This window comes from Rhodopila sp., from assembly GCF_965276935.1.
Lineage (GTDB): Bacteria > Pseudomonadota > Alphaproteobacteria > Acetobacterales > Acetobacteraceae > Rhodopila.
In genome coordinates this window covers 965511-1022779 of record NZ_CBDIBS010000002.1, presented here as the reverse complement: position 1 = coordinate 1022779, position 57269 = coordinate 965511, and the positions used below count along the sequence as shown (strand labels likewise).

The 57269-nt window shown below is 64.5% G+C and carries 50 protein-coding genes (2 of these 50 cut by a window edge); 17 read left to right on the top strand and 33 right to left on the bottom strand.

The window, feature by feature from the left end; genetic code table 11:
• Positions 1-327 carry the start of a site-specific integrase gene (locus ACQY4S_RS07730; protein ID WP_428484600.1) on the bottom strand. Its footprint begins 675 nt before the window's first position, so only the first 327 of its 1002 coding nucleotides appear in the window; its start codon is at positions 325-327; its stop codon lies beyond the left edge, outside the window.
• A 278-nt stretch (positions 328-605) separates the two neighbouring features.
• Positions 606-1511, bottom strand: a complete 906-nt coding sequence (locus tag ACQY4S_RS07725; protein ID WP_428484599.1) for a LysR family transcriptional regulator — start codon at positions 1509-1511, stop codon at positions 606-608.
• A gap of 126 nt (positions 1512-1637) precedes the next feature.
• Here ACQY4S_RS07725 and ACQY4S_RS07720 point away from each other — a divergent pair, with 126 nt between their 5' ends.
• Positions 1638-2372: an SDR family oxidoreductase gene (locus ACQY4S_RS07720; protein WP_428484598.1), complete on the top strand. Its 735-nt coding sequence runs from the start codon at positions 1638-1640 to the stop codon at positions 2370-2372.
• 116 nt (positions 2373-2488) lie between these two features.
• Here the strand turns inward: ACQY4S_RS07720 and ACQY4S_RS07715 are convergent, their stop codons facing one another.
• The gene (locus ACQY4S_RS07715) at positions 2489-3349 is read right to left on the bottom strand and encodes an SDR family NAD(P)-dependent oxidoreductase (protein WP_428484597.1); all 861 of its coding nucleotides are present in this window, start codon (positions 3347-3349) and stop codon (positions 2489-2491) included.
• A gap of 182 nt (positions 3350-3531) precedes the next feature.
• Here ACQY4S_RS07715 and ACQY4S_RS07710 point away from each other — a divergent pair, with 182 nt between their 5' ends.
• Positions 3532-4962 carry an aldehyde dehydrogenase family protein gene (locus ACQY4S_RS07710; protein WP_428484596.1) on the top strand — a complete coding sequence of 477 codons (1431 nt, stop codon included), beginning with the start codon at positions 3532-3534 and terminating at the stop codon, positions 4960-4962.
• Between the two features lie 102 nt (positions 4963-5064).
• Here ACQY4S_RS07710 and ACQY4S_RS07705 read toward each other — a convergent pair whose 3' ends face one another.
• From ACQY4S_RS07705 to ACQY4S_RS07665, 9 genes are all read right to left on the bottom strand, one after another.
• Positions 5065-6060 (bottom strand): aldo/keto reductase, encoded by a 996-nt coding sequence (locus tag ACQY4S_RS07705; protein WP_428484595.1) that lies wholly within the window; start codon positions 6058-6060, stop codon positions 5065-5067.
• Positions 6061-6375: 315 nt separating this feature from the next.
• Positions 6376-6777 carry a peptide-methionine (R)-S-oxide reductase MsrB gene (gene msrB / locus ACQY4S_RS07700; protein WP_428484594.1) on the bottom strand — a complete coding sequence of 134 codons (402 nt, stop codon included), beginning with the start codon at positions 6775-6777 and terminating at the stop codon, positions 6376-6378.
• A gap of 109 nt (positions 6778-6886) precedes the next feature.
• Positions 6887-8389 carry an aldehyde dehydrogenase family protein gene (locus ACQY4S_RS07695; protein ID WP_428484593.1) on the bottom strand — a complete coding sequence of 501 codons (1503 nt, stop codon included), beginning with the start codon at positions 8387-8389 and terminating at the stop codon, positions 6887-6889.
• A gap of 281 nt (positions 8390-8670) precedes the next feature.
• Positions 8671-9033 (bottom strand): hypothetical protein, encoded by a 363-nt coding sequence (locus ACQY4S_RS07690; protein ID WP_428484592.1) that lies wholly within the window; start codon positions 9031-9033, stop codon positions 8671-8673.
• Positions 9034-9050: 17 nt separating this feature from the next.
• Positions 9051-11399: a xanthine dehydrogenase family protein molybdopterin-binding subunit gene (locus ACQY4S_RS07685; protein WP_428484591.1), complete on the bottom strand. Its 2349-nt coding sequence runs from the start codon at positions 11397-11399 to the stop codon at positions 9051-9053.
• Between the two features lie 88 nt (positions 11400-11487).
• Positions 11488-12615, bottom strand: coding sequence for a molybdenum ABC transporter ATP-binding protein (gene modC, locus ACQY4S_RS07680; protein WP_428484590.1), 1128 nt, complete (start codon positions 12613-12615; stop codon positions 11488-11490).
• The gene (modB, locus tag ACQY4S_RS07675) at positions 12612-13295 is read right to left on the bottom strand and encodes a molybdate ABC transporter permease subunit (protein ID WP_428484655.1); all 684 of its coding nucleotides are present in this window, start codon (positions 13293-13295) and stop codon (positions 12612-12614) included. The genes modC and modB overlap by 4 nt, the downstream gene beginning before the upstream one ends.
• 4 nt (positions 13296-13299) lie before the next feature.
• Entirely contained in the window at positions 13300-14049 is a 750-nt protein-coding gene (modA, locus tag ACQY4S_RS07670; RefSeq protein WP_428484589.1) for a molybdate ABC transporter substrate-binding protein, read from the bottom strand.
• 12 nt (positions 14050-14061) lie between these two features.
• Positions 14062-14973, bottom strand: a complete 912-nt coding sequence (locus tag ACQY4S_RS07665; RefSeq protein WP_428484588.1) for an ABC transporter substrate-binding protein — start codon at positions 14971-14973, stop codon at positions 14062-14064.
• Between the two features lie 206 nt (positions 14974-15179).
• On the opposite strand from ACQY4S_RS07665, the gene ACQY4S_RS07660 reads away from it, so the two are divergent.
• Both ACQY4S_RS07660 and ACQY4S_RS07655 read left to right on the top strand, forming a co-directional pair.
• Positions 15180-15575, top strand: a complete 396-nt coding sequence (locus tag ACQY4S_RS07660) for a winged helix-turn-helix domain-containing protein (protein ID WP_428484587.1) — start codon at positions 15180-15182, stop codon at positions 15573-15575.
• A gap of 14 nt (positions 15576-15589) precedes the next feature.
• The gene (locus ACQY4S_RS07655; RefSeq protein ID WP_428484654.1) at positions 15590-15796 is read left to right on the top strand and encodes a TOBE domain-containing protein; all 207 of its coding nucleotides are present in this window, start codon (positions 15590-15592) and stop codon (positions 15794-15796) included.
• 38 nt (positions 15797-15834) lie between these two features.
• Here ACQY4S_RS07655 and ACQY4S_RS07650 read toward each other — a convergent pair whose 3' ends face one another.
• Complete coding sequence (locus ACQY4S_RS07650) at positions 15835-17148, bottom strand: DUF2325 domain-containing protein (RefSeq protein ID WP_428484586.1); 1314 nt, start codon at positions 17146-17148, stop codon at positions 15835-15837.
• 214 nt (positions 17149-17362) lie between these two features.
• Between ACQY4S_RS07650 and ACQY4S_RS07645 the strand changes: the two genes are divergently transcribed.
• On the top strand, positions 17363-18859 hold the full coding sequence (locus tag ACQY4S_RS07645; protein ID WP_428484585.1) for an aldehyde dehydrogenase family protein: 1497 nt from the start codon (positions 17363-17365) through the stop codon (positions 18857-18859).
• A 185-nt stretch (positions 18860-19044) separates the two neighbouring features.
• On the opposite strand, the gene ACQY4S_RS07640 is transcribed toward ACQY4S_RS07645, so the two are convergent.
• Complete coding sequence (locus ACQY4S_RS07640; RefSeq protein ID WP_428484584.1) at positions 19045-20052, bottom strand: hypothetical protein; 1008 nt, start codon at positions 20050-20052, stop codon at positions 19045-19047.
• 297 nt (positions 20053-20349) lie between these two features.
• On the opposite strand from ACQY4S_RS07640, the gene ACQY4S_RS07635 reads away from it, so the two are divergent.
• Complete coding sequence (locus ACQY4S_RS07635) at positions 20350-21834, top strand: aldehyde dehydrogenase family protein (protein WP_428484583.1); 1485 nt, start codon at positions 20350-20352, stop codon at positions 21832-21834.
• A gap of 207 nt (positions 21835-22041) precedes the next feature.
• Positions 22042-22506 (top strand): SAM-dependent methyltransferase, encoded by a 465-nt coding sequence (locus ACQY4S_RS07630; RefSeq protein ID WP_428484582.1) that lies wholly within the window; start codon positions 22042-22044, stop codon positions 22504-22506.
• 40 nt (positions 22507-22546) lie between these two features.
• On the opposite strand, the gene ACQY4S_RS07625 is transcribed toward ACQY4S_RS07630, so the two are convergent.
• Positions 22547-23017 carry a YbaK/EbsC family protein gene (locus tag ACQY4S_RS07625; protein ID WP_428484581.1) on the bottom strand — a complete coding sequence of 157 codons (471 nt, stop codon included), beginning with the start codon at positions 23015-23017 and terminating at the stop codon, positions 22547-22549.
• Positions 22998-23228, bottom strand: coding sequence for a hypothetical protein (locus tag ACQY4S_RS07620; protein WP_428484580.1), 231 nt, complete (start codon positions 23226-23228; stop codon positions 22998-23000). Before ACQY4S_RS07620 ends, ACQY4S_RS07625 begins: the two co-directional genes overlap by 20 nt.
• A gap of 57 nt (positions 23229-23285) precedes the next feature.
• Between ACQY4S_RS07620 and ACQY4S_RS07615 the strand changes: the two genes are divergently transcribed.
• Positions 23286-23705: a hypothetical protein gene (locus ACQY4S_RS07615; protein ID WP_428484579.1), complete on the top strand. Its 420-nt coding sequence runs from the start codon at positions 23286-23288 to the stop codon at positions 23703-23705.
• Positions 23706-23942: 237 nt separating this feature from the next.
• Positions 23943-24794 (top strand): SDR family NAD(P)-dependent oxidoreductase, encoded by an 852-nt coding sequence (locus ACQY4S_RS07610; RefSeq protein ID WP_428484578.1) that lies wholly within the window; start codon positions 23943-23945, stop codon positions 24792-24794.
• A gap of 128 nt (positions 24795-24922) precedes the next feature.
• On the opposite strand, the gene ACQY4S_RS07605 is transcribed toward ACQY4S_RS07610, so the two are convergent.
• Positions 24923-25903: a Gfo/Idh/MocA family protein gene (locus ACQY4S_RS07605; protein ID WP_428484577.1), complete on the bottom strand. Its 981-nt coding sequence runs from the start codon at positions 25901-25903 to the stop codon at positions 24923-24925.
• Between the two features lie 17 nt (positions 25904-25920).
• The gene (locus tag ACQY4S_RS07600; RefSeq protein ID WP_428484576.1) at positions 25921-26604 is read right to left on the bottom strand and encodes an HD domain-containing protein; all 684 of its coding nucleotides are present in this window, start codon (positions 26602-26604) and stop codon (positions 25921-25923) included.
• A gap of 24 nt (positions 26605-26628) precedes the next feature.
• Here ACQY4S_RS07600 and ACQY4S_RS07595 point away from each other — a divergent pair, with 24 nt between their 5' ends.
• Together ACQY4S_RS07595 and ACQY4S_RS07590 are read left to right on the top strand one after the other, a co-directional pair.
• The gene (locus tag ACQY4S_RS07595) at positions 26629-28206 is read left to right on the top strand and encodes an ABC transporter substrate-binding protein (protein ID WP_428484575.1); all 1578 of its coding nucleotides are present in this window, start codon (positions 26629-26631) and stop codon (positions 28204-28206) included.
• A 13-nt stretch (positions 28207-28219) separates the two neighbouring features.
• Positions 28220-29086 carry an SMP-30/gluconolactonase/LRE family protein gene (locus ACQY4S_RS07590; RefSeq protein ID WP_428484574.1) on the top strand — a complete coding sequence of 289 codons (867 nt, stop codon included), beginning with the start codon at positions 28220-28222 and terminating at the stop codon, positions 29084-29086.
• Between the two features lie 218 nt (positions 29087-29304).
• On the opposite strand, the gene ACQY4S_RS07585 is transcribed toward ACQY4S_RS07590, so the two are convergent.
• Both ACQY4S_RS07585 and ACQY4S_RS07580 read right to left on the bottom strand, forming a co-directional pair.
• Positions 29305-29595: a hypothetical protein gene (locus ACQY4S_RS07585; RefSeq protein ID WP_428484573.1), complete on the bottom strand. Its 291-nt coding sequence runs from the start codon at positions 29593-29595 to the stop codon at positions 29305-29307.
• 126 nt (positions 29596-29721) lie between these two features.
• The gene (locus ACQY4S_RS07580; RefSeq protein WP_428484572.1) at positions 29722-31128 is read right to left on the bottom strand and encodes an alpha,alpha-trehalose-phosphate synthase (UDP-forming); all 1407 of its coding nucleotides are present in this window, start codon (positions 31126-31128) and stop codon (positions 29722-29724) included.
• A 185-nt stretch (positions 31129-31313) separates the two neighbouring features.
• Here ACQY4S_RS07580 and ACQY4S_RS07575 point away from each other — a divergent pair, with 185 nt between their 5' ends.
• From ACQY4S_RS07575 to ACQY4S_RS07565, 3 genes are all read left to right on the top strand, one after another.
• Complete coding sequence (locus tag ACQY4S_RS07575) at positions 31314-32366, top strand: glycosyltransferase family 4 protein (protein WP_428484571.1); 1053 nt, start codon at positions 31314-31316, stop codon at positions 32364-32366.
• Between the two features lie 88 nt (positions 32367-32454).
• The gene (locus ACQY4S_RS07570) at positions 32455-34059 is read left to right on the top strand and encodes a GMC family oxidoreductase (protein ID WP_428484570.1); all 1605 of its coding nucleotides are present in this window, start codon (positions 32455-32457) and stop codon (positions 34057-34059) included.
• Positions 34056-34817 (top strand): SDR family NAD(P)-dependent oxidoreductase, encoded by a 762-nt coding sequence (locus tag ACQY4S_RS07565; RefSeq protein WP_428484569.1) that lies wholly within the window; start codon positions 34056-34058, stop codon positions 34815-34817. The genes ACQY4S_RS07570 and ACQY4S_RS07565 overlap by 4 nt, the downstream gene beginning before the upstream one ends.
• 49 nt (positions 34818-34866) lie before the next feature.
• Here ACQY4S_RS07565 and ACQY4S_RS07560 read toward each other — a convergent pair whose 3' ends face one another.
• Entirely contained in the window at positions 34867-35580 is a 714-nt protein-coding gene (locus ACQY4S_RS07560) for an RNA polymerase sigma factor (RefSeq protein WP_428484568.1), read from the bottom strand.
• Positions 35581-36361: 781 nt separating this feature from the next.
• On the opposite strand from ACQY4S_RS07560, the gene ACQY4S_RS07555 reads away from it, so the two are divergent.
• Together ACQY4S_RS07555 and guaA are read left to right on the top strand one after the other, a co-directional pair.
• Positions 36362-37342 carry a hypothetical protein gene (locus ACQY4S_RS07555; protein ID WP_428484567.1) on the top strand — a complete coding sequence of 327 codons (981 nt, stop codon included), beginning with the start codon at positions 36362-36364 and terminating at the stop codon, positions 37340-37342.
• Positions 37343-37463: 121 nt separating this feature from the next.
• Positions 37464-39041: a glutamine-hydrolyzing GMP synthase gene (gene guaA, locus ACQY4S_RS07550; protein ID WP_428484566.1), complete on the top strand. Its 1578-nt coding sequence runs from the start codon at positions 37464-37466 to the stop codon at positions 39039-39041.
• Here the strand turns inward: guaA and ACQY4S_RS07545 are convergent.
• From ACQY4S_RS07545 to ACQY4S_RS07530, 4 genes are all read right to left on the bottom strand, one after another.
• Positions 38996-40822 carry a sulfotransferase gene (locus ACQY4S_RS07545; protein ID WP_428484565.1) on the bottom strand — a complete coding sequence of 609 codons (1827 nt, stop codon included), beginning with the start codon at positions 40820-40822 and terminating at the stop codon, positions 38996-38998. The two genes, guaA and ACQY4S_RS07545, sit on opposite strands and share 46 nt — an antisense overlap.
• Positions 40815-41648, bottom strand: coding sequence for an FkbM family methyltransferase (locus ACQY4S_RS07540; protein WP_428484564.1), 834 nt, complete (start codon positions 41646-41648; stop codon positions 40815-40817). Before ACQY4S_RS07540 ends, ACQY4S_RS07545 begins: the two co-directional genes overlap by 8 nt.
• 178 nt (positions 41649-41826) lie before the next feature.
• A complete protein-coding gene (locus tag ACQY4S_RS07535) occupies positions 41827-43002 on the bottom strand; it encodes a polysaccharide biosynthesis/export family protein (RefSeq protein WP_428484563.1) in 1176 nt (391 codons plus the stop codon).
• 318 nt (positions 43003-43320) lie between these two features.
• The gene (locus ACQY4S_RS07530) at positions 43321-44169 is read right to left on the bottom strand and encodes an FkbM family methyltransferase (protein ID WP_428484562.1); all 849 of its coding nucleotides are present in this window, start codon (positions 44167-44169) and stop codon (positions 43321-43323) included.
• A gap of 601 nt (positions 44170-44770) precedes the next feature.
• On the opposite strand from ACQY4S_RS07530, the gene ACQY4S_RS07525 reads away from it, so the two are divergent.
• Entirely contained in the window at positions 44771-45553 is a 783-nt protein-coding gene (locus tag ACQY4S_RS07525; RefSeq protein ID WP_428484561.1) for a class I SAM-dependent methyltransferase, read from the top strand.
• A gap of 135 nt (positions 45554-45688) precedes the next feature.
• On the opposite strand, the gene ACQY4S_RS07520 is transcribed toward ACQY4S_RS07525, so the two are convergent.
• The 8 genes from ACQY4S_RS07520 to ACQY4S_RS07485 all read right to left on the bottom strand — a co-directional run.
• On the bottom strand, positions 45689-48712 hold the full coding sequence (locus ACQY4S_RS07520; RefSeq protein WP_428484560.1) for a glycosyltransferase: 3024 nt from the start codon (positions 48710-48712) through the stop codon (positions 45689-45691).
• Positions 48709-50043: a glycosyltransferase family 4 protein gene (locus tag ACQY4S_RS07515; RefSeq protein ID WP_428484559.1), complete on the bottom strand. Its 1335-nt coding sequence runs from the start codon at positions 50041-50043 to the stop codon at positions 48709-48711. Before ACQY4S_RS07515 ends, ACQY4S_RS07520 begins: the two co-directional genes overlap by 4 nt.
• Complete coding sequence (locus ACQY4S_RS07510) at positions 50040-51581, bottom strand: LTA synthase family protein (protein ID WP_428484558.1); 1542 nt, start codon at positions 51579-51581, stop codon at positions 50040-50042. The genes ACQY4S_RS07515 and ACQY4S_RS07510 overlap by 4 nt, the downstream gene beginning before the upstream one ends.
• 10 nt (positions 51582-51591) lie before the next feature.
• Positions 51592-52437: an SDR family NAD(P)-dependent oxidoreductase gene (locus tag ACQY4S_RS07505; RefSeq protein ID WP_428484653.1), complete on the bottom strand. Its 846-nt coding sequence runs from the start codon at positions 52435-52437 to the stop codon at positions 51592-51594.
• A complete protein-coding gene (locus ACQY4S_RS07500; protein ID WP_428484557.1) occupies positions 52379-53686 on the bottom strand; it encodes a capsule biosynthesis protein in 1308 nt (435 codons plus the stop codon). Before ACQY4S_RS07500 ends, ACQY4S_RS07505 begins: the two co-directional genes overlap by 59 nt.
• Before the next feature lie 419 nt (positions 53687-54105).
• Positions 54106-55197 (bottom strand): capsule biosynthesis protein, encoded by a 1092-nt coding sequence (locus ACQY4S_RS07495; RefSeq protein ID WP_428484556.1) that lies wholly within the window; start codon positions 55195-55197, stop codon positions 54106-54108.
• 293 nt (positions 55198-55490) lie between these two features.
• Complete coding sequence (locus ACQY4S_RS07490; protein ID WP_428484555.1) at positions 55491-56324, bottom strand: ABC transporter permease; 834 nt, start codon at positions 56322-56324, stop codon at positions 55491-55493.
• A gap of 290 nt (positions 56325-56614) precedes the next feature.
• Positions 56615-57269, bottom strand: the 3' portion of a protein-coding gene (locus ACQY4S_RS07485; protein ID WP_428484554.1) for an ABC transporter ATP-binding protein. 2 nt of this gene lie beyond the right edge of the window; 655 of the gene's 657 nt are visible here — the last part of the coding sequence; the start codon is cut by the window's right edge — 1 of its three bases falls inside, at position 57269; the stop codon is at positions 56615-56617.

Below are 57269 nucleotides of genomic sequence, written 5' to 3'. Positions count from 1 at the left end.
GCGCCATTCGGCCATTGTCGCTCCGTCAACCTCTATGGCGAGCATCGGGAAGGCCGGAGCGATGGCGCGAAGCCTAATCACTTCCCATCGTTCGCCTCGCTTGGTTGGCGATACCTCTCGTGCATAACGCTCAAACAGCGCCGCTACGGTGAGGCTTGAAGGCGTTGCACGAATGACAGCAGCGGTTGCCCCGGCGGCGACACGGACTTCCTCACGGTCGGCCCAGACGCGCGCCTCAGCCTCGGTATCGAACGTCTTGCTAAGCGTCTCCCCACGGCAACGGATACGGACCCGCCAGAACGGTCCTCGTCTCGATATCGATGCCATACAAGCTCCCGTGACCACTGCCGGGATCATCTACGCATAAACGCATCGGTTTGCAAACGAGACTAGCGGGTTATCTGGACCACAGCGGCAGGAATCGGCCATTTTGTTATGCAGACCGCCCGCACCACTGACTCGTTACAAGTCCGAACGGCGGACGGTCGCTCCGCAAGGTTCGCGGACAATAAGTGCTGCAAGTCAAGTATGGCCGCGTTCTCCCGTCATCGCGGGCATCTATCCACCCAGTACTGGCCGCGGTTTACGATAGTGACGTCACCCGCCTAGCTACTCCCACCTCTCCGATGACGACGAAGCGCGGATACGAAGGCGGCGAGCGCCGGGGGCACCTGTCGCCGCGACGGATAGTAGAGGAAGAAGCCGGGGAACGTTGGTGTCCAGTCCTCCAGCAAGCGGACCACCGCGCCGGACGCGATGAAGGGCATGGCTTCGTGCTCGAGGACATAGGCAACGCCAAGGCCTTCCACCGCCGCACTCAGCATGAGCTCAGGTTCATTGAAGGTGAGCGGACCGGCAACCTTGACCTCCAGCTCCCTTCCGTTGCGATTGAATTCCCAGGCATAGAGGCTGCCCGCTGCCATCATGCGATAGTTGATGCAGAGATGCCGCGTGAGATCCGGTGGAGTCCCAGGGGCAGGATGTGCGGCGAGGTAGGATGGGGCGGCAACCACCGCCATCCGCAGCTCTGGCCCGACGCTCAGCGCGATCATGTCCTGCTGCAGTTTCTCGCCCAGGCGAATGCCCGCGTCAAAGCGGTCGGCGATAAGGTCGCGAAATTCGTACTCGATCAGCACCTCGACAGTGGCGGCGGGATAGGTGGCGCAGAAGGCGGCCAGCACCGGGCGGATCACGGCGTCGTAGGCTTGACGCGTGGCGGTGATCCGCACGGTACCTGAAACGATATGGCGGGCGCGGCCCAGGTCGTCCAGCGCGCCGCCGATAGTCTCAAGCGCCGGTTCGAGCGTGCGCAGCAATGTTTCTCCCGCCTCGTTCGCCGCGACGCTTCGGCTGTTGCGCTGGAGCAGGGGAATGCCGAGCCGCGTCTCCAACCGCTTGATCGTGTAGCTGAGCGCGGAGGTCGATAGTCCCAGCTCGGCCGCCGCCCGCGTGAAGCTGCGCGCACGCGCGACCGCGGCGAAGGCAGCCATGTCGTCAAGGCTGCCTCGCATGATCATCCCACCTCGTTCAACGTGCCATGCAGATTATCGCATCTAATCCAGGTCCGCGGTGATGGCTACCTCCCGTGCGTCGCACCCCAGGAGCGGCGTCCGCTAATTTCTCGGTAGGAGGTTCGAATGGCTTCACTAGACAAAAAGGTCGTGCTCATCACCGGTGCATCGAGCGGCATCGGCGAGGGGACCGCGCGCGTGCTCGCCGCCGCCGGCGCCCGCGTCGTGCTCGGCGCGCGTCGCATCGACAAGCTGAAGGCAATTGCCCGGGAAATCGAGGCGGCGGCCGGACAGGTCCGCACGCGAATGCTTGATGTCACGAGCTTGGAGGACGTGAAGGCGTTCGCCGACTTCGCACGAGCCGAATTCGGCCAGGTCGACGTGCTGGTGAACAATGCCGGCGTGATGCCGCTTTCGCCGTTGCTCGCGCTCAAGACCGACGAGTGGAACTGGATGATCGACGTCAACATCCGCGGCGTGCTGCATGGCATCGCGGCCGTTTTGCCCAGGATGGAGGCGCAGGGCCACGGCCACATCGTCAACGTGTCGTCGGTGGGCGGCTTCGTCGTCCAGCCCACCGCCGCCGTCTACGCGTCCACCAAGTTCGCGGTTCGCGCGATCTCGGAGGGGCTGCGCAAGGAAAGCAACAAGGTGCGCTGCACCTGCATCTATCCCGGCGTCATCGACACCGAGTTGGCCAACACCATCAGCGATGCGACCGCGCGGGAGAGCATGAACAAGTACCGCGCGATGGCGATCCAGCCGGATGCGATCGGCCGCGCGATCCAGTATGCGATCGAACAACCGAATGAGGTCGACGTCAACGAGATCGTCGTTCGGCCGTTGGCGACGCAGGTCTGACCATGAACCGCTTCGCATCCAAGATCGTCCTGGTGACCGGCGCGGATGGATGATCAAGGGATGGTCCGCCCCGGTCAATCATGCCGGTTCGTCCCTGCCATCAAGGAACTGGGGTATCAAGAAACTGGGGCATCAAGGAACTGGTCGAAAGCCTCCTTGTAGTCAGGATGCCAGCGGGACAGCGCGGCGCGGTTCTGTGTTATATCCTGAGCCGCCCACAAGATGCGCCGGTTGTCGATTGCGCGGGTCACGTCGTTGTCGGGGCAGAGGATGTAGAAGTCGCCCTGGTTCATGCCCTCGATCAGCATGTCGACAACCTGGTCGGGCGTCCAGGCGCCCGGTGGCTTCTCGGTTCGTCCGCCGCGGGTCATGCCGGTGAAGGTGGACCCTGGGATCAGCAGGTGCGCGGTGATGTGCGCTCCGGGCTCGTTGCGCAGGCTGTGCGCGAGCGCCTCGGTCAGCACCTTCACGCCGGCCTTGCTGACGTTGTAGGCGGTGTCGCCTGGTGGGCAGGTGATGCCCTGCTTGGAGCCGGTATTGATGATCGCGCAGCCGGTCTGCTGCGCCAGCATGGCTGGGCTGAAGGTTTGCACGCCATTGATGGCGCCCCAGAGATTGACCTCCAGCACGCGCCGCCAGCGATCGATGTGCTCCCACGGACCACCGCCCGGTGCGGTGCCAGCGTTGTTCATCAGCACCGCGACCTCGCCAAAGGTCGCATAGGCGGCGTCGCGCAGGGCCTGCACCGCGTCCAGGCGGCTGACATCGGTCGGCACCGCGAGAACGCCCGACCGGCCGATCGGCGACACCGACGCGACCGCTTCGGCGGCGCGCTCCAGCGTCTCGGCTGACAGGTCCGCCAGGCAGACCTTTAGACCCATCGCGGCGAACCGCGTGGCGGCGGCAAGGCCAATGCCGCTGGCCGCGCCGGTGATGACCGCGACACGGCCGGCGTTGAGGGCGGGATGCTGATTCATGATGAAACTTTCTGGCTGGAGGGCGACAGACCAAGGCGGCCGGAGGTGACTTTCCTGACCGCCATATCCATGTGCATATAGCGTACGAAGCCGGGGCGATGAAGCAGTGGCCTGAAACCCATGCAGGGAGCAGACTTCGCTCTCGGCGGTCCGCGTTCAACGATGAATTGGAGGCATGCACTATGGAACATGAACAGCACCATTATGTGAACGGGGCCTGGGTGGCTCCGCTGGAACCCGTCCTGCTCGACGTGATCGACCCCTCGACCGAGGAGGCGTTCGCGCAGATCGCGGTGGGCGGTTCCAAGGATGTGGACCGCGCCGTTGCCGCCGCCAGGGCGGCGTTTCCGGCATTCGCGCGGACGTCTCGCAAGCAGCGGCTGGATCTGTTGCGCGCTATCCTGTCGGAATACAACAAGCGCCGTCAGGACATCGCCGAGACGCTGTGCCAGGAAATGGGCGCGCCGCTGAAGTTCGCGCTGAAAAGTCAGTCGGCCACCGGCACCGGCCACCTGATGCGGATGATCGACGTGCTGGAGAATTACCCATTCGAGGAAATCCAGGGCACGACCCTGATCGCGCGGGAGCCGATCGGTGTGGTTGGATTGATCACGCCGTGGAACTGGCCGATCAACCAGATCGTGTGCAAGGTCGCGCCGGCGATCGGCGCCGGATGCACGATGGTCCTGAAGCCGTCGGAAGTCGCGCCGCTGAACGCCATCATCTGGTCGGAGGTGATGCATGCGGCCGGGGTGCCGGCTGGCGTCTACAACATGGTGCAGGGCGAGGGCGCCGTGGTGGGCGCGGCGATGTCGGCGCATCCCGATATCGACATGATGTCGTTCACCGGCTCGACCCGGGCCGGCATCCTTGTGGCGCAGGCGGCGGCACCGACGGTGAAGCGCGTCTCGCAGGAGCTTGGCGGCAAATCCGCCAACATCCTGCTGCCGGACGTCGACTTCCAGGCCGCGGTGACCAAGGGCGTGGTCGGCATGATGAACAACAGCGGCCAGTCGTGCAACGCGCCGACCCGGATGTTCGTCCCGTTTGACCGGCACGACGAGGTCAAGGCGATCGCCAAGGCGGCGGCCGATGGTGTCGTAGTGGGCGACGTGCATGACGAGCGCACCAATCTCGGGCCGGTGGTCAGCGAAGTGCAGTTCAACAAGATCCAGCGGCTGATCCAGGCTGGCATCGATGAGGGTGCGGAGCTGGTCACCGGTGGTCCCGGCCGTCCCGAACACCTCAACCGCGGCTACTTCGTGCGTCCCACCGTCTTCGCCGGCGTGCGCAACGACATGACGATCGCGCGTGAGGAGATCTTCGGCCCGGTCCTGTCCATCCTGCCCTATGCTGACGAGGCGGAGGCGGTTCGCCTTGCCAACGACACCGTCTACGGACTGGCGGCTTACGTGCAGTCCGCTGATCTGGCGCATGCCCGTCGTGTGGCGGCGGAAATGCGCGCCGGCAACGTTCATGTGAACTATCCGGCCAGCGACACCGCGGCGCCGTTTGGTGGCTACAAGCAGTCCGGCAACGGCCGGGAATACGGCAAGTGGGCGCTGGATGAGTTCACCGAGATCAAGGCGGTGATTGGCTACGAGGCGGCATAGCAGGCCAAATCAGAGACGATACCGGGCCATCAGCGTCCCTTCGAGGTGCGCTGATGGCCCGCCGCCCGGCGGAAGAGCGGTGTGGACGTTCGGCGGGTCGTGCTAGCGCATCGCATCCACCGCGCGCCAGCCGTGCGTGATCTCATCAAGCCTGGTTTTCAGATCGTCCGGCAGCGGTCCTTTTTCCGCGGCCGCGAGGCTATCGGCGAGTTGCTCGGGACGGCTGGCGCCGATAATCGGTGCCGTGATGGCGGGGTTGGACAGAACCCAGGCCACCGCCATGGTCGCCATGCTCATGCCTGCCTCGTTGCCGACCGCACGCAGATCCTCGATCGTCTGGAATTGGTTTTCATTCCAGTAGCGTTCCTGATAGCGGGCGGCGGCGGTACCCAGCGCGAAGCGTGTGCCCTCCGGCGGCGGCGCCGTCCGATCATGCTTGCCGGTGAGCAGGCCGCCCGCGAGCGGGTTATACGGGATGACCGCAATCGATTCTTCCTCGCACATCGGCAGCAGATCGCGTTCGAAGCTTCGGAACAACAGATTGTAGCGCGGTTGAACGGATTCGATGCGCGTGATGTTCTTGACCTCGCTTCGACCGAGTGCGCGGGCGATCTTGTGGGCCGGCCAGTTTGACACGCCAACGTAACGCGCCTTGCCGGACCGCACGACCGTATCAAGCGCGTCGAGCGCCTCGTCGATCGGCGTCAACGGATCATAGGCGTGCAACTGGTAGAGGTCGATGTAGTCCGTGCCGAGCCGGCGGAGCGAGGCGTCGATCGCGTCAAGGATGTGCTTGCGCGACATGCCCTGATCCCAGGATTGCGGCCCCGTCTGGCCGGCGCATTTGCTGGCCAGGATGAATTGCGTGCGTTTGCCTTTCAGCCAGGTGCCGACGATTTCCTCGGTCCGGCCGGCGGTCTGGCGGCCGCCGCCCAAGGGATAGACATCGGCGGTGTCGATGAAATCAATTCCGCCATTGGCGGCCGTGTCCAGGATGGCGTGGCTGCGCGCTTCATCGCATTGAAGGCCGAAGGTCATGGTTCCGAGGCAGAGCCTGGAGACACGCAGGCCGGTGCGACCGAATTTCATATGTTGCATAGGGTATCAAGCTCCCGCGGTGAAGGACGAGGTTGCATGGGACACATCTGTAGCCGTGGTCGACCACGCCGAAGCCCGTCTCCGCATGAGGTGCAGCAACGTAGCTGTGAAGCGGTTGCCAACTTCGACTGGTTTGATGAGCCGGCTCAAACCGGTCTGGAAAGCTCAACCACCGCCGCAAGCCGAACCAGCCGTGCCGCCTATTACCTGTTCATGGTCCCCAGACGCACGTTCAAGCGGTTTCGTTCGGAACGTTGATCGGAGACTATCGGGGCCGAACGTCAACACTGACAATTCCAAAGATAAGGAATCAGGTCAGTCCGGCACGAAGTTCATCGCGACGCCATTGATGCAGTAGCGCAAATGTGTGGGCGGTGGACCATCGTCGAACACGTGTCCCAAATGGCTTCCACAGGTCGCGCAATGGACTTCCGTTCGAACCATGCCATAGGCCCGATCAACCGATGTCTCGGTGGCGCCGTCGATCGGGTCGTTGAAGCTTGGCCAGCCGGTGCCGCTTTCGAACTTCAACTTGGCTTCGAACAACGGCTGATCACAGCCGGCGCAGGTGAACTGGCCGGGACGCTTTTCCTGCAGCAAGGCACAGCTTCCCGGTGCCTCGGTTCCGTGATTCCGCATCACGTCATACTGCTCAGGTGTCAGCATTTGCCGCCACTCGGCGTCGGTGCGGGTGAAGGCGTAAGTTTTAACCGTCATGATTGGGAGCTTTCGTAACGTGCCATCCTGACTGACCATATAGCCGCGCGCGTCAGCCATACTACCTGGCTGCAGGACGGTCACAAGCACGCGAGATGCCGACCGCGGCTTAATGCCGGCCGGGCGTGTTCAGGTTAACCGTGACGTTCTTTTTTTGCGTGAAACTATCAAGCATTCCTTCCAGGGAAAACTCGCGGCCGATGCCGCTCTGCTTGTATCCGCCATAGGAGTGACCCGGCTGCTGTCCCAGCCCCTGGTTCACCTGAACCCAGCCGGACTCGATCGCATGCGCCGCACGCAAACCGCTGCCGATCTCGTGCGTCCAGACATACGCCGCGAGACCGTAATGACTATCGTTCGCCATGCGGATCGCATCCGCTTCGTCGCGCCAGGGAATGGCGACCAGGACCGGCCCGAAGATCTCCTCGCGCGCCAGGCGCCAGTTATTGGAGGTGTCGGCGAACACGGTCGGGATGGCGAAATATCCCTTGCTCAGGGGACCCTCTTTCGGCGGCAGGCCGCCGAATACCAGACGGGCATCCTGCCGTTGCAGACCTTCATCGACATAGCCGCAAATCTTGCGAAACTGCTTTTCGTTGATAATGCTGCCAATGTCGCTTGCCTCGTCCAGGGGATCGCCAAGCGTCAGGGCCTGGGTCTTGCGGGTCAGCTTGTCGAGGAAGCTTTCGAAGATATCGGCATGCAGGAACAGCCGCGATCCCGCCGTGCACGACTGGCTTTGCCGGGTGAAGCGCATACCGGCGATCACGCCGTCCACCACCCAATCCTCGTCAGCATCGGGAAAAACGATCGAGGGACTTTTGCCGCCGAGTTCGAGCGATACCGGCACGATGCGATCCGCGGCGGCATGCATGATGATCTTGCCGACCTCGGTCGAGCCGGTGAACGACAGTTTGCGGATGCCTGGATGCTGTGCCAGCGGTCCGCCGCATTCCTCGCCCAGGCCGGTCAAGACGTTCAGCACGCCGGGAGGCAGGAATTGCTGGCACACCTCGGCCATCAGCAACACGCCGAGCGGCGCGTCCTCCGCAGCCTTCAGCACAAGCGTGTTGCCGGCGCACAAGGCAGCAGCGATTTTCAATGCGCCCAGCAGCACCGGGGCGTTCCACGGGATGATCGCGCCGACCACGCCAAGTGGCTCGCGCCGTGTGTAGCTCAGGACATTTTCGCCGAGTGGGATCGTTTCGCCCTTCAGTTCACCACCGAGGCCGCCGAAGTAGCGGAAGATATCAGCGGTCAAGGTTGCTTCCGGCCGAGCCTGGGTGCGCAGCGCGTTGCCGGTTTCCTCGGCGATGGTGCGGGCCATTTCCTCGATGCGTGCCTCCAGTGCCTCGGCGATGCGCAGCAACAGACGGCCGCGCTGACGCGGGGGCATCTTGCTCCAGGCGGGGAAGGCGATCTCGGCGGCGCGCACCGCGCGGTCCACATCCTCCGCGGCGCCCTGGGGGATGGTGGCGATTGGGATTCGTCTTGCTGGGTTCTCGACACTGAGCACGGCGCCTGACGCGCTGTCGACCCAGGCGCCATTGATCAGCATCCGGGCCTGGTGTTGCGTGGGGGCGACGGCGCGCATCTGTTCAGTGGTCGACATAGGTGGCATCCTCTGGCGGTGCTGTATTCAGCAAGACATGGCGAGCGAGAGTGACGGATTCCAGATGGCGGTCGCATCTGGCAATTGAGGCGAGTATTTCCATATTTGCAATAAAATAGCTGCTGGGCGCGAGCAACACCGAGGATCAGCTTCTATTTGCCGCCGGCAGCCTGAGCGTCGTCTTCGCCAAGATGATAAGATCATTCGCGGCACGGCTTTCATGACCTTCGGCCGCCAAGATGGATGATACAGCGGTTGCTGCAATCCCGCGTAATGATGACTTAATGGACTGTCTTCACGTGCGTCCTGCTCAGGTTCCCGTAGGTTGCGAGAGTTGCCATTCCCTCCACTTGCCATGGCTTTGCCGTGAATGAGACAGCGAGTCCTTCCGGTGTGCGCAGCGTCAATATCAAATCCTGGCCGTTTCCGTCTCGATCCATGCTCCAGCTATCCAGCGGGTGCGCGATGCCACTTTCGAGCTGCCGCGGCAGGGCGCCCTGAATCGTGTTCAACCAGCTTGCGGGCAGCAACAGAGCGACCGTCCGGCCCAACTGGTCTTTCAGCCTCAGCCGCAGGCGCTTGCGATCGGGTGACAGTGCCACACTGACCAACTCGTTCGCATCAATTCCTGTGGGATCAACCAAGTGCGTCGCCTCCGAGCCTAACGTGCCGCCTGAATTGCCTGCCAGACCCGCAGCGGCGTCGCCGGCATGTCGATGTGAGTGATCCCAAACGCCGATAGCGCATCGACAACCGCATTCATCACGGCCGGCAGGGAGCCTGCGCAACCGGCCTCGCCGCATCCCTTGACGCCGAGTGGATTACTGCGCGCCGGAACGGGATGGCTCTGAAATCCCAGACCAGGGATGTCGTTCGCGCGCGGCAGGGCATAGTCCATGTAGGAGCCGGTCATGAGCTGGCCATCGTCGTCATACACCACGCTCTCGGTCAGCGCCTGTCCGATCCCTTGGGCGATGCCGCCATGCGCCTGACCTTCGACCAGCATGGGATTAACCAGGACGCCGAAATCGTTGACCGTGGTATAACTAACCACTTCCACCACGCCGGTGTCCGGATCGAGTTCGATTTCCGCGATGTGGCAGCCGTTGGGAAACGCCGACGGCACACCCTTGAAGATGTGGCTGACATCAAGGGTTCGAGGGATATCGGCCGGCAACTGCTCCGCGTGCCGCAATTGATCAACCAGGTCGTTGAGGTTGATGCCCAGGTCGGTTCCGGCGACGCTGAAACGGCCCCGGGTGAATTCCACATCGGCGACCGCGGCTTCCAGGAAGTGCGCGGCGGCCTGCTTGCCGCGTTGGATGACGATATCGCTGGCCTCGACGATGGCGCCGCCGCTTTGCATGATCGAACGCGAGCCCCCGGTGCCGCCGCCGGCCACCAGTTCATCAGAATTGCCTTGCAGCAGCTTGATCTTTTCGAAGGGAACGCCGAGCTGGGCGGATAGGACCTGGGCGAAGGGTGAGGCATGACCCTGGCCGTAGTCGAGCGTGCCGGTGATGATTGTCACACTTCCGTCGGCCTCGAACCTGATCCCGCCCATCTCGTTGCCGGCGTCCGCTGTCACCTCCAGGTAATGGCCGATGCCACGGCCACGGATCTTGCCGCGGGTTCGGCTGTCGCCTTGGCGGGCGGCATAGCCGTCCCAGTCGGCCGCGCGCAGTGCCTTGTCCATCACGGCGGGAAACTCGCCGCAGTCGTACACCATGCCGGAGGGTGCCCGGTATGGCATCTGCCGCGGCTGGATGTGGTTGCGTCGGCGCAACGCCACCTGATCGATGCCGATTTCACGTGCCGCCGTCTCGACCAGGCGCTCCATGTAGTAGTTGCCCTCGGGCCGCCCGGCGCCGCGGTAGGCGCCGACTGGCGTGGTGTTGGTGAACATGCATTTGCTGGCGACTTCGATCAGCGGCGTTGCATAGACGCCGATGATATTCTTCACCGTGTTCAGGGTAGGCGGAATGGTGGTCGCGTTGCTCAGCCAGGCGCCAAGGTTGCCGTAGCCGGTCACCCGCAAGGCCAGGAATTCACCATCCGCCGCAAGTGCGAGTTCGGCGGTCATTTCATGATCGCGACCGTGGCTGTCGGACAGGAAGCTTTCGGATCGCTCATCGGTCCATTTCACCGGGCGGCGCAGCGTCCGGGCGGCATGCAGCAGGCAAACATACTCTGGATAAGCCGAGGCTTTCATGCCGAACGAACCGCCAACATTGCCTGTCAGGACCTGCAACTTCTCCTTGGAAACGCCCAGGATGCCGCTCAACAGGGCGCGCTGGCCGAACACGCCCTGACAGCCCAGGCGCAAGACCAGACGGTCGGTGTCCGCTTCGTATTCGCCGATGGCCGAACGTGGCTCCATCGGGCAGACGACGATGCGGTTGTTGCGAATGGACAGCCGGGTGACATGGGCTGCCCGGCCGAACGCGGCGGCGACTTTTTCGCTGTCGCCGAAGTGGAAGTCCAGGCAGAGGTTGCCCGGCGCGTCCGCATGCAGCAATGGCGCCCCAGGCTCCGCCGCCGCGGCGGCGGTGGTGACGCCCGGCAGCGGGTCGATGTCGGTGAACACGGTCTCGGCGGCGTCCTTCGCCAGTTGGCTGGTCTCCGCCACCACCATGGCGATCGGCTCGCCGACGTAGCGCACACGATCGGCAGCGAGCGGGCGCTGCGGCGGGCGTGGTGTCGGCGTGCCATCGCGATGCTTTCCCGCGCTTGCCGGCATGGTGCGAAAACCGGCCGCGTCCAGTTCGGCGGCGGTTATGACGGCGCGCACACCAGGCATTTCACGCGCCGCCGCCACATCGATCGCGCGCAGGTCGCCGTGCGCCAGCCGGCTGCGCACCATCACGGCATGAAGTTGGCCGGGGCGGCTCAGATCATCGGTGTAGCGGCCCTCGCCGCGCAGCAGGACGGGATCTTCCTTGCGTGAGACCGGCTGGCCGATGGCGAATTTCTCGTCCGTGAGCAATGAAGGGTCGATTGGTGCATTCATCAGGGCGAAGCTCTCTGCAGGACGGGTTCGGGCGTCGATGACGTCATATCCAAAAGGATATAGCGCCGAAGCGCGACCAGGGTTTCGTTCAGTTGGTTCCAGCTCCCGGTGAGGTCAGGGAATTGCGAGACAGGGCCGGGGCTCCAAGCACTTCAATCGAGGTCGACTTGATCAACGCCAGGACCGGCGATCCGATCGACAGTCCAAGCCGGGTGATCGCGTCCGGGGTCACCCTGGACAACAGCGCGCCCTCCGGCAACGCGATCTCGGTCAGCACCGAGCGCCGTTCGAGGTCCTCGGCAATCCGGCGGATCGTTCCGGGCACGATGTTATGCAGGCTGATCGCGTCAGGTGGTTTACCGGCCAGGATCACCTCGCGGGCCGGGATCCGGATGCGGCATTCGCAGCCGATGGGCAGGTCGAGCAATGGTACCAGGAAGGCCGCGCCGCCGCCCTGAAGGCGGGTCAGGACGCGGCAAGGATCGTGCGCCTCGACGCGGCACAGCAGCAGGGCACCGGCATCATCGCGCCGCGCCAGCGGCAGGTCGGCACGCGCGACGACCTCCGACACCGGGCCGTAAGCCACCACCCGGCCGGCCTCGATCAGCACCAGTGAATCGGCCAGCCGTGCCACCTCGTCCAGCGCGTGCGTAACGTAGATGACCGGCAGTTTCAGCGCCGTCTTCAGCCGCGTCAGGAATGGCAGGATCTCTGCCTTGCGGGCGGCGTCGAGACTGGCCAACGGCTCATCCATCAGCAGCAAACGCGGCTGTGCCAGCAGCGCTCGGCCGATCGCGACACGCTGGCGCTCACCGCCGGACAACCTGTGCGGCCGGCGGTCCAGCAGCGGACGAATGTCGAGCAGGTCGACGACATCGTCGAACTGCACGGCGCCTGGCGCGACGCGACGCAGGCCGAAGCGCAGGTTGGCGGCGACCGACATGTGCGGAAACAGCCGCGAGTCCTGGAACACCAGGCCGGTGCGGCGCCGTTCCGGTGGCAGCCATACGCCGGAGGATGTGTCGGCGAGCAGCTGGCCGTCGACTTCTATATGGCAACTGTCTGGACGCAGCAGACCGGCGGTGGCGGCGATGGTGACCGACTTGCCGGACCCTGATGGCCCGAACAGCATCGCTACACCCGGCGAGGGAACCTGGAACGCAATATCCAACTGAATCGAGGGAAAGCGGTGATGCAGCGAAACGGCAAGGCTCATCGGCCGAGTATCGAGTTCAACCGCCGGCCGAACCATTCCGAGAGCAACAGTCCGATCAGCGCGAGCGTCAGCGAAACGAGTGAAAGTCTGGCGGCCGTCGTCTCTCCGCCCGGCGCCTGCAATGCACCATAGATCGCCAGCGGCAGCGTCTGGGTCTGTCCGGGAATGTTGGCGGCGAAGGTGATGACGGCGCCGAACTCCCCCAGGCAGGTCGCGTAGGCGACGATGGCGCCGACCAGGATGCCGGGCGAGGCCAGCGGCAGCGTGATGTTGAACAGGCGGTCAAGCCATCTGGCGCCGAGGGTGCGTGCCGCGTCCTCCAGTCCGGCATCGACGGCGTCCAGCGACAGGCGGACCGACCGGACCATGATGGGAAAGGTCATCACGGCGCAGGCCAGGCTGGCGCCCGCGCTGGTGAACGCCAGGCGAATGCCGAACCAGTGGTTCAAAATCGCGCCAATCGGCCCGCGAACGCCGAAAATGATCAGCAGCAGCCAGCCGGTGACGACCGGCGGCAGCACCATCGGCAGATGCACCAGCGCATTCAGCACCGGCCGGCCCGGAAAGCGATAGCGGCTCAAGACGAAGGCGGCCAGGACAGCCAGCGGCAGTCCAAAGCCGACCGCCCGTGCCGCCACGGTGAGCGTGAGCCGGACCGCTTCCCATTCTTCCGGTGCCAGCAGGCTATTCCACCTTGAAGCCGCGCCGCAGGAAGATCGCGCGCGCCGATGGACTGGCCAGGAACACAAGCAAGGCACGCGCGTCAGCGGTATTGCCCGACCTGGTCAGCGCGAACGGGTATGAGATGGGATCGTGGCTGCTGGCCGGGAAGCTGCCCGCCACCATGACATTTTTGGATATCGCGGCATCGGTCCCGTAGACGATGCCGGCGGGTGCCTCACCCCGTTCGACCAGTAGAAGGCCGGACCTGACATCGTCGGTCCTGGCCAGCCGCGGGCTGATGCTGTCCCACACGCCCAGCTTCTTCAGGGCCTGCTCCGCATAGATGCCAACCGGCACGTGCGCCGGATCGCCAACGGCCAGCCGACCATTCGCACCAAGCAGACCCAGCAGGTTGAAATCCGGGCCGATGGTGACGTGAAGCGGCTTGTCGGCTGGAACCACCAGGACAAGATCGTTGCCCAGCAAGTCCTTGCGGGTAGCGGCGGCGATCAGGTTTTTGTCCGCCAGGTAATCCATCCATTTTTCGTCGGCGGAGGCGAACAGGTTCGCCGGCGCGCCCTGCTCGATCTGCCGCGCCAGAATGGAGCTGGCGGCGAACGACATCCGCAGCGGCTGATGCCCTGCCTTGACCCACTGAGCGGAGATATCCTTCATCGCGTCGGTCAGGCTGGCGGCGGCGAATACGGTGACCTCCTGCGCGCGCGCGATCAGCGGCACGAGCAGGACGCATAGGAACAGCAGCAAGCGCATGAACCGGCCTTCTCAGGGTTGAATGGCGCGAACGCCGGTGAGCACGGTATCGCGTTCCGCCGGTGTCAGCGTGTGGCCATAAACCACCGCGTTGAACAGCGCCGCGAGCGTCACCGGGTCGCGGCCGCTGAGCCAGGCAAGGCCGATCAGCCGATTGATCGAAGGCGGCTCCTCGATCCAGCCAAACGGCAGGTGCGGCGCGATGAAGGCATGCCCATCGCGGACCGCCCGCACATCTCGCCATGCGGCGGCGTGTGCGATCGCCTCGGCCATCGCCGGGTCCGCGAAGATCAAGATATCCGGATCGAGCGAACGGATCGTTTCGATGGTTGCCGAACGGAAGGTTCCCTCGCCGGCGGGTGCGACCGCCTGCCAGCCAAGGCGGGTGAACACGTCGGTGACATCGGTATCAGGTGCCGCGACCGTAAGCCCGTCCGGTCCACGGGCATACAGCACACGCGGGTGAGTTTTGGACAATGGCAAAGCCAGCAGCGCCTCGGCGAAGCGGGCCAGTGTTTCGGCGTGCTGTTGCCGATGCAGGATCATGCCGAGGGTTCGGATGGTCTGCGGTATCTTGGCCAGCGATCCGTCCAGCAGGATGGTCGGAATGCCGGTATGCTGCTGCGTTGCCTGCGCCAGGTCCGCATAGCGCGGCGAGACGGTGCCGTAATCGAGAATAAGGTCGGGTTTCAGGGCGACGATCTTCGCCGAGACGTCCTGCCGCCCGGTCAAGCGCGGGATCTGCGGCTGTTTCGCCGCATCCGGTGCCAGGATCGCGCGCGCCGGATCGGACAGCGGCGTGGGCCAGCCTATCATCAGGTCGGGCGCGACGGCCTCCAGCAAAACGGCCGCGGGTGGGCCGGCGGGGGCGACATGGGCGATATGATCGGGAATCCGTACCATACGTCCGGTCGCGTCGGTCACGTTGACTCCCGTTGGGGCCCCCGTTGTGGCCGCCACCGCGACTATTGGCCAGACCATTGCCAAAATCAGGCACGCGCGCCCGAGCATGCTGTCCTCCGTGCTGGCTGCCGGTATAGTCGCAAAGATACAGCGGCAACAGCATCTTCCGGTTGTTGTGTTTCCGTCGAGATTGCCCGGCCGCCGTCCGGTGTGGTTTGTTATTCCACATGGCAAAGCGGACCCCGCGGCGTTCGGACACGGCCAGTCCCATCGACCGGCTCAGCATCAGGCTCGATCTGGCTTCCGGGGCCAAGATCGGTCCCGGCAAGATCGCCGTGCTGGAGGAGATTGGGCGGGCCGGTTCGATCTCCGCGGCCGGCCGAGCGCTGCGGATGTCGTATCGGCGGACGTGGGAACTGGTTGAAGACCTCAACCGGAGCCTGGGCACCCCGGTGGTCGAAACCGCCGCGGGCGGCAGCGGCGGCGGCGGCGCCGTCCTGACGCAAGCCGGCAAGGCCGTGGTCAGCAGCTATCGTGCTATTGAGATGGACACGGCGCTGGCGGCGCGTAAACACCTGCTGGCGCTCAACCGGGTCTGCACCGGCAAGCAGCGTTCAACCTGACAGGAGACCGCATGATGAAGCTTTCCGCCCGCAACCAGATCGCCGGCACGGTTAAGACGGTGAAGCCGGGTGCGACGACCACGCATGTGACGATCGAGGTGTCGCCGTCGGTGATGATCACCGCCTCGATCACCAACGAAGCCGCCGAGGAACTGGCGCTGAAACCCGGCATGCAGGCCTCGGCGGTGATCAAGGCGTCAGACGTGATGGTCGGTGTCTAGCTCTTCCGACGGATCCGCCGGCGGCGATCATGCCCTGATCAATCGGCGGCGTCGGACAATCCGGCGATCTCCGGCGCCTGCAGCGCGGTCAGCAACGATGTGATGCTGGCGGACCGCAGCGGGATGAACCGCTTGCCGGCCTGCCGGCAAAGCGCCTTGACCATGTTCGCGGCATCGTGGCTGATGCAGTCCACCGGGAACAGGACAAGGTCGGACCGGCTGGCCAGACCGGGCAGCAGGTTCGCGTGGTTTTCAACGCCGCCGTCGTGGTGCAGAAACGTCGCACCCAGCCGCTCTACCGCCGCCCGCATCGGCGTGACCTGGTTTGGACGGCCGCCGACATAGAGTAGCCTCAGGCCGATCAACCGGACTGCCGGATGCGTTTCGGGCGAACCGTTCAGCAGCAGGGATGCCTCGACGGCATCGAGTTCCCGGTGCATCGCCTCGCGATCTCGTTCGGCCGCGCTTCGGGCGGACTGCTCGCGGACCAGCGCGGCCCGTGCGGCGGCGTGCCGTTCATCCAGCGCGGTTCGGCGACGGATCTCGTTCGTCAGGCGTCGTTCCAGGTCGGCCAGCAGCCCGCCCAGAACCGCGCTGTCAGGCGCCGTATTGTCCTCGGCCGAAGGGGCCGCGACGACCTGCCGCGCCAGAGCCTGGCGTAGCGCCTTGATCTGCCTGTCACGCGTCTGCACCGCTTCGTGAAGCGCAAGCTGCTGGCGTTCCAGCCGCCCCTCCAGCTCGGTCTTTTCGGCTTCGAGCTGGGACAATCGCCGGATGTCCGCGCGGTTGGCCGAACCGACCAGGTGCGACAGCATATGCACCTCGCCGAAGGCCTGGCGAATGATGGTCTGGGTTGTCAGCGGATGTGTCAGGACCGCCCAATAGGCGCCGGGAATTTCGCCGCGCCGGACGGCGGCATCCCAAAGCGCACACACCGCCGTCTCGTCGGTTGCCCTGGAAAACTGGCTGACCGCCAGCTTGTGCCGATGATCCAGCGCCTTGTTGAGCTGCTTGGCGGCGTTGTCATGCCGGCTGGCCAGGGTGACCGCGACGCCGTGCAAGTCGTGATCCGTGCACGCCTGCGATGTCACGCCAAGCTTCTTCAGGACCTGCCGCAACTCTCCGGTGGAGAGGCAGGTGCCAATAATGGAGCAGTGCAGGTTGGTGTTGAATTCCCAGATCTTGGTGCGTCGCGGCGGCGCCGCCGGCAAATCCGGCGCGTCGCGCACGACCAGTTGGGGCGCGATCGAGGCGAGATCGAACGGCCTTGACAGCGGCGGCGCGTGCAGACTGCTGCGAATTGCGAGGGGAGGTCCTCCTCCGGCCATGTTCATGTCCTTCCCGGTCGCCATGGATGCCGGTCTTGAGTCTGGCCAGCCTGTTGTCGTGACCGGCCTGTTGTCGTGACCGGCCTGTTGTCGTGACCGGCCTGTTGTCGTGACCGGCCTCTTGTCGTGATATGCAATTGGATATAGCGATAGTGGCGCAGCGAAACGCGTCTGCCAAGGGCTGTTCGCCGCCGCTGCCCAAGATTGACCACGACAACAAACCAATGGAGGAGGCAACATGGACGCCATCGCGCTTGACCCGAGGCTGCGCTACGCGGGCGAATTTCTTGGCCGGCAGGCCGGACTGCTGATCGACGGGAAGCTGCTTCCGGCGGCATCCGGCAAGACGTTTCCGGTGTACAATCCGGCCACCGGGACGGTGATCGCCAATGTGCCGGAAGCCGACAAGGCGGACGTGGACCGGGCGGTCGCCGCCGCTCGCCTGGCGTTCGAGGATGGACGCTGGCGCAAGATCGGCCCGTCCGGGCGCGGCAAGCTGCTGTGGAAGCTGGCCGACCTAATGGAGCGCGACCTAGAGGAACTGGCGGAGCTGGAGTCGATCGACAACGGCAAGCCATACGCGGTGGCACGCGCCGCCGACCTGCCGCTGGCGGTCGACATGTTCCGCTACATGGCCGGTTGGGCGACCAAGATCACCGGCTCCACGCTGCCGCTGTCGTTGCCGGGCGAATACCTGTCCTACACGGTGCGCGAGCCGATCGGCGTGGTCGGGCAGATCATCCCGTGGAATTTTCCGCTGCTGATGGCGGCGTGGAAGCTGGCGCCGGCATTGGCCGCGGGCTGCACGGTGGTGCTGAAGGCGGCGGAGCAGACGCCGATGACCGCGTTGCGGTTGGCGGAGCTGGTGCTGGAGGCAGGGTTCCCAGCCGGCGTCGTCAACATCCTGACCGGCTTCGGAGAGACCGCCGGGGCGGCGCTGGCGGCGCATCCGGATGTCGACAAGATCGCCTTCACCGGCTCGACCGAGGTCGGCAAGCTGATTGTCCAGGCGGCGGCCGGCAACCTGAAGAAAGTGTCGCTGGAGCTCGGCGGCAAGTCGCCGGCGATCATCCTGGCGGACGCTGATCTGGATGTCGCCATTCCCGGCGCCGCGAGCGGGATCTTCTTCAATCACGGACAGGCCTGCTGCGCCGGTTCGCGGCTGTTCGCGCACAAGTCGGTGTATGATCGCGTCGTCGGCGGGATTTCCGACATCGCCGGAAACATCAAGGTCGGGCCGGGACTTGATCCGGCGACGGAAATGGGACCGCTGGTGTCAGACGAGCAGTTCACCCGGGTGACAGGCTACATCGAGGATGGCCGGCAATCCGGCGCGCATGTCGCGGTCGGCGGCAACCGGGTCGGCAACCTGGGCTACTTCGTTGCGCCAACAGTGTTGGAGAACACTACGTCCGACATGAAGGTGGTGCAGGACGAGATCTTCGGGCCAGTGCTCGTTGCTCAGCCGTTCGACGATGACGATCTGGAGCGGATCGCCAAGCAGGCCAATGACACGATCTATGGGCTGGCGGCCAGTGTCTGGACGCGCAATGGCGGAATCGCCCACAAGCTGGCCAGCCGCATCCGGTCCGGCACGGTGTGGATCAACTGCCACAACGTGTTCGATGCGTCGCTGCCGTTCGGTGGCTACAAGCAGTCCGGCTGGGGCCGCGAGATGGGCGAGGAAGTGTTGCACAACTACACCGAGGTCAAGGCCGTCACGGCGGCGCTGTGACGGGTGCGAAGCGGGCGGCGATGTCCGCCCGCTTCGCCTGACTTCCTGAATAGCAGGACAAAGCGCGTTCAGATGTATGGCGCGGCATCCTGGCGCTTTATCCCGGTTCGGATGCCGACGGCCCTTCATTGCCAGACCGGCCGCTTCGACGACGTGATCCGGATGTCAAGGAGTCGCGATGCCCGTCAGACATGGTGCAAAGCCGTTGCATCAATCACCTGCAGGCTGACGAGGTTGGACACATAGCGTCCCCCCGCAACGTCACCGGGAAGCACCAGCCGCAGGGCGCCATCACTGCCACCGGGACCAAGCTGACCGCCGGTATCGGCATAGGCGACGATATCCTGCTGATGACCAAACGTCGGCGCGATTTCACCCAGGGAAATCAATGCCCGGTAGCCGTCACTGCCGGTCGCAACCACAGCGTAGCGCAGCAGATCGTTCTTGATGGACGGATCAGTCATCAGGCCGGCATCCTGTATCAAGGACCAGAGAGAAACGCCTGTGTAAGTGTCGGAGACCTGACCAGCACCGGACAGATAGGTTGCGGTTTCGGTCGATGACTGGTTCAGCCGCGAAAGTGTTTCAGGTGTGATGATTGTCGGATCAGCCAGTTTTCCACTCAACATCGCCTGGGCGGAGATCCCGCCGCTGCCGGTGGGCCCAGGCTCCGGCAGGCTACCCGCCTGAAGGCTGACCAGTTCCGACACATAGCGTCCACCCGCTGCGTCGCCTGGCACCACGATCCTGGCCAATCCCTGGTCGCCATTCACGCCAAGCTGACCGGCGGTATCACGATAGGCGGCCAGCACGGGTTGGTTGCCGAACGCCGGATCAATTTCGCCCACGGAAAACACCGCTTTATAGCCATCGGCACCGGTCGCCACGACAAACTTGCTCAGGATGTCGTTCTTGCCCGCGGTGGTGGTTACGCCCCCGGCGTCCTGCAGCAGATTCCATAAGGTCGTTCCGGTATAGGTATCACTGACCGGCGTGCCCGCAGCGGTATAGGTCACGGACTCTGTTGTGGTAGGCGTCAGCTTTGGAAGATTATAGATCCCCGGATCGGCGACGTTGCCGTCAAGCAGAACGGGTGCGTATGACAAGCCAAGATAGGACAGAAACCCCGCGGCCGACTCTTCCAGTCGATAAATGTCCGACAGAAGATCGTCGCCAAGCGACAAATTGCTCATCACGCCCCCAGGTATCATTCGTTATGCACATCCGATAATAGCGCCATGATCGAGTTCCGCAATATGAGGCAATCCGATGTACGTTTTGGTGCAGGACAATTGTCCAAAGCAAGGCGGCCGCGAGCAGACCTTATCCCAGGCGTTGATGACAGCAATCTGATCCACGCCTGGTCCGTGGTCGGCGCGGCGGCGCCGCTGATCCGGGTTCGGCGGGTGGACTCCGCGAAGCCTTCGCTGTATCAAATCGGGAATAGCGCTGCGATCGACGCCGTGCTGATTCCATGGGAGAGCAAGCTGATGAACGTCATGCTGCAGAAGCATCCGTTCCTGGATGGCAAGACGAAGCGCATGCTGATCGGCGGCAAGTGGCTGGAAGCCACGTCCGGCAAGACCTTCGAAACCCGCAATCCGGCCACGGGTGAGATCCTCGCGCAGGTCGCCGAGGGCGACGTCGAGGACATCGACCGCGCGGTCGCCGCGGCGCGTGCGGCCTTCAACGGCCCCTGGCGCAAAACCAAGCCGGCCGAACGGCAGCGTCTGCTGCTGAAGCTGGCTGACCTGGTGGAGCGCGATATCGAGGAACTTGCAGCACTCGACACGCTCGACATGGGCGCCCCGATTACCCGCACCCGCGCCAACCGCGCCCGTGCGCTCGGCATGTTGCGCTTCTACGCCGGCATGGCGACGGCGTTGCATGGCGAAACGATCGAGAATTCGCTGCCCGGCGAAATGGTTTCCTTCACGCTGAAGGAGCCGGTCGGCGTGGTCGGCGCGATCATTCCGTGGAACGGCCCGTTGACCGCCTCGATCTGGAAGATCGGCCCGGCGTTGGCCACCGGCTGCACCGTGGTGCTGAAGCCGGCCGAGGAAGCCCCGTTGACGGCGCTGCGCCTGGCCGAGTTGTGCCTGGAGGCCGGCGTGCCGCCTGGCGTGGTGAATGTCGTGCCCGGCTACGGCGAGACCGCCGGTGCCGCGCTGGCATCGCATCACGACGTGGACAAGGTGGCGTTCACTGGATCGCACCTGACGGGACAGGCGATCATCCGCGCCTCCGCCGGCAATCTGAAGCGCGTGTCGCTGGAACTTGGCGGCAAGTCGCCGGACATCGTGTTCGCCGATGCCGACCTGAGCCAGGCGGTTCCTGGCGCCGGCATGGCGGTCTTCGCCAACTCCGGCCAAATCTGCAGTGCCGGCACGCGGCTGTTCGTCGAGCAGAAGATCTACGACGAGTTCGTGGGAAAGGTCGCCGACTTCAGCAAGACGTTGCGGGTGGGCGATGGCAGCGATCCGGACACCCAGGTCGGGCCGCTGGTGTCCGAGGAACAACTGACGCGGGTGACCGGCTATCTGAGTACCGGCCGGCAGGAAGGCGCGCGCCCGATGTCAGGCGGGGAGCGGCTGACCGATGGCGCGCTGTCGAAGGGCTATTTCGTGCCGCCCACGGTGTTCGCCGATGTGCGCGACGACATGCGTATCGCACAGGAGGAAATCTTCGGACCGGTGATCTCCGCCATTCCGTTCACTGACATCGAGGAGGTGATCGAGCGCGGCAACAAGACGCAGTTCGGGCTGGGCAGCGGCGTCTGGACCCGCGATGTCGGCAAGGCGCACCGTCTGGCGAAGGCGATCCGTGCCGGATCGGTCTGGATCAACTGCTATCAGGCGATGGACCCGGCGGTGCCGTTCGGTGGCTATAAAATGAGCGGCTATGGCCGTGAATCCGGTGTGCAGCACCTGGAAGAATACCTGAATGTGAAGTCGGTCTGGATCAAGACGGATTGAGATCGCGGAGCGTAAAGCCCCTCCCACCCATGGGAGGGGTGATGCGCTGAAGAATGGCGCATGCCTGCATAGTTGATGACCGGTTGCTCCAATGGCTTCGGCCGTGGAGCAGGCCGGCGCGCCGGTCTTGGTTTGGCGGCATCGGCATTTTGCTGAACACCACAGGCTATCTGGACTTGATGGCATATTGGCTGGCACCATTCCGCGATGACCGATCAACCTGCCGACACCGACCTGCGTCCGGGTGAAGTCGCGGTGGACCTTCCGCCGTCGACCAATGCCGAGGTATACTTCATCGGCACCATTCACACGCCGTGGCGGACGCGCGGCGCGTGCCCCAAGCGGGGCAGCATGGAGGGGCCGGTCTGCTCGATCGTCATCGACAAGCGCTGGTGCCAGGCGCTGACGGATATCGCCGATCACCGGCGTATCCAGGTGCTGTATTGGATGCACTACGCGCGGCGGGATCTGGTGCTGCAAACGCCGTTGCGCACGGGGCGGACGACGGGAAGTTTCGCCCTGCGATCACCGGTTCGGCCGAACCCGATCGCCTCCTCGATCGTCGAACTGGTGGCGGTCGAAGGGGCGACACTGCGGGTGCGCGGCCTGGACTGCCTCGACGGCACGCCACTGCTCGACCTGAAACCCGATCGCGCGAGCGCCAGCGGATAGAGCGCGGGCTGCCAGGACGGAAATCGGCGCGCTGTAGCGCTCATTTGGCCACCGCGGTGAAGGCGGCGGCGGTCAGCCGCGCCAGATCGGCCGGCGACAGTTCGAACACCGCGTTTGGCGATCCGGCGGCGGCCCAGATCGTCGTGTAGCGTTCCAGGTCCTGGTCCAGGAACGTGACAGGGACAGTGACATGCCCGATCGGCGGCACGCCGCCGACCGTGAAGCCGGTATGCCGCTGCACGAAGTCCAGGTCGGCACGGACGATCTTGCGGCCTACCAGCGCGGTGACCTTCTTCTCGTCCACCCGGTTCGCGCCGGAGGCCACCACCAGCACCGGCTGTCCGTCCGCGGTTCGGAACAGCATCGACTTGGCGATCCGAGCCAGGTCGCAGCCGACCGCCGCCGCGGCCCCGGCTGAGGAGTGCGTGCTCTGCTCGAACTCCAGGACATGGAATGTATTGCCCAGGATCGCCTGGACGCGGCGTGTGCCTTCACTGGTGGCCGAACGCATGAATATCCTCCCGCAGGTGGAAGTCTGCCGGGTTGTAGTAGTCCGTGCGAAGCAACAGGCGAAAGACCCAGCCGAGGCAGGACGGCAAGCGCCCGTCATCCTGTTCGCGACGTTGTAAGCCGGCGGAGGCGCGATGACCGGAAGAACTGTTACCGTTGCGGCACTTGACGCAATTCGCATCCAGCGGATCTACTTGTAGATCAACCATCATGTCTGAACCCGTCGCGCATGGACGGCTTCAGCGGTGTGCACCAGAGGATCTAGACCGATGCAGAGATTGGCTCGAACCTGGCTGTTGACCGCCGGCGTTCTGATGACGGCAGCCGCCACCCTGTTGACCCCGACACCCTCCCAGGCCGGAGGGCATGGCGGCGGCGGGTATGGAGGTGGCTCCGGATACCACGGCGGCGGCTATGGTGGGCATGGGTATGGTGGCGGCTATGGGGGGTATCACGGCGGCTACGGTGGATATCGTGGCTACGGTGGGTATGGGTATCGCGGCGGCTACCAGTTTGGCTATGGTTATGGCTACGGCCGACCGGGGTTCTATCCCGGATATTATGGCTTTCGAGGCGGCTTTGGTCCCTATGGATTTTATCCTGGATACTACGGCTATCCGCCATACGTCCCGTACGCCTATGCTCCGTCTGTGTATATCGCGCCGCCCGTTGTGCTGGTGCCGCGGTAGGCGCGGCCGGTTCGGCCTGCCGCGGGCGGCGGACGCCGGGCCGCCTGGCCGCAGTCCCCTGGACCTGCTGCTTTGTTCGCGGTCCGTGGACGACGGTTGACGGAATGAAGCGTTGATTGCCGGCTCATTCAGACGATGCGAAACGCTCGCCTGGGTTCGCGTTGAACAAGCCCTCCGTGCGGTTGCATGCCATTGGACATGGCGGGATGATGTGCCCTTGAGAAGGGGAAGCGGATCATGAACAAGCTTGCGGGGAAAGTCGCGATTGTCACCGGCGCCAGCCGTGGCATCGGCCAGCAGATCGCTGAACTGTTTGCCTCGGAAGGCGCGAGAGTGGTTTGTGCAGCGCGGACCATGAATGAAGGCGAGCACCGCATGTTGGAAGGTTCGCTCGCCCGAACCGTGGATCTCATCCGGCAGCAGGGTGGGGAGGCAACGGCGGTGATTGCCGACGTTTCCGCCGAACCTGATTGCCTCGCGCTGGTGGAGGCCGCGCGTCAGGCGTATGGGCCGATCGATATCCTGGTGAACAACGCCGCGCTGAATTACTACCTGCCGACCGAGAGCTATCCGACCAATCGCTGGGTTCGCTGCTTCGCGGTGAACGTGCACTCGCCGTTCATTCTGTCGAAGGCGGTGCTGACGGACATGATCCCGCGCCGGTCCGGGGCGATCGTGAACATCAGTTCGGGGGCGGCTATCGGGCCGGGCCGGGGGCCGTATGCGGACCAGGCAGTTCGCGGCGGCGTGATGTACGGCGCCACCAAGGCAGCGCTTGAGCGCTTCACCCAGGGATTGGCGCAGGAAGTGGCGCAGTATGAAAAGATCAGTGTTGCCGCCGTTTCACCATCCCAGGTGGTGCCGACGCCCGGCACTATCCACCACAAGCTGGTGACCGGGATGGACGACCCGAAGGGCGAGCCTCCGATGCTGATGGCGCGTGCGGCGCTGCTGCTGGCAAGCGAACCAGCCGCCAAGGTGAATGGCCGCGTGACCTATAGTCAGCAGATTTTGAAGGAGTTTGGCTGGATTGAATCGGCAACGGGCCGGGGCGTCACCTCGCGGGGGTCGGGCTACTCGGAAGCATGAGCCGACGAATCGATTGAGCGGCTTGGCCGGTTGAGGTCAAGTCTCGTGCGGGACGGAGAGCGCCGTGTCAGGCGCAACAATCCGATCACCGCACGTTCTACTTGGCCGATGCGATACCGTAGCGGTTATCAGCCGCCGCCGACCACCGCGGGTTCTCCGCTCGCCACCGATCGCAGTACCGCCTCGAACACCGCGACCCCGTGCAGGATCTGGGTCAGCGGCGTTGGAAACGGCTGCTTGGCGGCAATGCTGGCGGCGAAGGCTTCCAGTTCGGCACGCAGCATGCTGAAGCCCGGGGTTTCGGTGACGACCGGTGCGCCTGAGGCCGGCATCAGCCGGAACGTGTCCATTGGATGCCCCAGCACCTCCGCGAAGGCGTCCGTGCCGTAGATGGCCATGCGATAGTGCGGGGTTGCCGCGGTCGAGCAGACGATATGCCCCGATGCACCGTTTTCGAACCGCAGCAGGATGTCGGTGGTGTCGTCGCTATGTGGCGCTGCTCGCCTGGCGACCTGGGCGTAGACCTGACGGATCGGACCGAACAGGTCGATCATGCCGTCCACCAGATGCACGCCGATCGCGGTCATCGCGCCAGCCGGCGACTCATCGGGTTGCGCGCGCCAGCTATCCGCTGTCAGGCCGAGCCCGTGCCGCGCCGTCTGCTCCGCGCTGATCGTCACCAAGGTGCCAAAGCGGCCATCCGCCACGGCTGTTCGCAGCAGGCCCATCGACGGATGGAAACGCCGGTTGAACCCTACCGCGAGAACAATCCCGGCCTGCTCCGCCGCCGCAATGGCCTGCGTTGCGTCGGCGACCGACAGGGAGAACGGCTTCTCCACGAACACATGTTTTCCCGCGTGCGCGGTCCGCACCACCTGCTCGATGTGCTGGCGGTGCGGCGTGGCGAAGACGACGGCGTCGATGCCCGGGTCTTGCAGGATCCGGTCCAGCGAGCCGACCCAGGTCAGGCCGGCATCGGCGCAGAAGGCCCCGACGGTGTCCGGCGTGCGGGTGTGGGCGGTGGTAAAGCGGATGGCGTCGCTGTCGCGGACGCTGTTGACCAGATTCTGACCCCACCAGCCAAGGCCAACGATCGCCGCACGTAGCATCTTGTGTCTCCTTTTCCTCAGCCGCCGACTTCCGCCAGGAACGCTTCATGGAAGCCGAGCATCGCGCGGGTTCGTTGATCGGCCAGCGTTTGGCCGGTGGTGGTCTGGAAGGCGTCCGCCACCTTGAACAGCTTGGCGCCAAAATGGTCCAGTGCGAAGCGTTGGTCGTCCAGCGGCCGGGTCGAAGCGGCCGGATCATCCGGACTGTATAGCGCCGAACCCATCCGGCCGGCGACATAGAAGCAGCGGGCGATGCCGATGGCGCCGATCGCGTCCAGCCGGTCGGCGTCCTGCAGAATGCGCGCCTCGATCGTCGACGGGGTAATGCCGGCGCTGAAGCTGTGCGCCTCGATCGCATGCGCCAGACGGTCGGTGCGATCCGCGTTCCATCCCAGGCGGCCGACGATATCGCGCGCCCGGCCGGCGGCGAGGCGGGAGGCGCGGGACCGGTCAGGGGCGTTCTTTTCCACCGCCACGCAATCGTGCAGTATGACCGCCGCCGCCAGTATCGCCTGGTCGCACCCCGGCTCCCCTGGAGCAATTTCCCCTAGGACAACTTCCCCTGCGGCAATCGCCTTCGCGTTCCGCCAGACCCGCAGCAGGTGCGAGCGGTCATGCGATCCATCGTTTCCGCCTGGCCCCAGTTCGGCCAACAGCCGCTCCGCCAGTCCCGCCTGATCACCAAACTCGCTTGTTCGCATAACCCCTCCAACGGAGACCGCAGCATGCCGACCCGCCGCCGCATCCTGCAAGCCAGCGTGGCGTTGGCGCTGCCGTCGATCGCGCGCGGGGAGGATTTACAGGTGCTGAAGGTCGTGCCGCAAGCCGACCTGGCCTCCCTCGATCCGGTCTGGACCACGTCCTACCAGACCCGCGACCATGGTTTCCTGGTGTTCGACACGCTGTTCGGCGTGGATTCCCGGTTTCAGGCGTCACCGCAGATGGCCGAAGGCGCGGTCAGCGAGGCGGATGGCAGGCTCTGGCGGATCACGCTGCGTGACGGGTTGCGCTTTCATGACGGCAGCAAGGTTCTGGCCCGAGACGCCGCCGCATCGGTGCGGCGCTGGGGCGCGCGGGACGGGTTCGGCCAGGCGCTGCTGGCTGCCTGCGATGAGGTTGCGGCAGCGGACGACCGCACCCTGGTGTTCCGGCTGAAGCGGCCATTTTCCCTGCTGCCGGACGCGCTGGGAAAAGCCTCGCCCAGCCTGTGCCCGATCATGCCGGAGCGGCTGGCGGCGACCGACCCGTTCACCCAGGTGACGGAGATGGTCGGCAGCGGGCCGTATCGCTACAAGCCCGACGAACGCGTTGCCGGTTCGTTGGTCGTCTACGAGCGCAACACCGACTACATACCCCGCTCCGGCGGCACGGCCGATGGCACCGCCGGTCCGAAGGTCGCGCATTTCGACCGGGTGGAATGGCACATCATCCCCGATCCGCAGACGGTCGCCGCCGCGATCCAGCAGGGCGAGGTCGACTGGTGGCTCAGTCCCGACGCCGACCTGTTGCCGGTGCTGCGCCGCCAGCCTGACGTGACGGTGGAAACCGTCTGGCCGACCGGATTCGTCGCGACGATGCGCTTCAACCAGCTTCATCCGCCGTTCGACAATCCGGCGATCAGGCGGGCGATTATCGGCGCGGTGTCCCAGGCGGATTACATGATCGGCATGGTCGGCACCGATCCGTCGCTGTGGCGCGACCGCGTCGGCTATTTCTGCCCTGGCACGCCAATGGCCAGCACCGCGGGAATGGCGGCGCTGACCGGCCCGCGCGATCTGGGTGCGGTCCGCGCCGAACTCGCAAAGGCCGGCTACGCGGGTGAGACGGTGGTGATCCTGACGCCGACCGACATCGCCTCGGCCCGCGCCCTGGCGGACATCACGGCGGACATGCTGCGCCAGATCGGCATGAACGTGGGGGCGCCGGCGATGGACTGGGCGACGCTGGTGCAGCGGCGGGTGAAGACCGAGCCGGTCGGGCAGGGCGGCTGGAGCCTGTTTCACACAAGCTGGTCCGGCCTGGACATGGTCAATCCAGCCGGCCATGTCTTCCTGCGTGGCAACGGCCGAAAGGCGGCGCCCGGCTGGCCGGACAGCCCCAGGATCGAGGCACTGCGCGACGACTGGTTCGCCGCTCCCACCCCGGAGGCGCAACAGATGATCGCCAGGCAGCTCCAGCTTCAGGCATTCATCGATGTGCCCTATATCCCCTTGGGTCAATATTTCGCGCCGAGCGCCTACCGGGCGAACCTGACCGGCGTCCTGAAGGGCAATCCGGTGTTCTGGAACCTGAGGCGAACATGAAGGAAACCGGGCCATGAGCGATTTCGAGCTTGTCTGGGACGCGCGCTGCGAGGTGGCCGAGTCGCCTGTCTGGGACGCGGCGAACCAGCGGGTGCTGTTCTGCGATATAGACGGCAAGCGGATCAACGCGCTGGCGGTGGATACCGGCGAACGCGAGAGCTGGGAATTCGCCGAGGTCGTCGGTAGTTTTGGCCTGTGCCGCTCCGGCAGGCTGGTGGTCGCCCAGCGCCATCACGTCGTGCTGTTCGATCCGCGCACGGGGGCGCACCACGATTTGACGCCGAAGGTGGCGGAACCGTCGGTCAACCGGCTCAACGACGGGAAGGTAGGGCCGGATGGCGCATTCTGGGTCGGCAGCCTGGATGGAAATTCGCCGCGGCAGAACACCGCCACGCTGTACCGGGTCACCGCCGATGGTCACATCACGGCGCAGGAAAGTGGCTACATGAACTCCAACGGACTTGCCTGGTCGCCGGACGGGCGCATTATGTACCACTCGGATTCCACCGCCGGCATGATCGAGGCGTGGGATTTCGATCCCGTCAGCGGCGGCCGGAACAACCATCGCGTGCTGGCGACGCTGACCAATCCGGAGGGGCGACCGGATGGCGCGGCCACCGACATGGACGGCAACTACTGGTCGGCGGCGCCTTCCGCTGGGTGCCTGAATTGCTTCAGCCCGGCCGGTCAGCTTCTGCGCAAGTGGCCGTTCCCGGTGCCGGGGCCGACAATGCCGTGCTTCGCCAAGGACTGGCTGTACGTGACATCCTTGCGCGACGGCAAATCCGACGCGGTCCTGACGGAGTTTCCGACGTTGGGCGGGCTGTTCCGCGCTACGGCGCCGGTGCAAGGCGCGCCGGTCGGATTGTTCGCGGCATAAAGCGCGACTGGTTCAGGTTGACCCAGGAGTCGCGCTTTAATACCGACGGCCCGTTGACCCACAGCGGGTCAACGGGCCATCGGTATCTTATTGATTTCGCGCGCGGCCGCCCCACCAACCCCACGCGCATACCAGTCGGCTCTTCAGGCCGCTGGTATCACTCATTGTTTGATCGCGTGATTCACGCCTTCTGACCGGATCAGCCTCAGGCGATCACGCTAAGGCCGATAAGCCGGCGGCGGTGGCGGATAGTCACGGGACTGCTGGCGAGGCGCCGGCCGTTCCGGCGTCGTGGCCGCGCCGCCGGCCGCGCCAATCGCGCCGCCCAGCAAGCCGCCGGTAAGTGCGCCGCCTCCGCCACCGGCCAAGCCGCCGATCGCGGCGCCCGCACCGCCGCCGAGCGCGCCGCCGCCCAACGCACGCTGGCCGGGGCTATACGGGTCGGAACACGCGGCGAGCGACATCGACAGGCCGATCACCAAGGCGCAGGGAGTCATCAGACGTTTCACAGCGAAAAATCCTCGTCATGCCATCGATCCGATAGATGGGACATCTGATGGCGTCGTGGCAGCGGCCTTACGCCAGTGTGATCGGGGCAAGCCGGTCAGAAAATCGCGCGCGGCGGCGCCCTTTGGTCAGGAGATCGCGCGCAGCGATGGACGCTCCGGCTGGGTGTCGGCCCGTGCCAGATGCGTCAGGAACAGCGTGCAGAAGCGATGCGCGTTGTTGGTGCAAACGTTTTTGTGCAAGCTGCGCCAGCGCTCGCGCCGCTCCGCCAAGTCCATCGACAGGCCGTGATGCATGGCCTCGGCGATCTCGTCGGCATCATAGGGATTGACGATCAGCGCCTCGGGCAATTCGTCCGCCGCGCCGGCGAAGCGCGACAGGATCAGCACGCCTGGATCGTCCGGGTCCTGTGCGGCGACATATTCCTTGGCGACCAGGTTCATGCCGTCGCGCAGAGGGGTCACGATGGCCAGGCGCGCCAGGCGGAAAAATCCAGCTAGTGTGTCGCGTTTCACCGCACGGGTCATGTAGCGCAAGGGGGTCCAGTCAAATTCGGAATACTTGCCGTTGGTTTCGCCGACAATCCGGTCAAGCTCGCGTCGCAGGCGTTGATAGGCGCCTAGATCCTCCCTGGAACGGGCCGCCACCTGCAGGACACTGATCTGCTTGCGGTGCTGCGGGTAATTGGCGAAGAAACGCCCGATGGCGACGAAGCGGTTGCTGAGACCCTTGGAGTAGTCCAGCCGGTCCACGCCGATCGCCAGCGCCTTGTCGCCCAGGCTGTCGCGCAGCATCCGCGCGTCGTTGCCGCGTGACGCCTTGACCGCCTGTTCCGAGAACGCATCGGCGTCGATGCCGACCGGATCGATGATGGCGCGCACCGGACGGCCGGACCAGACGAAGCGGCCGTCTGAATCGGGATGCACCCCCAGGCCTTGCGCGACGCAGTCGAGAAACGCCCGACGGTAGCCTCGGGTGTGGAAGCCCACGACATCGTAGCGACACAGGTTGGCCAGCAGGTCGGGCGCGCGCGGCAAGGCATAGAATACCTCGGGTGGAACGAAGGGGGTGTGCAGGAAAAAGCCGATACGGTTGGTCACGCCCAAGGCGCGAAGTTCTGCGGCCATCGGGATCAGGTGATAGTCATGCACCCAGATCAGGTCGTCCGGGCGCAGCAACGGCACCAGCGCCGCGGCGAACTGTCGATTGACTGCGCGGTAGCCGGCATAATCCTCGACGTGAAAATCCAGCAGGCCGAGGCGGAAATGCAGCAGCGGCCACAGGGCGCCGTTGGCGAAATTGACATAGAAGCTGTTGTAATCAGCCTCCGACAGATCGACTGTCGCATAGGTGATCGAATCGGCGCGCTGGATATGGGTTGTTCCGCCGCCTCGGGCGGATCGGCGGCCGCTCCAGCCGAACCACAACGATCCGGGCTGCAGTGCGTCCGCCAGTGCGACGGCCAGTCCACCGGCCTTGGCACCCCGTTCCGAGGGCAGTGGTACACGGTTCGAAACGACCACCAGCCGTGACATCCGTTAGCATCCTCCCTATCAATGGTCCTGGGCCTATGCCAGGACGATTAACGCAAGCAAGGCAGCTCAGGTGGCGACGCCGCGATAACTTCGCCGTGATGACGAGGGATCTCTGCAACGCCGCCCCGAAAAAGCCAAACCCCGCGCGCATCTTGGCGTTCAAACAGAACGGGAGCAGTCACCCCATGCGTATAGCCCAGATCGCGCCACTTAGCGAAGCCGTTCCGCCACGCACCTATGGCGGAACCGAGCGGGTGGTGTCGTACCTGACGGAAGAACTCGTCGCGATGGGGCACGAGGTGACACTGTTCGCCAGCGGCGACTCAGTGACGGCGGCGAAACTGGAAGCGGTCTGGCCCTGTGCCCTGCGTTTCGACAGTACCCTGCGGGATGCAATGGCGCCGCAGATGCTGCTGATGGAGACCGTCTATCAGCAGGCGCATGAGTTCGACGTGCTGCACTGCCATTTGGACTACTGGCCGTTCTCGCTGTTCAGCCGCCAGCCGACGCCGTTCATCACCACGTTGCACGGGCGGCTCGACCTGCTCGAACACAGCCGGATCTATCGGTGTTTCGAGGATGTGCCGCTGGTGTCGATTTCCGACGCGCAGCGGCGGCCGATGCCGAACGGGAACTTCGTCGGCACGGTCTACCATGGCCTGCCACCAGACCTGCTGACGCCTCGGCCGCTGCGGCGCGACTATCTGGCCTTCCTCGGCCGCATCTGTCCGGAAAAGTCGCCCGATCGGGCGATCCGGATCGCGCGCGCGGCCGGCATCAAGCTGAAAATCGCCGCCAAGGTGGACCGCGCCGACAAGGATTACTTCGAAACGACCATCCGGCCGCTGATCGACGGTGACCAGATCGAGATGATCGGGGAAATTGGCGACGCCGAGAAACCCGCCTTCCTGAGCGGCGCCAAGGCGTTGCTGCTGCCGATCGATTGGCCCGAACCGTTTGGCCTGGTGATGATCGAGGCGATGGCCTGCGGCACCCCGACCATTGCCTTCCCGGCCGGATCGGTTCCTGAACTGATCGACGACGGTGTCACCGGGTTCATCGTCAATGATGAAGCCGCCGCGGTTGCCGCGTTGTCGCATCTGGACCGGTTTTCCACCGCCGCCATCCGCGCCCGCTTCGAGCAGCGGTTTACCGCCCGCCGCATGGCGGAAGACTATGTCGCGCAGTATCGGCGCCTGGCGGTCCGCGCACGGCCGGCGCTGCGCCTGGTGACCTGATCCCGGACTCTGGTTCCCGAGGAACCCTTGGGGCTGGTCAACCCGATGGCGTTCCGCTTGACTGCGGAACCAAATCGGGGGGCGATGGATGGACCAGGGGCAGGACTACGACTTCATTGTTGTCGGCGCCGGTTCGGCGGGTTGCGTCCTGGCGAACCGGCTGTCCGCCGATCCCGCCACGCGCGTCCTGCTGCTGGAAGCCGGCGGCAAGGACACCGATCCATGGATCCACATCCCGGCCGGGTTCTATCGCAACGTCTACAACCCGAAGGTCGCCTGGTACTTCGAAACCGAGCCGGTGCCGGAGTTGCACAACCGGCGCATCGCCTGGCCGCGCGGCAAGGTGCTGGGTGGCTCATCCTCGATCAACGGGCTGATCTACATCCGCGGCCAGCGCCAGGATTTTGATCTGTGGCGGCAGCTCGGCAATGCCGGCTGGTCCTACGACGACGTGCTGCCGTATTTCCGCAAGGCCGAGGACCAGGAGAAGGGCGCCAACACCTGGCATGGCGAAGGCGGCCCGCTCGGCGTTTCCGACCTGAAGACCGACCACCCGCTGCACGACGCCTTCATCGCCGGCGCGCAGGAGGCCGGCTATCCCTACAACCCCGACTTCAACGGCAACGAGCAGGAGGGCGTCGGCCCGCTGCAATTGACCGTCAGGGGGCGGCGGCGGTGCTCCGCCGCGGTTGGCTACCTCAATCCGGTGAAGGCGCGGTCCAACCTGACGATCGAAATCCGGGCGCTGACCCGCAAGGTGCTGCTGGACGGCCGGCGCGCCGTTGGCATTGAATACAGCCAGAACGGCGCGCTGCGGCGGGCCACGGCGCGCCGGGAGGTGCTGCTGTGCGGCGGTGCCATCAACTCGCCGCAGATCCTCCAGTTGTCCGGCATCGGGCCGGGCGACCTGTTGCAATCGCTGGGGATCGAGGTCAAGCACGCGCTTCCCGGCGTCGGGGAGAACCTGCAGGACCATATCGGCGGACGCATCATCAGCCGCTGCGTCGACGGCACCGTGACGATGAACGAGATCTACCACAACTGGCTGCGCCGCCTGTATGCGGGCGCCGAGTGGATTCTGGCGCGCAAGGGCCCGCTGATGACCGGCGCTGGCCCGATCGGGCTGTTTGTCAAGACTAGGCCGGAGCTGGACAGCCCGGACGTGCAATACCAGTTCCTCGCCGGCAGCGCGCCGAAGGTGGGCGAGCCAATGCACAAGTTTCCGGGCTGCACCCTGGTGGCGATTCCCTGCCGGCCGGAAAGCCGCGGCTGGCTGCGCATCACCTCCACCGATCCGGACAAGCCGCCGGCGATGCAGCCGAACTACCTGTCCACGCAGGCCGATCGCGACACCATCATCGCCGGCCTGCGGGTGACGCGGAAGATCTTCGCCACACCGACGATGCAGCGCCTGGTGCGGGAGGAAGTCTATCCGGGACCTCAGGCGCGGACGGACGAGGACCTGCTGGAGCATGTCCGCGCCACCGCCGGCACCACCTTCCATCAGACCAGCACCTGCATGATGGGGCCGGGACCGAGGGCGGTGGTAGACGAGCAACTGAAGGTAAAGGGTCTGGACGGGCTGCGGGTGATCGATGCCTCGGTGATGCCCACGGTGGTGTCCGGCAACACCAATGCGACCGTCATCATGATCGCGGAGAAGGGGGCGGACATGATCCGGCAAGCCGCATGAGCAGCCTGGAGCAGACGTTCGCCGGCAAGATCGCCTTGGTCACCGGGGCGGGAAAGAACATCGGACGCACGATCGCACTGGATCTGGCGCTGCGCGGTGCGTCGGTCATCGTCAACGGGCGCAGTGACCGGGCGGCGGTGGACGCGGTGGTGGGCGAGATCAACGCCGCCGGCGGTCAGGCGATTGGTTATCTGGCCGACGTCAGCGACCAGCCGGCGACGGAACGCATGGTCGCGGACGCGGTCGCCGCATTCGGCGGCATCGACATCGCGGTGAGCAACGCCGGCCTGCGGCGGCAGACGCCGTTCCTTCAGATGGGCTTGGCTGAATGGCGGGAAATCCTGTCGGTTGCCCTGGATGGCGCGTTCATCCTGGCACGAGCGGTGGTGCCGCATATGATCCGGCGCGGCGGCGGCGCGATCGTTGCGCTGTCGGGTATCTCCACCCATGTCGGCACGCCCAGCCGCTGTCATGTGTCGGCGTCAAAGGCGGGGCTGGAAGGCTTGATGCGGGCCTTGGCGGTGGAGCTCGGACCTTTGGGCATCACCTGCAATTCCGTCGCGCCCGGGGCGGTGGACACGGTGCGCGGCGCCTCGGCGGGGGTATTGCCGAGCGGTCTGACGGAGCGGGGGGTGCCGCTGGGGCGGAAGGCAAGGGTGGAGGAGATTTCAGCCGCGGTGCGGTTCCTGGCGGGGCCGGACGGGCGCTACATCACCGGCCAGACCTTGCATGTGAATGGCGGGGTCTTTCTGGCCTGACAAGGTTCGGCTTGATCGAGGGGTTCAGGCATTGGCGTTGGTCTGCAAGTCAATTTGCAGGGTTTGACTTAGCGCGGCTTCCAAGACGATCGGAACTTTCCGATGTGGCTTTGAGGGTTGCAACCTTTACCAAGCACTTGCTGTTGGCCGTAGCTCCCGCCGGCGCGTCGCACGTCGCTTCCTGAAGACACAGGCGCAGCGACCTCAGGCTGCTGCGCACGCGGCTTTTCACGGTGCCGAGCGGCACTTGCAGTCGCTCCGCGAGGTTGGCGTATGTAAGGTCCTCGACAAAGACCAGGGTCAGCAGCCTGTGTCGGTCGGCGCCAAGCTTGCTGATGCAGTCCCGCACTATCGCCAGTTCCTGTTTGGCCGTGAGTTGTTCGAGCGCGTCCAGGGCGTTATCCGTCTGCTCCGGGACGTCATCCATCAGCCGTTCGTGGACGTTGCGGCGGACGATGTCGATCGCGCGGTAGCGAACCAGGCTGGCCAGCCATGCCTTCGGATTGCCCCGCCCGCCGTCAAACCGGCTGGCGTGGCGCCACACCTGCAGAAATGCGTCCTGAGTGGCGTCGGCGGCCAGTAACTCACATCGTGTTATGCGCAGCGCCACGGAGTTCAGGCGCGGCGCCTCCAGATCATGGATGCGGTGGAACGCGCGCCGATCGCCTGCGGCGACGCGCCGGATCAATCGCACCAGCTCATCGGCGTCTTCTTCGTGCTTCATGGTGGGATTGAGGGCTTGTGGACGTTGATAATTCTGCAAGCGGCTCTCCGGTTTCTTGCTCGTGGTTGGCACGACCGTGAACCCTGCAGCGCAGTTGAAAATGTCAGGATGCTTCGAGCAGGCGAACTAGATATGTCTTTGCGCAAGACGTCAAGATAAGGTCAAAATACCACCGTATGTGGGAGATCAGTCGAAGTGAAGATCCTTTTCAAAATGAAGCAGCCAGTTGATGCTCATCTTCTCTGATATTTCCATCGTCTGGTTACGATGGATATATGTGTAATGAAAGGTTTTTTCGATACGACAAAAACCAGATAATGACTTGCGTTTTGCTAACTTTAGCCCGCGTCGGAACGGCCGCTCCTGCTGGCCGGACGCGGCTTTATCCGCCTCCGCTTCAACCAGCCGGCCACGCGCGCGGCAAATTTTTCAGCTGTAGGCGCAAGGAGCGGCTCAACCTGAAGTCAATGCGACATGGGCACTTGACGATCGGTTCGTTGGCGCCCGGCGGGACCGCTTCGTGACGTGTGGGCGTCAGGGTTGATCAAACGCGGGCGAGCAGGCGGACGCAATGTCGACCGCATTGGCGGAAGGCGTGGTCGCCCCTCGCGTCAATCGTCCGCACAACCGCCGGAAAACGTGAACAGCCGGAGACATCCGCCTTCCCAAGCCGCGACGTATCGCGGGGGCAGTCACTGACGGACTTCCGCTTCTGATGTCATCGAATCGACTACTGCTTCTTCGGCGACGGAATGCGTGGGCCGCGTGGTTCGTCGTCGTAACCGGCATCGGCCTTTTCCCCGTGCAGGCATCCGCCCACGTGAAATGGTTCTCCCCGATCGCCCATGCGACCGAAGCGCCAATTGCCTTGACGCGTGTCCTGACACCGACCTTCGGTCTTGTCTGCGGCGGCTTCCTGTTGATGATCTTTCTGGGATTCGTGGCGGACGGGGAGGTCGCCAGGCGCTGGCCTCGACTGGCCTCCAGCGGGCCATTGCACGCCGATCTCGAGGAGAAACTGATCCGTCTCGCCACCGGCGCGTTTTTCCTGCTGCTCTGGGACAACGGAGCGAAGGTGGCGTGGGGGCATGGAAGTGCCATCCTGACGCCTGAACTGGTGGCCACGAATGGGTGGATGGGACCGTTGCAGGCCGCCATCGCCGTGTCGGTCGCCTGGCGCCGCGGCTGTCTTTTCGCCGCGGCTGGAATCTGCGTTCTCTATGGTTATGCAATCGCATTGTTCGGCATCTTCCACATGACCGACTATGTGTTTTTCCCGACGCTCGCCGCGTATCTGGCGATCAGCGCAATTCGCGGACGGCGTGCGCTTGCGCTGCTCGTGCCGCTTGTGTCGGGTGGGCTCGCCTTCGGCCTGATGTGGACCGCGGTGGAAAAATTCGTCTATCCGCAATGGACGCTCTATATCGTCGCCGAACACCCCGACCTGGCATTCGGCTTTCCTTGGCCGTTTGCCGTCACGGTGGCAGGCTTCGTGGAGTTCACGCTGGCCTTCCACGTGATGACCGGCCGCGGACTGGTTCGCTTCAGCGCCGCCGCCTATGCCGCCATCTTCCTTGCCGCGATCCCCGAGTTTGGCCATCTGGATGCGGTTGGCCACATCCTGATTGTCGGCATCCTGGCCGTGGTGTGTCTACGCGGTGCATCGCCGTTGCAGCGCCTGCTGGGAGTGGTGGAGCGGACGCCTTTGGCCAACGCGGCGGCGATCTCGGCGATCTACCTGGTGTCGCTGGCCGGGTTCATCGCGATGTACTACGGGCTGCACTGGATGGAATTCGGCTGAGACAGCGGGAAAGTAAGCCTCGCCGTCCGATGTCCGGTGCGGGCATCGTCGCCACCTGGCGCTTGTCATCCGGCGACGGGCATGGTCCAAGGCCCCGGATCAAGCGCTGGTGAGGCCCATTATGACCAATTCGTTGCCTGATCCCGCCGACACGCCCGAGCGCATCCTGATCCTGGATTTTGGCAGTCAGGTTACCCAGTTGATCGCCCGCCGCCTGCGCGAAACCGGCATCTATTGCGAGATCTGGCCGTTCAGTGCCGCCTCCGACCGCATCGCCGCGTGGCAGCCACGCGGCATCATCCTGTCCGGCGGCCCTGGTTCGGTGCATGAGACGGCCGCGCCGCTGGCCCCCATGGTGGTCTTCAATCTGGGCGTTCCCGTCCTTGGCATCTGCTATGGCGAACAGCTGCTGTGCCAGCAGCTCGGCGGCGCCGTTGAGCCGCACCACCATCGGGAGTTCGGCCGCGCCCATGTCGACGTAGCGGACGACTGCGCGTTGTTCGAGGGGGTGTGGGCCAAGGGCAGCCGCAAGCAGGTGTGGATGAGCCACGGCGATCGGGTCACCCGCCTGCCGCCAGATTTCCGCGTCATCGGCACCAGTGAAGGCGCGCCGTTCGCGGCCATCGCCGATGAGGCTCGTCAATTCTATGGCGTGCAGTTCCACCTGGAGGTCGTGCACACACCCGATGGCGCCCAGCTTCTGCGCAATTTCACCCATCGCATCGCCGGCCTGTCCGGCAGTTGGACCATGGCCGGCTTTCGCGCCACGGAGATCGCCCGGATCCGCGCGCAGGTCGGCTCGGGGCGGGTGATCTGCGGGCTGTCGGGCGGTGTTGATTCGTCCGTCGCCGCCGTGCTGATCCATGAGGCGATCGGCGACCAGTTGACCTGCATCTTCGTCGACCACGGCCTGCTGCGGCAGAACGAGGCGGAGCAGGTGGTCAAAACATTCCGGGATCGGTTCAACATCAGGCTGGTGCATCGCGATGCCGCCGATCTGTTCCTCGCGGCACTCGAGGGCGTGACCGATCCCGAAACCAAGCGAAAGACCATCGGGCGCCTGTTCATCGAGGTGTTCGACGAAGAGGCTGTCCGCATTGGCGGCGCCGACTTCCTGGCACAGGGCACGCTGTATCCGGATGTGATCGAAAGCGTCAGCTTCACCGGCGGCCCATCCGTTACGATCAAGTCACATCATAACGTCGGCGGCCTGCCGGACCGGATGCGCATGAAGCTGGTTGAACCGCTGCGCGAACTGTTCAAGGACGAGGTTCGCGAGCTTGGCCGCGAGCTTGCCATGCCCGAGGCGATCGTCGGGCGCCATCCGTTTCCTGGCCCAGGTCTGGCGATCCGCATACCGGGGGCGGTGACGCGGGAGAAGGCCGACCTGCTACGCCGGGCGGATGCGATCTATCTGCAGGAGATCCGTGCCGCCGGCCTGTATGACCTGATCTGGCAGGCTTTTGCTGTCCTGCTGCCGGTTCGTACTGTTGGCGTCATGGGTGACGGCCGCACCTATGATATGGCCTGCGCCCTGCGCGCCGTCACCAGCACGGATGGCATGACAGCGGATGTCTATCCTTTCGAAATGACATTCCTGACCCGTGTCGCCGGGCGGATCGTCAACGAAGTGCGAGGGATCAATCGGGTGACCTACGACATTACCAGCAAGCCGCCTGGAACGATTGAGTGGGAATGATCCGACGTCTTGCGTGACGCATCGCGAAGATCGCCCATGTAAGCCAACGCATTGTCACCATTTGACGTCGTCCGCAAATCCGCGCGGGACTTGTCGGACATTTGTCCCGCGGCCGCATCCAGCAGCGCCCGTTGCCGCGAGCGCCAACCGAGCGCCGGACCACCCAGCACCGCCTCTGCTGCGTCGTATGTGTGCTGGTGCAGTCCGAACAAGAACATGCGGTCATCGCGCGGCAGGTCTATACTGTCTGTGATGTTTACCGGAGCCGCGCAGTCATCGCCGATCGAGCTGTCAAAGCCGACGAAGCGGCTCAGGTCGGCCAGCGTATCACCTGGCCGGGCGATGATGTCGTCGACGAACAGGACTTTGATATTCGTGAAGAACCGGCGCCAGGTTTCTAGCACGGACACATAGTCGCAGCGCCGCAACGTGGCCGCGCTGCAAAATGCAGCGGTGCGCTGGGCAAACGAGAAGTTCAAGGGATGCTCGCCGGTGTAGGTCAGGTCGTATTTCAGGTTCGACCATGACCGATCGACAGGATCGCGGACAGACAGGATGATCTTGACATCCGGCCCGAGGATGTCCCTCACCCGGGCAACGGCTTCCGCAGGCAACTCGGCGTAATCGGGTGAGTTATCTACTCGGAAGCGCTTGGTGTCCTCGAAAAGGCCGCGATAGTGCTGAAGGCTTCTGGTCGGCCCTTGCCAATACAGATCCCCCGCTTCGCCAAGGACCGCATCACGAAGATCACTGCCAGGCCGGTTCGGCGAGTCGAAATGGCCACTGAAGAAAGCCAGCTCCTTGAAGGTTCTGGCCTGCACATCGGGATGCTTGCGGAGCTGCTTCCACAGCCATGTCGTGGCGGTGCGCTGCATGCCGATGCCGAGTATGTTGGGCAAGTTCCCGCGCGCGCCGATGTCGCGCCAGACGCCGGCGGACGTTCGCGGCGGGATGGTCAGCGGCGCCACTGTCGCTGCACGCAGCGCCGCGGCATCCCTTGTCATGAGCGGCGGAAACTCTCCGTCGGGGCAGGACCTTGCGGCGGCGGCGGGGTCTCCCACACGCCAGGCCCAGACGCACTGCAGCAAGGCCGCGTAGCTGCGACCGACATCCGGCAAGGTCAGCAGTATTTCAACGGCCTCGACAACCTCATCTTCCAGCAGAAGCGACACCGAGCACCGCCCCGTCAGGTAGACGGTGTACGGCGTCATCTGGTCGAGTGCCAGCCGTCGCAGCAGTTCGCGGGCTGAGCGCCAATCCTGCGATTCAAACCAATGTTCAGCCAGGCGAAGTACAAGGTCGTTGCGGCCACGCCGCACCAGGCCACGCAGGAAGTCCTCGGCGAGGAAGCCTTGTCCACTTGTTCGATAATGGTCAGCCAGCTTGATCAGGAAAGCGGCCGAGCGATGCTCAAGGGACCGCTGGCGCATCATGACGGGCGCTGTCTGCCGAGGACTGGTCTGCACCTGCAGCACGTCGGCAAGCGCGATGATCACCTGATCGTCGTCGCAGCCAAGTTCCAGGGCATGCCAGCCGGCGGCGGCGGCCAGATCAGCGGAATGGGCCTGCGCGAGCAGATAGATCGTGCACGCGATCGCACCAGGATCGGCAATCGACAACCGCTTGCCGACAAACGTCATGACCTCGGCCGGGAGCGTCGTCGCAACTTTTGCCTGGAGCCAGGCGACGGCTGCCGCGAAGTCGGTAGCCGCCAGAGCGCAGGCATGATGCAGAAGGGCCGACAAATCGCCGCAAGGTGCTCGATCCGACGCCTCAGCCAAGTTCGATTCCAAGATTGAGCTCACGGCAGCCCTGAAGCAGAAATGCAACCTGATCGGACGGGCAGAGCAGATGGTTCCAACCGTCCGCATGATGGCGGACCGACAAGCACTGACGAAGCGCGGCAGGCGTGATCACGAAGTCGAGGTAACTCCTCTCGAACAGCAGTTCGTTGATGCGGTCGACGCGTGATTCGCCGAGGACCTCGATGGTAATGAAGGGCCGGTTGCGGGCGATCGTGTCACGAGCGCCTTCGATCACCGCGTACTCATGCCCTTCCACATCAATCTTGATGATCGAGATCCTGCCGCCTTCCAGCCGGTTCGCCCAGCCGTCCATCGTCTCGGTGATGATGACCTGCTTTCGATACGTTCCAACCTGTTGAGCGTGCTCAAGCTCCAGCGATGAACTCGTGGTAATGAGGCCATGGTCGTTAATGGTTTCGTAGAAGTCGAATGTTCCCGCGGTATTCGACAGCCCCAACTGATAGACGTTGATCCGGTTGGCAAGATGTTGATTAAGCGCGACGTTGGCTCGAAGAGCCTTGTTGACGTTTTCAAGCGGTTCAAAGGCGCAGACCTTGATCGCCGGGTTGGCGGCGGCAGCCAACAGGGTAAACAGGCCGGTGTTCGCACCGACGTCGAGCATGAACCCGCTTGACGAACGCACCAGCCACGCCATCAGGTCCGGTAAAGGCGCCTCGTAAGATGAAAGTCCGTGTTCACGCACTAAACCGGCAATGTAGTCGAGGTGAGCACTATCCCCCAACCTGAACGCGATTGGTCTTGTGGTCAGGGATGCCGTGAAGGCTTCTGTAGCGGAGTCCATGATTGCGCTTTCGACGATGGGCGCAATCTAATAAATCCGTATGACAGCCCAGGCAACAGACCAAGTCGCCGTTTTTATATGGCTTTGATACCTTGCGTCGGTCACCGAGCAACTCTCATGGCAATGCTCACGCCGCCTTTTGCCGCCCGATTTTCGCGAGGCCAACAGGCTCCGTCACCTATTGTTGAACCGTTCGCGCAACTATAGCGGGCGTAAACAACCCACTGATCAAGCCGAGAAATTTGCCGATTTGACTGGTGCGGGCATTGGCAATGTAGATCAGATCCTTGTCGCGCATGGCAAATCGTTGCGCAAGAAAGTAACTGTTCGTGTTCATCATATCGAGGTGGTAGATGATCGGCACCCGCGGTGCGTCGCTGACGACCCCGACCTGACGTGCGATCGACGGCGGCTCGTAGCGAAACAGGAAGACGGCGTTTGGATCAGCGCGCTCATCAAGTGGACCGCCGGCCCGGGCGAGCGCCTCGGCGAGGCTGACCCGGTCGGCGGTAAACGGCAACTCCGCCACTTTTGTTGCTCCCATCAGCGTAAAGCTGCGCGGGCGGTAGATCAACTGCACCCGATCCTGCGGCCGCATCGGCACATTGAGAGCCATATCCTGCTGCACCTGCTCCAGCGATGCCTCGGTCATCCTGCCGTGGCGTATCAGGTCCACGACCATGTCCTGCGGCGGATGGGTGGGGCCGCCGGACAGCGCGATCGCGTCGAGCAGGTGCTCACGTGCGAGCGTGAGAGGCACGGGTCCCGGCTTGTGCACCTCGCCCGAGACGACGATGGTGTTGAAGACGTTGCGCCTGATCTCCACCACGACCTGCGGGTCTTGCGAGTGGCTGCGCAGGCCGCTGACAAGTTCGTCCTGCAGTTCGGTTGCGGTGCGCCCGGCGGCGCGGACGCGGCCGACGTAGGGAAAGCTGATAAAGCCGTTGAGGCCGACCTCGATGGGCGGCAGGTTTTCGCGTGTGGCGCTGGTGGAGATGCCGGCCGAACCAGGCTGTGCCTGGGCCGCCGCGGCGCCGGTTCCAGCGAACAGGCCGCTGCCGATCTCGAAGACCGAGATGGACAGCACGTCGCCCGGGCCAATCTCGTCCACCCGCCCCGGCGCGCTCATCGCACCGATCGTTGCAAACTCGCTGCCGTTATCACGCGCGAGTGCTGCTGTCGTGTTGGCATCGACATCCACGATGCGGAAGCCAAGCTGATTGGCCTCGGTCCGCGCGCTCTTGAGGATGTCGCGCTCCTCCGGCCCGCTTGCAGGTAACGCGGCACAACCCGCAAGTGCGAGTGCGCTGAGCAGGGTCAGCCAAGGCAGTGCCCGCCGCGGTAGATGGTCCATATCATGCGATCCTGAAAGTCACCTGCTTGTAGCCTCTCGATGCGGAGTCGCCACTAACCTGCATCCTGAAAATGACGTGACCCGCCCGGTGGCGCGGCGTTTTGTGGCTGTGCGACGTGGCGGATCAGCAGCGATCGGCGCAACGTCGTCACGCAAGCCTTCCGCGGCAGCGTCTCGGCGACGCGCCGGTTTCCGTGGCGGCAATCTGGGCTGCGTGCGCTGCAGAACGGCTGTTTTCGCTCCTTGCGGTCTCGCGGTATCTTGCTGCCGAAACGGCATGTCGCTACGCGTTGACGACGGCACAGCGGCCGCTGTCCATCATCCTACCTCAAGTCGTAGTCCCACCTGACGGCACAGCCCGAACACCTCGTGGGTTCGATCGGACGGGCAGAGCAAATGGTTTGGCGCACCATGACAATATCCGACAGTCGGAAGCTGCACGAGCGCCTGCGGCGCGATCGCGAAGTTGAGGTAGCCGTGCGCGAGCAGCGCATTGTGCGGCTCGGTGATCGCAGTGGGCAGCACCTCGGCGACGATCATCGGACGCCGCTGCAGGATGGTTTTCATGCCCCCGGCCAGCACGGCATATTCATGGGTTTCGACATCGATCTTGATCAGCTTCAGCCGCTCCGTGCCCAGGTGCGCCGCGGCCCACTCATCCAGTCGGATGGTCGGCACACGCCGCTCACGAAACACCCCATGGTCGATGCTGCTGGCATGCGCGATCTCGATGGATGAACTGGTGGAGATAAAGCCCATGTCGTTGATCGTCTCATAGAAGGTGACCTCTCCGTCGTGGTCGGACAGTGCGATGGCGTGGATGTTCACGCGGGATGCAAGCTCGGGGTTCAAGCGGACATTCGCCTCAAGCGCTTGGCGCGCGCTGGGCAGCGGTTCGAACGCATGGACCGTTGTTTGCGCGTCGGACGCCGCGGCAAGCAATGTGAGCAGGCCGGTATGGGCACCGACATCGAGAACACTTCCCATACCGCCTTGGACAAGACGCGAGATCAATGCCGGCGTGGGCGCTTCATAGGCCGCCAACCCCTCGCGCCGAGCGATTTCGGCATAATAGTCAAGGTGGGACTGGCTGCCAAACATGAAGCTGATTTGGCAGCCTCCAAGGTCGCCTCCCAGCGGGAATACGTCTTCCGACGTGAAGCTCATGACGGCAGCTCCCTAATTAGTCTTGTTGTGCCACCTGCGGTCGGATCCTGCTGATTGCGATGCCCGACGACGGCCGACAGCGTGAACTATACATGGTCAGACGGAGGAACTTGCCGAACACGCTAGTATAAGCATCAGGCATATTGATAAATTCTTGTCATGCACGAACCGGTTCTGCCAGAAAGGTGGTATCTCTGCTCATCATATCAACGTGATGCGTGTCGTGCATCCTGATGCTTGTGCAACCTGCTCGTTGCTCGCACGGTTGATGCCTGATCAGGTCAGTTTAATGGGCGTCAAGTAAAGTCTCCGCCGTGTACGTTGCACTGCACAAGATGTTGGCTTGCGGTTTCATGCCATATGCGGCGGCTCCTGCGACGGTGGCGAGACGTTGATTTCATGTTGTGCTGCACCACTGCAGCTTGCGAATGCCCAAAGGTCACGTTGGTGGAGGCATTGCCTGGTATCGTGATCAGCCCGGCTGGTCAGAAGATTGGAAATGCTGGATGAGAAACGCACTAGACAACAATGTCGGGTCTGCGGCTATTGTGGCCGGACGTCACTTTGAGCAGCTTCCTCAGTAATACAAGGAGCTTGATTGATGCATACTCTAGAACCCAAGGCCCAAGAGGCGTTCGACCTCGTGCGCGCCCATCGCCGCCCGCAGCTCGAGAGCTTTCTCGCCGCTACCCCTGGACAGTGGTGGTTTCATGCCATTGAAGCAGGCGAACGATACGATGAACTCGTCAAGAAGGCTCAACCTTTCAAGCTATACTATGATCACGTATGTGCCGCGAAAAGCTTTAGCCATGACTGGTTTTCAGACAAGATCTGGTCATGGCACGAAGTTCTGGCGCCATTCCGGGACAGGTCGGTCAACTGGCTGGAGCTGGGTGCATTCGAAGGGCGCTCCATTGTCTTCGCGGCCGAGTATCTTCCACGCAGCCGGCTGGTTGCTCTTGACCATTTCGAGCTGAAAAAAGGCTGGACCTCGACGCAAGACAATACGCTCTCCGAGGATAGTGAAACCTCATTCGACCACAACGTTTCTTCCTATGGCGATCGGGTGAGAAAAATCGCCATGAAGTCATGGCAGGGTCTGACACTGCTTGTCGAGGAGAAGGCAAAATTCGACATCATCTACCTTGATGCTTCTCATTGCGCGCCTGACGTGCTGGCGGATGCCACGATCGCCTGGCGCCTGCTGGAAGTTGGCGGCTTGTTCATCTTCGATGATTTTCTGCTCGACCTATGGGACTGGGACAAGGGACCGGTTGGGCCGGGCGTGCTTCAGTTCCTCAAGACCATCCCCGATGCGTATGAATGGGTACATGCCGGCTGGCAGGTTGTCGTGCGCAAGACGGCTGAGCAGCACCTGTGGTGAGGCGTATCGGCACTTGTCCGCCGCCGTCCTTCTGGCCGTCATGTTCCGACCGCCAGCGTCCGGTCCGTGCAATACGACTTCCGCGGAGACCGCGGGCGGTAACCATGCCCGCAAGTCTCGCGTCAGCACCGACACCTAGTCCTGCGCCAGATAGAAGGACACCAGTCTCGCCAGCGCCGGCGCGCCGAGCAGCGTCTCGACGCTGCGCCTGGCCTCGGTGCCAAGTCGCTGCCGCAGCGCGGGGTCGGCGATAAGTGCGCGCATCAACTCGACCGCCTCATCAATGGTGCGGAACACAAGGCCGGTGCGCCCATGCTCGACGGCCTGTGCATAGCCGCCGGACTCGCTGACCAGGACCGGCAGGCCGCAGGCCATCGCCTCGATCACCACGCGCCCCCACGGTTCGATCCAGGTCGAGGTGTTGTAATAATAGCAATCCAGCTCCTGCAGGAATTCCACGATGCCATCGGGCCGCGCCGGCAGGAACTCGATGCTTGCGGTGTGCGGGAACACGCGTTCCATGCAGGTGCCGCCCAGCAGGCGTGACCGCCCACCGGCCTGCGCTGCGGCCTCATAGACCTTCCAGTCCTGACCATGATGTTTTTCGATGACGTCGCGCGAGTGACGGCCAACGGTAAAACGATGGCCTGACGGAAACGGCGTGCCGCGCGGGCGGAACAGCTCGATGTCGACCGGCGATGGCTCGAAGAAGCCCGGCAGGTCGACCTCCCGCGCCATCATGTCGGAGCAATACAGCAATTCGGAGCGAACGCCGGTCTGTTCGAAGACTTCCTGAATACGCTCGAACAGCAGCGGTGCCTCGAACGTGTTGTAGAGAAAGATCACTCGCTTCGGCCGGGCGCGGCGGATCCAGGTCACAATATTGAAATACACGCCGATGATGACCAGCACGCCGCCATGCGGCACCTGCCCCTGGCCCGGCTCGATCGCCTTGACCCCAAGCTTTGCGCTGAAATAAGGATGCGGCATTTCCGGCGCCCAGAACTCAACGTCGGTATACCCGGCCAGGCGTTCGCCGACATCGAGTGCATGCAGTTCGCTGCCGCCGCGCGTCTGTTCAAACTTGTTGACGATGTGAACGGTGGGAAAAGCATGCCGCGGCCGGTCCAGCAGCGTCGCGATCTGGGCGTCGCTTGCGGCACGCAGGCGCGTCGCGGTATCGCCGCGCACCAGTTCACGTGTCCGGGTCCAGGCTGCATCCACCCGCGCGTGAAACGCAGGGGCGAGCGCGGGCTGGCCAGGATGACCGCGCAAATAGGGCGACAGCCAGGCGAGATGCCGCGGCTCGATCGTGGCGCGGTCCACCAGCTTGTGCAACAGGTCGGGCCGGTGAGCCGACCAGAGTTGGCGAATGGCGTGGTAAAACCGACCGCCGTCGCGGCGTGTGCCGCTGTCCGGCACGCTGTCGAGGATCCCATCGAACTCGGTGTCGAGGCGGCCGGTCTGTGCCGCACTCAGCAGCGACAGGTCGAGGATCGTCCAACCGGGGCCGGTGTGGCGGCGCAAGCTCTTGAGGTACACCCACGCAGGCTCGAACTGGCCGATCGCCGCAAGCAACCAGGCATAGAATTCGCCCATCGTGACGTCGGACGGCAACAGCCGGAGCTGTCGTTCGCAGATCTGCAGAGCCAGATCAAAATCGCGTATCTCATAGGCGCTGCGGGCGTATTCAACACGGCCGATGGTGTCGTCGGGATAGAGTTCCACCACGCTGGCCCAGCGTTCGTGCACGACAAGCGGCTCGCGGCGGCGCATCGCCATATGAGCCAGGCCGACCAGCGCGCCTTTCGCCTGAAAGCTGCGTGTCGCCATGGCCAGGAAATGCCGCTCAGCCTCGGCAAGGCTGCTCGTGTTGGCGATCACGTAACCGAGAAACAACTGCGCGGCTTCATCATCGGGATGCTCACTGATGAACCACTCGAGCCGCCGCCGGGCTTCGGCGAAGTTGCCGCCGCGAAAGGCGATGTCGCAATAGACCCTGTCGAGTTCGAGATCGCGCCCGCGCCTGGCGACGGCCGCGCGCAACAAGCGGTCGGCTTCCGCCAGGGATCTTCGCGCCGCGGTCAGAGCGATGTAGCGGAACTCGTGCCAGCCGCTATGCGGCCATTTTCGCCGAAGAAAGCGGAACAACAGGCGCGCCCGATCAAGCTCCTGGGCGTCTTCGTAGGCGCACGCCAGCTCATGCACGGCAATGAATTCGCCCGGAAAGGTTCGCGTGAACGTGCACGCGATGCGCCTTGCCGCGACAAGGTCTTTCATCGCCAGGGCGGCGTCCAGCGCGCGGCGGAGGTAACGCGGCTCGCCGGCAGCTAGGTCGGCCATCCGTTCCGACAGCACACGCACCGCCGACCACTCGCGCAGCCGGTCGCGTAAATCCGCCAGCAGCCAGAGGAAGGACAGGTCGTTGGCACGCCGCACCAGCGCGGCCTCGACCACGTCGACCGCCTCCGCCCACTCACGCGCCTTGCCATGGTCAAGCGCAATGGAGCCGAACTCGAACCGCGCCGCATCTTCGTCCGGTGCACGCTCGAGGCATTGTCGCAGCAGCGCACGGGCGCGCTCCGGATCGGATTGGCGGACCGCGCGGGCGCGCATCAGCAGATGGCCGGGAAGCTCGGCGAATCCTGGCACGCGCCGGGTCGCGTCGACGATGATATCCATCGCGAACTCGCGCTGTCCCGCCATGGAGGCCGAAAGTGCCGCATGCAGGAAGCCATGGCCCTGCTGCTCCTGGTCCGACGGCCGGACGCTCCGGCCCGGATCTTCGAACAGTTGAACAAGCTGGTTCCATGAAGCCAGCGCCGCGTTCCAATCGCCCGCGCGCTCATGCACGCCGGCAATGCCAGCCAGCGGTTCGGCGGCCTGCGGATCAAGCGCCCGGGCAGTCTCGAACGCCGTGATCGCCAGTTTGTAATGGGCCAGCTCGTTGCGCATGTTGCCAAGCTGCAGCCAGCAATTGATGTTTTCCGGCCGGCGCTCGCTGGCTTCCTGCCAAAGCCTTTGCGCCATCGCCCAATCCTGCCGATCCTGGGCCGCGCTCGCTTCGCGCATCAGCGCGGCGACGTCATCGGGCGCCTCCTGTCTCGACGCAACAGGTTTGCTGGCAAAACGATCAAGCAGGGAGAAGCTTTTCTTCAACAGGATCGTGCTCCGTGATGATGCTTGAGACCTCGGGGAGAGGCCGCCTGCTTGCCGGGCAAGTCGCCGGCCGCATTTTCCTGCCATGGCAGAGGCGCGGCTTCCGGCGAGATCTGCTCGATCAGCTCGATGACCGCGTCGATGTGCGGCTCCCAGCGCGGTGCGTGCCAGGCCGGCAGGCGCGCGAGTTGCGCCGCCCGGCGCGGCGAGTCGGCCGCGCTGTAGTCGCGGATGGCCTGAAGCCAGCCCAATCCGTCGAGCGGGTCGAGGAATTCCGGCACATCGCGGCCGACCTCGCGGAACACCGGAATGTCGCTGCAGATCACCGGCACGCCCAGTGCCAGTGCCTCGGCGATCGGCAGGCCGTAGCCCTCGACGAACGCCGGGCAGAGCAGGGCACGTGCGCCGGCCAGCAGCGGGCGCAGCTCGCGGTCAGGCAAGGTGTTGTGCTCCTCGAGCAGGCCGCTGATCGCGGTGCAGCGGTCGATGATGTCGACGATGTTCTCGTTCTCCCAGCCGCGCTGCCCGATCAGCTTCAGGCGCGGCGTGGCGGCGTCGGCGCGGGCGGCGAGACAGCGCCAGAGATGCAGCAGCAGCAGGTGGTTCTTGCGCGGCTCGATCGTGCCGATGCAGGCGAAATAGGGGGTACCGTCGGCGGCCGTGGATGGGATGTTGCAAGAGGAAGGGCAATGAGTCGCGAATTCCGCGCCGGGATGAGCGACGAGAACGGGAATATGACGGCCGGCGCGGGCGATGTAGGGCGCCAGCGAATCGGCGGTCGCCTGCGAGTTCGCCACCACCCCGTCGGCCAATGCGCAGATTGTCTCGATCCGCTGGCGATGGCGTTCGGCCTGGCCTGGCCGGGCATATTCCGGGTAGTCCATCGGAATCAGGTCATGCACGAAAAAAACAAAGGCGGCGCCGCTGCGTACCTTGAACCGGGCCAGCCGTGCGGCCCGGTGCAGATTCTGGTGCGAGACCAGCAGATAGACCGGCCGGCGCCGGCTGCCGCGCGCGGCGGGCGGCAAAAGCCTCTGGCCAGGCATCAGGCCCGACATGCGCGCCAGCATTCCCAGGCGCCGCGCGGCTCTGCCGCTCTCGTCAGGATCGCGCCAGCAGCGCGCGAGCGCGTCCACGAGCAGGCGCCCGTAGCGCGTGCGCAGCGGCGCGATGTCGCCGGCGGCGTTCATCGCGACGAAGCTGACCCGATCGCCCGCCCGGTCGATCAGGTGTTCGGCATAGGCGAGCTCGATCCGGTCGATCCCGGTCGGCGTGGGCCGGCTCGCGCGCGAAACCAGGCGGGAGAGATCAAGCAGGACCGGTGGACTCATTCCGCGGCTTTCTGCTGGATGTACGATCCGCCAAGGCGATCGAGCAGGAGCTGCGGCAGGGCTTCCACGCTCAGTATCTCCGATCGGAAGGGTGCATGGGCGACGGGTTCTGCGTCCCAAAGCACATAATCGGTCATCGTGTCACGATGCCCCAGCGCCGCGAACAGGCCGGGCAGACTTGGCTGATGGTCGCCATAGGCGAGCAGCAGTCCCCGCCCAGGTGCCGCGCGCAGCGCGTCGGTCATCACCGGGAAGAAGGCGTCGGTGCGGCGCAGGCCGCCTAGATAGCGACGCAGCGCCGCTGCCTCCGGCAGCCCCTGCAGGGGGTCCGGAAGCCGCACCGCGTCCTCTGCGCCGCGGTCGGCGAGCCAGGGACCATGATTGCCGACCGAGATCACAAAAAGGAACAGGTCCGGCCCGGCGTCAGCCAGGATTTCGGCCGCGTGCCGCGCCAGTGCGGCGTCGTTCACAAAAGCCTCGGCGCGTCCGGCGGTGGAGAACGCCTCGGGTCCGATGAAGCGCTGGAAGCCAAGTGCTGGGATTGCGCGGTTGCGACCGTAGAAACGCCTGTCGAACGGGTGCAGGCAGACCGTGCGCATACCCAGCGTCTGCAGGTGCCAGGCGAGCGCGTCGATCCGGGTTCGGGCGAAGCGCTCATACGGGTTGAACCGGTCCAGCCCGAGCGCCACCGATCCCAGCCCGGTCAGTGCCGCGAACTCGGTGCGGATCGTGTTCGCCCCCCAGGTTGGCACGGCTAGTCGTCCCGCGGCCGCGGCCGCGGCGCGGCAGGCATCGAAGCCGGGCAGCAAGTTCGGCGGCATCGCGACATGCAGCCGGCGTGGATCGAAGAAGGATTCGAGCTGCGCCATCACCACCGGTCCATGCCAGCGGTCGGGCGGCGAGCGCAGCACCGCGGCCGTGGCGCGGCGAGCCGGTCGCTCCGCACGGGCAAGTGTCGCATGGATCGCGAAGCAGGCGAGCATGCCCCAGCGCGCCGTGTCGCGCCCTGGGTCGCGGCTCGGCGCCAGCCCTTCGTACAGACGCTGCAACCGCGCCAGCAAAGGCGGCCAGCCGGGCAGCGCGAACGCCGCCACGGTGACCAGCAAGGCGGCAAGTGGCGGCCAGGGGGACCATGGCCAGACCGGCGGCAGCGCCCACGCCACCGCGCCGGCAACCGCTGCGATGGCCGCGGCCGCGCCGAGCACCAAGCCGGTGCCGGCGAACGGCAAATAGAACTCGGGGTGACGCACAACCTCCAGCAATTCGGCGCGATCGGCGAACACCACCGGCTCCCGCAGCACCTGCCGCTTCACCACGTCCGCCCCCACCAGCCCGCCCGCCAGCGCGGCGACGACCAGCGCGCCGAACAGCGGACGAGCGGTCAGCGCGGCGAACAGCGCCGCACCGATCAGCAACGGCGCGACATCCAGCGCCATCACCCAGAACGGCGGCCGCGCTGCCCAGGCGCCGGCGTGCCAGCGCAAAAACAGGGCGCAGAGCAGCAGCAGCAGCGCGGCGGTCGTGAGCTGGAAGACCATGTCCAGCCGATCAGACCAGGTCCGGCGGCACGATATGGAACCGCACGCCGCGCAGGATGTGATCCCCAAGCCAGGCCGGCAGCAGATCGGCCGCCTGCAGGCCCAGCCCGAGCAGCCGCGGGAAGACAATCCGTGCCTGTCCGCGATCAAGTCCACGCCGCACGATCCCGCTGGCTCGCTCAAGCGAGATCAGGAACGGCTTGTCGCCATGAAAGCGGTCGGTCATCGGTGAGTCGAAGAAGCCTGGTACCACCACGCTCACGCGGATGCCGTGCGGGCGCAGCAGTGCGCGCAGCGCCTCGCCATAGGCGCGCACACCGGCCTTGCTGGCGCTGTAGCCAGGGCTGTACGGCAGGCCGCGATAGCCCGCGACCGAACTGACCACCGCGACCTGCCCGATGCCGCGCGCCAGCAGGCGGGGCAGCAACGGCTCAATGGTGTGCATGCAACCCAGCAGGTTCGTGCCGATCTGCCGCATCGCCAGCCCCGCCGGTTCGGTGGCCGTTTCCGGCGGCGGTCCCGCGGAGATGCCGGCGGCGGCAACGGCAAGGTCCACGGGGCCGGCATCGTCAAACGCGACAAGCCAGCCGGCGAGCGCCTCGGCCTCACGAACATCAAGCCGGCCGATCACCACTGCCGCACCTTTGCCCCCACAGTCCCGCGCCACCTGCTCAAGCCGCATCGCATCACGTCCGATCAGCCCCAGGCGGATCCCCGGCGCGGCGTAACCGACGGCGAGAGCGCGGCCGAGTCCGCTGGTAGCGCCCGTGATGACAATATTGCGAGGCGGCGTAATCTTAGCCGGTGGCCTGAGCAGGTTGCCCCCCCGCCGGCAGCGCCGTTGCCGTCCGAACATCCGCCACCGCATGCGCGGCATGCAGCGTTTCCAGCCGCGCCACCGCACCCTCGGTCAGCAGCCGCACGCCTTCCGTGCTGAAGAAGCCGCCGCGGACCAGGCAGCGATGCGCCAGCACCCGACGGAATGCCGCGAACAGCGTTGCATCGGGTGGCGTTGCGTTGGTCCAGAATGCGTTAAGGTCGCCTTGGAAGGTAAGGCCGGGCATGTCGTAGACTGCCTGTCCCAGTGTGGTGACCGGCACGCCGGCCGCGAGCGCCAATGTCCCACTTGTGCTGTTGATGGTGACCATGCCGAGGGCGGCGCGCGTCAGGTGCTCCAGGTCGCCGTCCTCGATATAGCAGACGCGCTGGTTGATCCCAAGGCGCGCCGCGATGTCCGCCACGCGCCTGCGCCAGTTGCACAGGCCGTTGTCCAGCGGGTGCTCCTTGACAATGAGTGTGGTGGCGGCCGGAGCATGGGCGGCAAAGGAGGTAAGCACCGTGTCGATTGCCGGCGTCATGCCGCCGAACGAAGAATGTTGCCGCACCTGCGAATCACAGTCCAGTTGCAGCGGAAAGACATAGAAGTCCCGCAGCGCGTCGGCGCGGGCCACCTCGGCGGCGATGGCCGCGCGATTCAGCTTGCGCCGCACCAGCCGCGAGCCCCAGCCGACATATTCCACAAGTGGATGCCAGGGCCGGTGAGTGCGGTAGAACGGAAAGCTCCAGCCAAGCAGCATGTATCCAAAGTTGTAGGTCAGGTCTTCGGCCGCGCGGCGGGTGAAGCTCGATCCGATGCCAGGACCCTCCGCCACGGCTTCCAGCCGCGCGGCCTGCTCATGATACCAGTCCGGATCACGCGGCAGGCTGGAATGGCCATTCACGCCGCCCAGCTCGAACGTCACCCAGTTCGGCCGGATATAACCCTCCTCGAACACATGGACAGGAAGCTGCAGCCGGCGGGCCACCGTGACGGCGGCGCGATGATGAGGGCGGCAGTCCCCGAACAGGATGATGTCGGTGATACCGTGATCGAGGATCTTTGATTCCAGGAAGCTCGGCCAGTTCCGCTCGTGGCCGCGGTAGTTCATCGCCTGGGGCGATTTCCAGAACACCTGGTCGCCGCCATGAAAGTTGATGCGATGGACGCCGTGACCTCGTGCCGCGAGAGTACGTCCGAGGTGGCTGAAAAACTGGCTGGCGGGACCCTGCAGGAACAGGAAGATGCGCGCGCGGCCGAATAGGTCATTTTGTTTCGGTGCTGTCACGTCATGCCGCCGTTTTCTGCGTGCTTTCCAGTAGCACAAGGGAAATGATGGCTACGAGGCCATATCGGCATAACTACCGTTAACTTGTTCTTGAGGTTCCTGTAACCGCCGGTTGCATTACACTTTCACCACGCCTACCCCGCGTATATACTCATCCATGGCATTCATGCCAACGAGGCGGCGAGATGCATCAAAGCCGTTACCGGCAGCCACGATGTGATCCTGAAGCCGCTGAATCCCGGGCAGCGGATTTAGCGAAATCCACTGCGTCAGAGCCGTGGTATCCGGCACATCGTGCTGACCAAACTGGCGCCATTCATGAACACTGAATGGGTTCTACTATGTGCTATACTGGAACGGACATGGACGCCAGTTTTCCGCGCCGCTTTCACCGCTGATCAAGCTGCGGCGGATGCCGGTCAGGCGGCGTGCTCCCGCATGCCTGCGATGATCAGCCAGCCGATGCTGTAACTGAGCAGCAGGCCGAGAAACACGGTTGCGACCATCATCGAGCTGTGTGGAAACAGCGCGCGTTGTGGCAGGTTTGGTCGCACCACGTTCACCACAAAAAGCTGTTGGCGCATCGCTTGCAGCCGAGCATTCTCGAGCGCGGTCAACGCGCTGGTGTAGCTGGTTTGCGCGAACTCGCGCTGCAGCGTGAGTTGCTCGTAATTGGCGAGCACCGGGGCGAGTGCGCCGTTCTGGCCGGTCAGGCGCGCTGACTCGGTGGCGATCTGCCCTTCAAGTGCATGAATACGATCCTGTAGCGCAACAAACTGCGGACTGTCCTGATGCACTGAAGCGTTGATCCCGGCGAATTGGGCGCGGGCCTGCGCAAGCTGCTGCTGCAGCGTGTTGATCAGCGCAAGCTGCGCCGTGGTGGTCTTTTGCGGATCGATGTCGCGCTCGGTCATGCGAAACGTGGTAAGCGCGCGCTGCGCGGCGGTGATGCGCTTCTCCGCACGGTCCACCTCGTCTTGCGCGACTTTCACCGTATCTTCGATCGCGCGCTGGTTGAATTCGTTCACCCGCGCCTCACCGAGCGACAGCAGCGCCTGGACGAGGTTGCGGGAATCCACCGGCTCGAAGGTGTTCGCCTTGATCGTGGTGATGCCGGTGTCCTCGTTGTACCGAATGGTCACCTGATCGCGATAGTAGCGCAGCAGCGTTTCGGCACTCGGATCCGGCCACCACAGCCGCGCGAAGAAGTCCGCCTCGGGACGACGAAACATCGCGATGAGATCGAGCTTGTTTTGCAGCGCCGCGACGGCGTCGTGCGAAGCCATGTAATCGTCCACGCTGAACGACTCGCTTTGCGCCGCGCTGAGCCCAGCCGTCATGCCGAGTATCTGGCCAAGCCCGCTAATGGACGGGCCGTTCGACTGCGTGCCGCGCACGATGAACCGGGCCTCGGATTCATACTGGTCGGCGGCAATGCCATAGTAGTAGCCGGCGGTGAGCAGCGTCGGCAGGAGCACGAACAGCATGAACCAGCCCCGGCGCGCCAGCAATTTGCGCAGCCGGTTTGGCCGCCGCCGCCGTCCAGGCGTCTGGAACGGCGCCTCTCCGTCCGCGAACTGGGCGCGAAGGTCGGGAGGCGAAGCAGTCATTCCACCCATGCGTCGATCCTTGCACTGGTTTGGCCGCCGCCGCGGCTGGTGAACTCAAGCAGGTCCAACGCCCGCCAGGCGCGCATGTCAGACCATGATCGCTGAAAGTTGCAGCTTCGCCGGTGTCCGATCATGGTCCAACTCTTTGTCTAATCGCGAAATTCTCGCCGTTTGACTGGTCAGCCTCAGGCGATCTAGTCAAGGTGCATCCGCCGCCGCGTGATCCGGATGGCGACCAGCCCCAGGATCGTCAGCACAAGCGACCAGCCTATGACGTATGTCGGGTAGACATAGGCGCTGTCAAATGACGCGAACTGCCCCTCGCGGATCTGCTCGAACGGCGAAATCAGCGGCGACCAAGTTAGATACTCGCGCCACGGATGCGGAATCCATTTCAACAGGAAGAACGCGCCCGACAGCGGCAGGCTGACATAGGTGGCCGGATGGATGATCCTTTGCACCACCGTCGAGTTTTCCGACGCGGCGGCGACGATCAGGGACAGGCCGAACGACAGCCACCAGAGCTGCGCCATGCCGGCGAACATCAGCAGAGGCCGATCGGGCAGGTTCCCCAAGCCGCAGAGCCAGGCGCCGCCCACCAGAATGGCCATGGCCATGGCGGCGGAGGCGAATTCAAGCAGGTTGCGGGCTATCAGCAGGTCGGTGATTGTCACCATACGGTGATAGAGCAGCGTGCGATTGCTCTCGATCGCGGCCTCGGCACGCAGCACCATGAAACGGAACATGCAGAACGGTGTGTAGCCGACCACCCAGAACGGGATCGGGTCCATGCCGAATCCGGTGCGTGACGAGGCCGCGAGATGCAGAAGCGTGACCGCGAGGGCGAGCAGCCCCGGTTCGAACACCGCCCAGAGGTAGCCGATATTGTCCCGTCCAAACCGCGTATGAAGCTCGCGCATCAGCAGCGCACCGACGACGTGGGTCTGCACCGCCAGGCCGCGCGTCGTCGCGCCGCGCCGCGCCGGCCCTTTCGCGGTGACGGCGATCCCGGATTGCGACACGAACATCAGCCGACCGCCACGCGCACGCTGGCATGTTTCCGGGAAAACCAGGCCTGACTCAATGATCCAAACCCGCCATCGCAACCGCTCCTATGACAGTTCGCAAGACAATCCGCATGACAGGAAAACGCTCCGGCGGATACAGGAAGCCATTGGCTGAAGACCAGTCTTGCCACGCCTGTAGGCTGATCCGGCGTGGTCAGATAAGCCTCACGCCTGTTCCTGGCAATGGCTGGCACGGCGGGTTTCCAGTACGGCACCGCACCGGCCGCACGGTCGCCGTGCGGGCGTTGGCCTCATGCGGCAAAGATCCCCTCGTACGCCAGGATCGTCTCCTCGATCGTGTCATAGAACTGCAAGTGGCCGCCCTGCAGCATGCCGCCGGTCTCACAGTGCGCGCGCAGCGTGTTCGGGTCGTGCGAGACCATGATGAGCGTGCCTTTCTCCCGCCGCGACCGCAGGGCGTCGGCGCAGCGGTCGCGGAACGAGGCGTCGCCCACCGCCGTGATCTCATCGACGATATAGCAGTCGAAGTCGACCGCCAGCGACACCGCGAAGGCGAGACGCGCCTTCATGCCGGACGAGTAGGTCTTCACCGGCATGCGGTAGTATTCGCCAAGGCCGGCGAAATCCTCCACCATGCCGAGCACGTAGTCGATCGGCTTGCGGTATATGCGGGCGATGAAGCGGGCGTTGTCCGCGCCGGTCAGGCTGCTCTGGAAGGCGCCGCCGAAGCCGATTGGCCAGGACACCGACATGTCGCGCCGGATCTGTCCGCGGGTCGGGAACTCGATGCCGGCCATCAGCCGCGTCAAGGTCGACTTGCCGGCGCCGTTGCGCCCGACAATGCCGATGCTCTGGCCGCGGCCGATCGAGAAGGACACGTCGTCGAGCACCCGACGCTGGCCGCTGCGGGTGTGGTAGACCTTGCTCACGTTCTCGAAGACGATC

Coding starts and splice junctions, on each gene's coding strand:
- ACQY4S_RS07505 (WP_428484653.1), bottom strand. CDS start 52,437: ATGTTCGGACGGCAACGGCGCTGCCGGCGGGGGGGCAACCTGCTCAGG.
- ACQY4S_RS07640 (WP_428484584.1), bottom strand. CDS start 20,052: ATGAGCAATTTGTCGCTTGGCGACGATCTTCTGTCGGACATTTATCGA.
- ACQY4S_RS07720 (WP_428484598.1), top strand. CDS start 1,638: ATGGCTTCACTAGACAAAAAGGTCGTGCTCATCACCGGTGCATCGAGC.
- ACQY4S_RS07650 (WP_428484586.1), bottom strand. CDS start 17,148: ATGGCGACCGGGAAGGACATGAACATGGCCGGAGGAGGACCTCCCCTC.
- ACQY4S_RS07565 (WP_428484569.1), top strand. CDS start 34,056: ATGAGCAGCCTGGAGCAGACGTTCGCCGGCAAGATCGCCTTGGTCACC.
- ACQY4S_RS07625 (WP_428484581.1), bottom strand. CDS start 23,017: ATGCGTTCGGCCACCAGTGAAGGCACACGCCGCGTCCAGGCGATCCTG.
- ACQY4S_RS07595 (WP_428484575.1), top strand. CDS start 26,629: ATGCCGACCCGCCGCCGCATCCTGCAAGCCAGCGTGGCGTTGGCGCTG.
- ACQY4S_RS07570 (WP_428484570.1), top strand. CDS start 32,455: ATGGACCAGGGGCAGGACTACGACTTCATTGTTGTCGGCGCCGGTTCG.
- ACQY4S_RS07725 (WP_428484599.1), bottom strand. CDS start 1,511: ATGCGAGGCAGCCTTGACGACATGGCTGCCTTCGCCGCGGTCGCGCGT.
- ACQY4S_RS07525 (WP_428484561.1), top strand. CDS start 44,771: ATGCATACTCTAGAACCCAAGGCCCAAGAGGCGTTCGACCTCGTGCGC.
- ACQY4S_RS07630 (WP_428484582.1), top strand. CDS start 22,042: ATGACCGATCAACCTGCCGACACCGACCTGCGTCCGGGTGAAGTCGCG.
- ACQY4S_RS07635 (WP_428484583.1), top strand. CDS start 20,350: ATGAACGTCATGCTGCAGAAGCATCCGTTCCTGGATGGCAAGACGAAG.
- ACQY4S_RS07705 (WP_428484595.1), bottom strand. CDS start 6,060: ATGCAACATATGAAATTCGGTCGCACCGGCCTGCGTGTCTCCAGGCTC.
- guaA (WP_428484566.1), top strand. CDS start 37,464: ATGACCAATTCGTTGCCTGATCCCGCCGACACGCCCGAGCGCATCCTG.
- ACQY4S_RS07540 (WP_428484564.1), bottom strand. CDS start 41,648: ATGGACTCCGCTACAGAAGCCTTCACGGCATCCCTGACCACAAGACCA.
- ACQY4S_RS07710 (WP_428484596.1), top strand. CDS start 3,532: ATGGAACATGAACAGCACCATTATGTGAACGGGGCCTGGGTGGCTCCG.
- ACQY4S_RS07660 (WP_428484587.1), top strand. CDS start 15,180: ATGGCAAAGCGGACCCCGCGGCGTTCGGACACGGCCAGTCCCATCGAC.
- ACQY4S_RS07605 (WP_428484577.1), bottom strand. CDS start 25,903: ATGCTACGTGCGGCGATCGTTGGCCTTGGCTGGTGGGGTCAGAATCTG.
- msrB (WP_428484594.1), bottom strand. CDS start 6,777: ATGACGGTTAAAACTTACGCCTTCACCCGCACCGACGCCGAGTGGCGG.
- ACQY4S_RS07615 (WP_428484579.1), top strand. CDS start 23,286: ATGCAGAGATTGGCTCGAACCTGGCTGTTGACCGCCGGCGTTCTGATG.
- ACQY4S_RS07490 (WP_428484555.1), bottom strand. CDS start 56,324: ATGTTCGTGTCGCAATCCGGGATCGCCGTCACCGCGAAAGGGCCGGCG.
- ACQY4S_RS07515 (WP_428484559.1), bottom strand. CDS start 50,043: ATGAGTCCACCGGTCCTGCTTGATCTCTCCCGCCTGGTTTCGCGCGCG.
- ACQY4S_RS07530 (WP_428484562.1), bottom strand. CDS start 44,169: ATGAGCTTCACGTCGGAAGACGTATTCCCGCTGGGAGGCGACCTTGGA.
- ACQY4S_RS07600 (WP_428484576.1), bottom strand. CDS start 26,604: ATGCGAACAAGCGAGTTTGGTGATCAGGCGGGACTGGCGGAGCGGCTG.
- ACQY4S_RS07610 (WP_428484578.1), top strand. CDS start 23,943: ATGAACAAGCTTGCGGGGAAAGTCGCGATTGTCACCGGCGCCAGCCGT.
- ACQY4S_RS07655 (WP_428484654.1), top strand. CDS start 15,590: ATGAAGCTTTCCGCCCGCAACCAGATCGCCGGCACGGTTAAGACGGTG.
- ACQY4S_RS07535 (WP_428484563.1), bottom strand. CDS start 43,002: ATGGACCATCTACCGCGGCGGGCACTGCCTTGGCTGACCCTGCTCAGC.
- ACQY4S_RS07580 (WP_428484572.1), bottom strand. CDS start 31,128: ATGTCACGGCTGGTGGTCGTTTCGAACCGTGTACCACTGCCCTCGGAA.
- ACQY4S_RS07685 (WP_428484591.1), bottom strand. CDS start 11,399: ATGAATGCACCAATCGACCCTTCATTGCTCACGGACGAGAAATTCGCC.
- ACQY4S_RS07510 (WP_428484558.1), bottom strand. CDS start 51,581: ATGGTCTTCCAGCTCACGACCGCCGCGCTGCTGCTGCTGCTCTGCGCC.
- ACQY4S_RS07715 (WP_428484597.1), bottom strand. CDS start 3,349: ATGAATCAGCATCCCGCCCTCAACGCCGGCCGTGTCGCGGTCATCACC.
- ACQY4S_RS07695 (WP_428484593.1), bottom strand. CDS start 8,389: ATGTCGACCACTGAACAGATGCGCGCCGTCGCCCCCACGCAACACCAG.
- ACQY4S_RS07645 (WP_428484585.1), top strand. CDS start 17,363: ATGGACGCCATCGCGCTTGACCCGAGGCTGCGCTACGCGGGCGAATTT.
- modC (WP_428484590.1), bottom strand. CDS start 12,615: ATGAGCCTTGCCGTTTCGCTGCATCACCGCTTTCCCTCGATTCAGTTG.
- ACQY4S_RS07590 (WP_428484574.1), top strand. CDS start 28,220: ATGAGCGATTTCGAGCTTGTCTGGGACGCGCGCTGCGAGGTGGCCGAG.
- ACQY4S_RS07620 (WP_428484580.1), bottom strand. CDS start 23,228: ATGATGGTTGATCTACAAGTAGATCCGCTGGATGCGAATTGCGTCAAG.
- modA (WP_428484589.1), bottom strand. CDS start 14,049: ATGCGCTTGCTGCTGTTCCTATGCGTCCTGCTCGTGCCGCTGATCGCG.
- ACQY4S_RS07575 (WP_428484571.1), top strand. CDS start 31,314: ATGCGTATAGCCCAGATCGCGCCACTTAGCGAAGCCGTTCCGCCACGC.